The organism is Nakamurella alba (assembly GCF_009707545.1).
GTDB classification, from domain to species: Bacteria; Actinomycetota; Actinomycetes; order Mycobacteriales; family Nakamurellaceae; genus Nakamurella; species Nakamurella alba.
On sequence record NZ_WLYK01000013.1, the window covers coordinates 57,672 to 113,909 of the forward strand.

55 protein-coding genes and 1 tRNA gene (2 of these 56 running past the window's edge) are annotated in these 56,238 nt (G+C 71.3%); 16 read left to right on the forward strand and 40 right to left on the reverse strand.

Translation table 11 applies throughout. The features are described from left to right. The 3 genes in view from GIS00_RS24305 to GIS00_RS24315 are tightly spaced (each overlapping or abutting the next) and all read right to left on the reverse strand, a layout consistent with a single transcriptional unit that may run on beyond the window. A protein-coding gene (locus GIS00_RS24305; protein ID WP_322098394.1) for a putative RNA methyltransferase crosses the window boundary here: on the reverse strand, positions 1 to 16 show its 5' end (the start). It extends 851 nt beyond the left edge of the window; 16 of the gene's 867 nt are visible here — the first part of the coding sequence; the start codon lies at positions 14 to 16; the stop codon falls past the left edge of the window. Further along, positions 13 to 813, reverse strand: a complete 801-nt coding sequence (locus tag GIS00_RS24310; protein ID WP_154771065.1) for an MBL fold metallo-hydrolase — start codon at positions 811 to 813, stop codon at positions 13 to 15. The genes GIS00_RS24305 and GIS00_RS24310 overlap by 4 nt, the downstream gene beginning before the upstream one ends. Beyond that, positions 810 to 1,598: an NUDIX hydrolase gene (locus GIS00_RS24315; RefSeq protein ID WP_154771066.1), complete on the reverse strand. Its 789-nt coding sequence runs from the start codon at positions 1,596 to 1,598 to the stop codon at positions 810 to 812. The genes GIS00_RS24310 and GIS00_RS24315 overlap by 4 nt, the downstream gene beginning before the upstream one ends. 31 nt (positions 1,599 to 1,629) lie before the next feature. On the opposite strand from GIS00_RS24315, the gene GIS00_RS24320 reads away from it, so the two are divergent. Beyond that, on the forward strand, positions 1,630 to 2,439 hold the full coding sequence (locus GIS00_RS24320; protein WP_154771067.1) for an MBL fold metallo-hydrolase: 810 nt from the start codon (positions 1,630 to 1,632) through the stop codon (positions 2,437 to 2,439). Between the two features lie 109 nt (positions 2,440 to 2,548). Here the strand turns inward: GIS00_RS24320 and GIS00_RS24325 are convergent, their stop codons facing one another. Further along, complete coding sequence (locus GIS00_RS24325) at positions 2,549 to 3,004, reverse strand: RidA family protein (protein WP_154771068.1); 456 nt, start codon at positions 3,002 to 3,004, stop codon at positions 2,549 to 2,551. Beyond that, complete coding sequence (locus tag GIS00_RS24330) at positions 3,004 to 3,174, reverse strand: DUF4177 domain-containing protein (protein ID WP_154771069.1); 171 nt, start codon at positions 3,172 to 3,174, stop codon at positions 3,004 to 3,006. Before GIS00_RS24330 ends, GIS00_RS24325 begins: the two co-directional genes overlap by 1 nt. Positions 3,175 to 3,220: 46 nt before the next feature. Here GIS00_RS24330 and GIS00_RS24335 point away from each other — a divergent pair, with 46 nt between their 5' ends. Genes GIS00_RS24335 through GIS00_RS24345 form a run of 3 tightly spaced genes read left to right on the forward strand, consistent with a single transcriptional unit; the run spans position 3,221 to position 5,648 of the window. Beyond that, complete coding sequence (locus GIS00_RS24335; protein WP_154771070.1) at positions 3,221 to 3,469, forward strand: hypothetical protein; 249 nt, start codon at positions 3,221 to 3,223, stop codon at positions 3,467 to 3,469. Continuing rightward, positions 3,403 to 4,494 carry an ArsA-related P-loop ATPase gene (locus tag GIS00_RS24340; protein WP_154771071.1) on the forward strand — a complete coding sequence of 364 codons (1,092 nt, stop codon included), beginning with the start codon at positions 3,403 to 3,405 and terminating at the stop codon, positions 4,492 to 4,494. Before GIS00_RS24335 ends, GIS00_RS24340 begins: the two co-directional genes overlap by 67 nt. Positions 4,495 to 4,499: 5 nt before the next feature. Then, positions 4,500 to 5,648 (forward strand): ArsA family ATPase, encoded by a 1,149-nt coding sequence (locus GIS00_RS24345; RefSeq protein ID WP_154771072.1) that lies wholly within the window; start codon positions 4,500 to 4,502, stop codon positions 5,646 to 5,648. 47 nt (positions 5,649 to 5,695) lie between these two features. Here GIS00_RS24345 and GIS00_RS24350 read toward each other — a convergent pair whose 3' ends face one another. Next, complete coding sequence (locus GIS00_RS24350; protein WP_230314113.1) at positions 5,696 to 5,959, reverse strand: WhiB family transcriptional regulator; 264 nt, start codon at positions 5,957 to 5,959, stop codon at positions 5,696 to 5,698. Positions 5,960 to 6,667: 708 nt separating this feature from the next. Here GIS00_RS24350 and GIS00_RS24355 point away from each other — a divergent pair. The 3 genes from GIS00_RS24355 (at position 6,668) to GIS00_RS24365 (ending at position 10,074) form a co-directional block, all read left to right on the forward strand. Then, complete coding sequence (locus tag GIS00_RS24355) at positions 6,668 to 9,004, forward strand: transglycosylase domain-containing protein (protein ID WP_230314114.1); 2,337 nt, start codon at positions 6,668 to 6,670, stop codon at positions 9,002 to 9,004. Continuing rightward, on the forward strand, positions 8,997 to 9,980 hold the full coding sequence (locus GIS00_RS24360; protein WP_322098396.1) for a metallophosphoesterase: 984 nt from the start codon (positions 8,997 to 8,999) through the stop codon (positions 9,978 to 9,980). Before GIS00_RS24355 ends, GIS00_RS24360 begins: the two co-directional genes overlap by 8 nt. 17 nt (positions 9,981 to 9,997) lie before the next feature. Further along, positions 9,998 to 10,074, forward strand: a tRNA-Pro gene (locus GIS00_RS24365). A gap of 83 nt (positions 10,075 to 10,157) precedes the next feature. Here GIS00_RS24365 and GIS00_RS24370 read toward each other — a convergent pair. Next, on the reverse strand, positions 10,158 to 10,976 hold the full coding sequence (locus GIS00_RS24370; protein WP_154771075.1) for a phospholipid scramblase-related protein: 819 nt from the start codon (positions 10,974 to 10,976) through the stop codon (positions 10,158 to 10,160). 208 nt (positions 10,977 to 11,184) lie between these two features. On the opposite strand from GIS00_RS24370, the gene GIS00_RS24375 reads away from it, so the two are divergent. After that, positions 11,185 to 13,065, forward strand: coding sequence for a S9 family peptidase (locus tag GIS00_RS24375; RefSeq protein WP_154771123.1), 1,881 nt, complete (start codon positions 11,185 to 11,187; stop codon positions 13,063 to 13,065). Positions 13,066 to 13,076: 11 nt separating this feature from the next. Here the strand turns inward: GIS00_RS24375 and GIS00_RS24380 are convergent, their stop codons facing one another. Continuing rightward, on the reverse strand, positions 13,077 to 14,783 hold the full coding sequence (locus tag GIS00_RS24380) for an AMP-binding protein (RefSeq protein WP_154771076.1): 1,707 nt from the start codon (positions 14,781 to 14,783) through the stop codon (positions 13,077 to 13,079). A 47-nt stretch (positions 14,784 to 14,830) separates the two neighbouring features. After that, a complete protein-coding gene (locus tag GIS00_RS24385; RefSeq protein WP_154771077.1) occupies positions 14,831 to 15,391 on the reverse strand; it encodes an NADPH-dependent FMN reductase in 561 nt (186 codons plus the stop codon). A 90-nt stretch (positions 15,392 to 15,481) separates the two neighbouring features. Between GIS00_RS24385 and GIS00_RS24390 the strand changes: the two genes are divergently transcribed. Next, complete coding sequence (locus GIS00_RS24390) at positions 15,482 to 16,609, forward strand: hypothetical protein (protein WP_154771078.1); 1,128 nt, start codon at positions 15,482 to 15,484, stop codon at positions 16,607 to 16,609. Positions 16,610 to 16,711: 102 nt separating this feature from the next. Here GIS00_RS24390 and GIS00_RS24395 read toward each other — a convergent pair whose 3' ends face one another. The 3 genes from GIS00_RS24395 to GIS00_RS24405 form a co-directional block, all read right to left on the reverse strand. Next, positions 16,712 to 17,767 (reverse strand): aspartate-semialdehyde dehydrogenase, encoded by a 1,056-nt coding sequence (locus tag GIS00_RS24395; RefSeq protein WP_154771079.1) that lies wholly within the window; start codon positions 17,765 to 17,767, stop codon positions 16,712 to 16,714. Continuing rightward, positions 17,764 to 19,029 (reverse strand): aspartate kinase, encoded by a 1,266-nt coding sequence (locus GIS00_RS24400; protein ID WP_322098398.1) that lies wholly within the window; start codon positions 19,027 to 19,029, stop codon positions 17,764 to 17,766. The genes GIS00_RS24395 and GIS00_RS24400 overlap by 4 nt, the downstream gene beginning before the upstream one ends. Positions 19,030 to 19,442: 413 nt before the next feature. After that, entirely contained in the window at positions 19,443 to 20,048 is a 606-nt protein-coding gene (locus GIS00_RS24405; protein WP_154771080.1) for a nucleoside deaminase, read from the reverse strand. Positions 20,049 to 20,239: 191 nt separating this feature from the next. On the opposite strand from GIS00_RS24405, the gene GIS00_RS24410 reads away from it, so the two are divergent. From GIS00_RS24410 to GIS00_RS24420, 3 genes are all read left to right on the forward strand, one after another. Then, positions 20,240 to 20,863, forward strand: coding sequence for a TetR/AcrR family transcriptional regulator (locus GIS00_RS24410; RefSeq protein ID WP_154771081.1), 624 nt, complete (start codon positions 20,240 to 20,242; stop codon positions 20,861 to 20,863). A 104-nt stretch (positions 20,864 to 20,967) separates the two neighbouring features. After that, positions 20,968 to 21,354: a hypothetical protein gene (locus GIS00_RS24415; protein ID WP_154771082.1), complete on the forward strand. Its 387-nt coding sequence runs from the start codon at positions 20,968 to 20,970 to the stop codon at positions 21,352 to 21,354. Continuing rightward, on the forward strand, positions 21,351 to 22,427 hold the full coding sequence (locus tag GIS00_RS24420) for a Gfo/Idh/MocA family protein (protein WP_196073444.1): 1,077 nt from the start codon (positions 21,351 to 21,353) through the stop codon (positions 22,425 to 22,427). The genes GIS00_RS24415 and GIS00_RS24420 overlap by 4 nt, the downstream gene beginning before the upstream one ends. A gap of 48 nt (positions 22,428 to 22,475) precedes the next feature. On the opposite strand, the gene GIS00_RS24425 is transcribed toward GIS00_RS24420, so the two are convergent. The 26 genes from GIS00_RS24425 to GIS00_RS24550 all read right to left on the reverse strand — a co-directional run bounded on the left by GIS00_RS24425 (position 22,476) and on the right by GIS00_RS24550 (position 49,764). Continuing rightward, on the reverse strand, positions 22,476 to 23,162 hold the full coding sequence (locus GIS00_RS24425) for a PaaI family thioesterase (RefSeq protein ID WP_154771084.1): 687 nt from the start codon (positions 23,160 to 23,162) through the stop codon (positions 22,476 to 22,478). A gap of 46 nt (positions 23,163 to 23,208) precedes the next feature. Next, positions 23,209 to 24,384, reverse strand: a complete 1,176-nt coding sequence (locus tag GIS00_RS24430) for an epoxide hydrolase family protein (protein WP_154771085.1) — start codon at positions 24,382 to 24,384, stop codon at positions 23,209 to 23,211. 14 nt (positions 24,385 to 24,398) lie between these two features. Beyond that, the gene (locus GIS00_RS29180; protein WP_322098399.1) at positions 24,399 to 25,616 is read right to left on the reverse strand and encodes an acyl-CoA dehydrogenase family protein; all 1,218 of its coding nucleotides are present in this window, start codon (positions 25,614 to 25,616) and stop codon (positions 24,399 to 24,401) included. Positions 25,617 to 25,661: 45 nt separating this feature from the next. Continuing rightward, positions 25,662 to 26,153: a MaoC family dehydratase gene (locus tag GIS00_RS24440; protein WP_322098400.1), complete on the reverse strand. Its 492-nt coding sequence runs from the start codon at positions 26,151 to 26,153 to the stop codon at positions 25,662 to 25,664. Positions 26,154 to 26,335: 182 nt separating this feature from the next. Then, positions 26,336 to 26,932, reverse strand: coding sequence for a TetR/AcrR family transcriptional regulator (locus GIS00_RS24445; RefSeq protein WP_196073445.1), 597 nt, complete (start codon positions 26,930 to 26,932; stop codon positions 26,336 to 26,338). A 209-nt stretch (positions 26,933 to 27,141) separates the two neighbouring features. After that, entirely contained in the window at positions 27,142 to 27,660 is a 519-nt protein-coding gene (locus tag GIS00_RS24450) for a flavin reductase family protein (protein WP_154771088.1), read from the reverse strand. Continuing rightward, entirely contained in the window at positions 27,657 to 28,985 is a 1,329-nt protein-coding gene (locus GIS00_RS24455) for a CaiB/BaiF CoA transferase family protein (protein WP_154771089.1), read from the reverse strand. The genes GIS00_RS24450 and GIS00_RS24455 overlap by 4 nt, the downstream gene beginning before the upstream one ends. Before the next feature lie 63 nt (positions 28,986 to 29,048). Then, a complete protein-coding gene (locus tag GIS00_RS24460; RefSeq protein WP_230314097.1) occupies positions 29,049 to 30,221 on the reverse strand; it encodes an LLM class flavin-dependent oxidoreductase in 1,173 nt (390 codons plus the stop codon). 98 nt (positions 30,222 to 30,319) lie between these two features. Next, positions 30,320 to 31,249: a TIGR03619 family F420-dependent LLM class oxidoreductase gene (locus GIS00_RS24465; protein ID WP_154771090.1), complete on the reverse strand. Its 930-nt coding sequence runs from the start codon at positions 31,247 to 31,249 to the stop codon at positions 30,320 to 30,322. Beyond that, on the reverse strand, positions 31,246 to 32,184 hold the full coding sequence (locus GIS00_RS24470; RefSeq protein ID WP_230314098.1) for an enoyl-CoA hydratase/isomerase family protein: 939 nt from the start codon (positions 32,182 to 32,184) through the stop codon (positions 31,246 to 31,248). Before GIS00_RS24470 ends, GIS00_RS24465 begins: the two co-directional genes overlap by 4 nt. A 31-nt stretch (positions 32,185 to 32,215) precedes the next feature. Continuing rightward, the gene (locus GIS00_RS24475) at positions 32,216 to 33,388 is read right to left on the reverse strand and encodes a thiolase family protein (RefSeq protein ID WP_154771091.1); all 1,173 of its coding nucleotides are present in this window, start codon (positions 33,386 to 33,388) and stop codon (positions 32,216 to 32,218) included. Positions 33,389 to 33,590: 202 nt separating this feature from the next. After that, positions 33,591 to 34,154, reverse strand: coding sequence for a cupin domain-containing protein (locus tag GIS00_RS24480; protein ID WP_154771092.1), 564 nt, complete (start codon positions 34,152 to 34,154; stop codon positions 33,591 to 33,593). A 44-nt stretch (positions 34,155 to 34,198) separates the two neighbouring features. Beyond that, positions 34,199 to 34,978 (reverse strand): SDR family NAD(P)-dependent oxidoreductase, encoded by a 780-nt coding sequence (locus GIS00_RS24485; protein WP_154771093.1) that lies wholly within the window; start codon positions 34,976 to 34,978, stop codon positions 34,199 to 34,201. Next, entirely contained in the window at positions 34,975 to 35,754 is a 780-nt protein-coding gene (locus tag GIS00_RS24490; protein ID WP_230314120.1) for an SDR family NAD(P)-dependent oxidoreductase, read from the reverse strand. Before GIS00_RS24490 ends, GIS00_RS24485 begins: the two co-directional genes overlap by 4 nt. After that, positions 35,751 to 36,887, reverse strand: a complete 1,137-nt coding sequence (locus GIS00_RS24495) for an acyl-CoA dehydrogenase family protein (protein ID WP_154771095.1) — start codon at positions 36,885 to 36,887, stop codon at positions 35,751 to 35,753. Before GIS00_RS24495 ends, GIS00_RS24490 begins: the two co-directional genes overlap by 4 nt. A 189-nt stretch (positions 36,888 to 37,076) precedes the next feature. Further along, entirely contained in the window at positions 37,077 to 37,397 is a 321-nt protein-coding gene (locus tag GIS00_RS24500; protein WP_154771096.1) for a hypothetical protein, read from the reverse strand. A gap of 106 nt (positions 37,398 to 37,503) precedes the next feature. Beyond that, positions 37,504 to 38,715 carry an MFS transporter gene (locus GIS00_RS24505; protein WP_154771097.1) on the reverse strand — a complete coding sequence of 404 codons (1,212 nt, stop codon included), beginning with the start codon at positions 38,713 to 38,715 and terminating at the stop codon, positions 37,504 to 37,506. Positions 38,716 to 38,735: 20 nt separating this feature from the next. Next, a complete protein-coding gene (locus GIS00_RS24510; protein ID WP_154771098.1) occupies positions 38,736 to 39,518 on the reverse strand; it encodes an enoyl-CoA hydratase/isomerase family protein in 783 nt (260 codons plus the stop codon). 67 nt (positions 39,519 to 39,585) lie between these two features. Continuing rightward, positions 39,586 to 40,938: an LLM class flavin-dependent oxidoreductase gene (locus GIS00_RS24515; protein ID WP_154771099.1), complete on the reverse strand. Its 1,353-nt coding sequence runs from the start codon at positions 40,936 to 40,938 to the stop codon at positions 39,586 to 39,588. A gap of 64 nt (positions 40,939 to 41,002) precedes the next feature. After that, entirely contained in the window at positions 41,003 to 41,710 is a 708-nt protein-coding gene (locus GIS00_RS24520) for an ABC transporter ATP-binding protein (RefSeq protein WP_154771100.1), read from the reverse strand. After that, complete coding sequence (locus GIS00_RS24525) at positions 41,707 to 44,445, reverse strand: branched-chain amino acid ABC transporter permease/ATP-binding protein (RefSeq protein ID WP_154771101.1); 2,739 nt, start codon at positions 44,443 to 44,445, stop codon at positions 41,707 to 41,709. Before GIS00_RS24525 ends, GIS00_RS24520 begins: the two co-directional genes overlap by 4 nt. A 69-nt stretch (positions 44,446 to 44,514) precedes the next feature. Next, a complete protein-coding gene (locus GIS00_RS24530; protein WP_154771102.1) occupies positions 44,515 to 45,768 on the reverse strand; it encodes an ABC transporter substrate-binding protein in 1,254 nt (417 codons plus the stop codon). A 159-nt stretch (positions 45,769 to 45,927) separates the two neighbouring features. After that, on the reverse strand, positions 45,928 to 46,524 hold the full coding sequence (locus GIS00_RS24535) for a nuclear transport factor 2 family protein (RefSeq protein ID WP_154771103.1): 597 nt from the start codon (positions 46,522 to 46,524) through the stop codon (positions 45,928 to 45,930). Between the two features lie 7 nt (positions 46,525 to 46,531). Then, complete coding sequence (locus tag GIS00_RS24540) at positions 46,532 to 48,118, reverse strand: class I adenylate-forming enzyme family protein (RefSeq protein ID WP_154771104.1); 1,587 nt, start codon at positions 48,116 to 48,118, stop codon at positions 46,532 to 46,534. 9 nt (positions 48,119 to 48,127) lie between these two features. Then, on the reverse strand, positions 48,128 to 48,520 hold the full coding sequence (locus GIS00_RS24545) for a Zn-ribbon domain-containing OB-fold protein (RefSeq protein WP_154771105.1): 393 nt from the start codon (positions 48,518 to 48,520) through the stop codon (positions 48,128 to 48,130). Beyond that, positions 48,520 to 49,764, reverse strand: a complete 1,245-nt coding sequence (locus GIS00_RS24550; protein WP_230314099.1) for a thiolase family protein — start codon at positions 49,762 to 49,764, stop codon at positions 48,520 to 48,522. Before GIS00_RS24550 ends, GIS00_RS24545 begins: the two co-directional genes overlap by 1 nt. A gap of 652 nt (positions 49,765 to 50,416) precedes the next feature. Here GIS00_RS24550 and GIS00_RS24555 point away from each other — a divergent pair. Together GIS00_RS24555 and GIS00_RS24560 are read left to right on the forward strand one after the other, a co-directional pair. Next, positions 50,417 to 51,955: a 3,4-dihydroxy-2-butanone-4-phosphate synthase gene (locus GIS00_RS24555; RefSeq protein WP_154771106.1), complete on the forward strand. Its 1,539-nt coding sequence runs from the start codon at positions 50,417 to 50,419 to the stop codon at positions 51,953 to 51,955. Positions 51,956 to 51,973: 18 nt separating this feature from the next. Next, positions 51,974 to 52,876, forward strand: coding sequence for an SMP-30/gluconolactonase/LRE family protein (locus tag GIS00_RS24560; RefSeq protein ID WP_154771107.1), 903 nt, complete (start codon positions 51,974 to 51,976; stop codon positions 52,874 to 52,876). Between the two features lie 79 nt (positions 52,877 to 52,955). Here GIS00_RS24560 and GIS00_RS24565 read toward each other — a convergent pair whose 3' ends face one another. Both GIS00_RS24565 and GIS00_RS24570 read right to left on the reverse strand, forming a co-directional pair. Further along, the gene (locus GIS00_RS24565; RefSeq protein WP_154771108.1) at positions 52,956 to 53,837 is read right to left on the reverse strand and encodes an alpha/beta fold hydrolase; all 882 of its coding nucleotides are present in this window, start codon (positions 53,835 to 53,837) and stop codon (positions 52,956 to 52,958) included. Then, on the reverse strand, positions 53,834 to 55,078 hold the full coding sequence (locus GIS00_RS24570) for an ABC transporter substrate-binding protein (RefSeq protein WP_230314100.1): 1,245 nt from the start codon (positions 55,076 to 55,078) through the stop codon (positions 53,834 to 53,836). Before GIS00_RS24570 ends, GIS00_RS24565 begins: the two co-directional genes overlap by 4 nt. Positions 55,079 to 55,355: 277 nt before the next feature. Here GIS00_RS24570 and GIS00_RS28100 point away from each other — a divergent pair, with 277 nt between their 5' ends. Both GIS00_RS28100 and GIS00_RS24580 read left to right on the forward strand, forming a co-directional pair. Beyond that, positions 55,356 to 56,048, forward strand: coding sequence for a DNA alkylation repair protein (locus tag GIS00_RS28100; RefSeq protein ID WP_322098403.1), 693 nt, complete (start codon positions 55,356 to 55,358; stop codon positions 56,046 to 56,048). A 21-nt stretch (positions 56,049 to 56,069) separates the two neighbouring features. Next, positions 56,070 to 56,238, forward strand: the beginning of a protein-coding gene (locus tag GIS00_RS24580; protein ID WP_154771110.1) for an iron chaperone. It continues 191 nt past the right edge of the window; 169 of the gene's 360 nt are visible here — the first part of the coding sequence; its start codon is at positions 56,070 to 56,072; the stop codon falls past the right edge of the window.

Consider the following 56,238-nt stretch of genomic DNA (forward strand, 5'->3'; position numbering starts at 1 on the left):
GGATGGTGCCGGTCACCGGCGTGCCGCCAGGAAGTCCAGCTGCGCCCGCACCGACATCTCGGCAGCTCCGCGCACCGACGGGTCGATGTCGGTGTAGACGTGATCGGTCACCTCGGCCACCCCGGCATCCGGGCCGAGAACGGCCAGCGCGGCACGGATCTGGTCCAGCCGCTGCTCCCGGTGCGCCCGGTAGGCGGCCGCTGCCTCGACCATGTCGGGCAGATCCGGGCCGTGGGCCGGCAGCACGCGCACCCGGCCGACGGCGGCGAGCCGGTCCAGCGAGTCGAGGTAGTCGCCGAGGTCGCCGTCCGGCGGGGCGAGCACGGTGGTGCCCCGGCCCAGGATGGTGTCGCCGGTCAACACCGCCTCGACATCGCCGGCTGCATCGACGATCTCGAAGCTCACCGAGTCGGACGTGTGACCCGGGGTGGCGAGCACCCGCACCGACCGGCCACCGAGATCGACGGTCTCGCCGTCGGTCAGCGGATCGCCGCCGTGGCAGTGCTCCGGATCGACGGCGCGCACCGGGGCACCGGTACGGGCACGCAGTCCCGGGGATCCGGCGGTGTGGTCGACGTGCCGGTGGGTGATCAGCACCAGCGCGGGCCCGGCCGCCGCCAGGGTATCCAGGTGCGCGGCGTCGTCCGGCCCGGGATCGACGACCACGGAGCGCTTCTCGCCCCGGATCAGGTAGGAGTTGGTGCCGTCCAACGTCATCGGGCCGGGGTTGTCGGCCAGCAGGACCTGCACACCGTGGCCGACCGTCCGCCAGACCCCGGTCGCCGGGTGCTGCGGCTGCGGCGCTGCGGTCATGCCGGGTTCCCCCGCGGATGGTCGGCGGTGAACTCCACCTCGCCGACGCGCACCCGCAGCGGTTCGCCGCGACCCGAGAGCATCTGAGGCTGCACGGGTTCCATATCGGCCTCGAACTCCAGCGCCTCGGCGACGGTGGCGAACCGACCGACCTGCAGCAGGTTGCTCGCGGTCGGCGGCATGATCTGCAGCAGCCCCTGCTCGCCCTGGCGGAGCAGGTCGTCCGGAGTCGCCCACATGCCGGTGTCCGCCTCGGTGGTGCCGAGCGCCACCTCCTGCCCCTCGGGCAGACCGGCGACGAAGAAGAAGGTGTCGAACCGGCGGGGCGGGCCGGGCGGGGTGATCCACCGGGACCACGGCCGCAGCCCCCGCAGATCGGTGCGCAGGCCGAGATCCGCCAGCGCCTCGGCGATCCCGGCCCGGTGCGCGGTGACCTCCGCCCGCCAGTGCTCGCGGCGGTCGAGCCCGGGGAGCGTGCCGCGCTCCGGGGTGGCCAGCAGGACGCCGACCTCCTCGAAGAGTTCGCGGACGGCGGCGGTGACGATCTGGTCGGCACCTTCGATGCCGATGGCGGCGTGCAGCTCGGCGACCACGTCCTGCTGGCCCGGTGCCGGTTCCGGGAGGGTGGCGTCGGACGGGTCGACGCCGCCGCCCGGGAAGGCGGTGGCCCCGGCCGCGAAGGCCAGGGCCGCCACCCGCACCAGGACGAAGACCTCGATCCCCTCCGGGGAGTCGCGCAGCAGCAGCACCGTCGCCGCCGGACGCACTTCGGGAGAGTCGGTCATCGGGTCACCGTAGCCGCGTACCGTGGTGATCATGGCGGGGAGGTCGGCGGACCGGCTGGTGCAGGCCGGGTGGACGTTCGTCCACGACGGCATCGCCGTGCGCACGTCCCGCCGCGAGCACACCACCAGCACGCTGATCCTGGCCGACCCGGCCGCCGCCGAGGGCTCGGAGGTGGTGCTGGTCGACCCGGCGTGGGACCCCGACGAGCTGGACGAGATCGCCGCGTCGCTGGACGGGCTGCGCATCGCCGCCGGCTTCGCCACCCATGCACACCACGACCACCTGCTCTGGCACCCCGACCTGGGCCGGGCGCCACGCTGGTCGTCCCCGATGACCGCGGCGCTGGCCCGGCTGCACCGGGACGAGCTGCTGGAGCAGTTGGGCCGGGACTGGCCGCGCCCGCTGACCGCGCTGTTCGGCCGGGTCGAGGGGCTGCCCGCAGGCACCGTCCCGTGGCAGGGACCGACGATCCAGCTGATCACCCACGACGCCCACGAGAGCGGTCACACCGCGCTCTGGGTGCCGGAACGGCGGGTGCTCGTTGCCGGCGACATGCTCAGCGACGTGGAACTGCCGCTGGTGCAGAACGGTTCGCTCGACGCCTACGCCGTGGGCCTGGCCACCCTCCGCCCCTACGCATCGGCGGCCCGGGTCGTCGTGCCCGGTCACGGACGACCCGGCGACGACGGCGCCGAGCGCTGGCGGGCAGACCACCGGTACGTCGACCGGCTGATGGCCGGCCTGGACCCGGAGGATCCCCGGCGCGCCAACCACGGGATGGAGCAGGCGCACGCACTCTCGCTGGAGCTGGCCCGGTCGAATCTCGCCGCGCCCGGCTGATCGTGGCGGGACCACCGATGCCGCACTGTGCCCGCCGACCACCGGACGCAGAACGGGCCGGCCGGAAGTTCCGGTCGGCCCGTTCCCGCACAGGTGGGTGGAGCTGCGATCAGTGCAGCTCGACGATGGCCTCGACCTCGACCGGGGTGCCGAGCGGCAGCTCGGCGACACCGACCGCGGAGCGGGCGTGCCGGCCGGCCTCGCCGAACACCTCGACCAGCAGGTCGGAGGCCCCGTTGACCACACCGGGCTGCCCGGTGAAACCGTCGGCGGAGGCGACGAACCCGACCAGCTTGACCACCCGCGCGACGGCATCCAGGCCGACCGCGTCGTGGATCGCGGCCAGGATGTTGATCGCGCAGAGCCGCGCGTAGCCGCGGGCGTCCTCCGCGGTGATCTCGGCGCCGACCTTGCCGGTCGCGGGCAGCACGCCGTCCACGAACGGCAGCTGGCCCGAGGTCAGCAGCAGGTTGCCGGTGCGTGCGGTCGGCACGTAGGAACCGGCGGCCGCCGGAACGGCCGGCAGCGTGATGCCGAGTTCGGCGAGCTTGTCGAGGGCGCTCATCACTTCTCCCGCTTCAGGTAGGCCACCAGCTGCTCCGGATTCGGACCGGGGACGACCTGCACGAGCTCCCAGCCGTCCTCCCCCCAGGAGTCGAGGATCTGCTTGGTGACATGGCTCAGCAGCGGGACGGTGGCGTACTCGAAGGCACGCCGTGGAGCAGGTTCGGTCATGGCCACCAGCCTAGGGGCGCGCGGGCATCCCGCTACCCTTGGCCCCATGGAGTGGTGGCGCTGGGCCGCAGCCGGCGTGGAGCTGCTGCTGCTGGTGGTCCTGGTGCTGCTGCGGTTCGACTCACTCCGGGACCGTCCGGGCTGGTCGATGGCCCGGGCCGCCCGCCGGGCGTCGATCTGGGCGGTGCTGATCCCGATCGGGGTGGCCGCGGTGTTGCTGGTCCCGGGATGGGCGGTGCTGGTGCTGCTCGCGGTGCCGGCACTGGTCATCGGCACGATGGCGATGGCGAGCTGACCGTGTCCGAGAACAACGCAGCGCCCGTGGCCGGCCCGGTCTGGCCGGCGGCCGCCCGTCGAGCCCGGCTGCACGTGGTGAGCGGCAAGGGCGGCACCGGGAAGACCACGGTCGCCGCCGCGCTCGCCCTCGCCCTCGCCGCGGACGGCCGCCGGGTGCTGCTGGTGGAGGTCGAGGAGCGGCAGGCGATCGCCCGGCTGTTCGACGTGCCGCCGCTGCCGTACGAGGAGCGCAAGATCGCGGTGGCCTCCGGCGGCGGGGAGGTCCGGGCGCTGGCCATCGACGTCGAGGCCGCTCTGCTGGAGTACTTCGAGCTCTTCTACAACCTCGGGTTCGCCGGTCGCACCCTCAAACGGATGGGCGCGGTGGAGTTCGCGACCACCCTCGCCCCCGGCCTTCGCGACGTGCTGCTCACCGGCAAGGCGAAGGAGACGGTGACGCGCAAGGGCACCGACAACCGGCCGGTGTACGACGCGGTGGTGATGGACGCGCCACCGACCGGCCGCATCGTCACCTTCCTCAACGTCACCGTGGCGATGGCGGATCTGGCCCGCCGCGGGCCGATCCGGAACCAGGCCGACGGGGTGGTCCGGCTGCTGCACTCGCCGGACACGATGGTGCACCTGGTGACCCTGCTCGAGGACATGCCGGTCACCGAGACCGTCGAAGCCGTCGCCGATCTCGCCGCTGCGGGACTGTCGGTCGGCACGGTGGTGGTCAACCGTGCGACCGACACCCGACTGCCGGCCGCCTCGGTGCTGCCGGCCGCCGAGGGACGGCTGGACATCGGTCGGATGGCGTCCGGGCTGGCCCGGGCCGGGGTGGACCCGGAGCCGGAGTTGCTCGCCGCCCTCGAGCAGGAGACCCGGGACCACGCCATCCGGGTGCTCGCCGAGCAGGAGTGCCGGGACCTGCTGATCGGGACCGGGCTGCCGCTGGTGACCCTGCCGGAACTGGTCGACGGCGCGGATCTCGGTGGCGTGTACGAACTCTCGGAGCGCCTCGCGGCGCAAGGCGTGCGGTGAGCGCGATGCGACAGTCACCCGTCCTCGACATCGCCGGCGTGCTGTCCGACCCGGCCACCACGGTCGTCGTCACCTGTGGGTCGGGCGGCGTCGGCAAGACCACCACCGCTGCGGCGATGGCACTGTGGGCGGCCCGACGGGGGCGCCGGGTCGCGGTGCTGACCATCGACCCGGCGCGCCGACTGGCCCAGTCACTGGGCCTCGGCGAGCTCGACAACGTGCCCCGACAGGTCGATCTCGGGGATCTGACCGATCGGGACGGTCCCGTCGAGCCGGGCGGCGAGCTGTGGGCGATGATGCTGGACTCGCGGCGCACGTTCGACGAGATGGTCGCCTCGCACGCCTCCGCTGAGCGGGCCGAGCAGATCTTCGCGAACCCGTTCTACAAGACCATCTCCACGAACTTCTCCGGCACGCAGGAGTACATGGCGATGGAGAAACTCAGCCAGCTCGCGGCGGGCGGCGAGTACGACCTGATCGTGGTGGACACCCCGCCGAGCCGCTCCGCGCTCGACTTCCTGGACGCCCCACAGCGTCTCGGCTCGTTCCTGGACGGCCGGATGATCCGGCTGCTGTCCTCACCCGGCCGCGGGATGCTGAAGATCGTCGGCGCCGGGGTCAACCTGTTCACCCGGGCCGTGACCTCGGTGATCGGTGGCCAGATGCTGGCCGACGCCGGGCAGTTCGTGCAGCTCTTCGAGAGCATGTTCGGCGGGTTCCGGGAACGGGCCCAGGCGACCTACGACCTGCTGCGCGGCAGTTCCGCGACGTTCGTGGTGGTGGCCGCACCGGAACCCGATGCGCTGCGCGAGGCCTCGTACTTCGCGGACCGGCTGCTCGCCGAGCGGATGCCGCTGGCCGGGCTGGTCCTCAACCGCACGCACCCGCCGCTGGCCCGGCTGGACATCGCCGCGACCCGGGCGGCACTGGACGATCTGGGAAAGTCCGCACCGCTGGCCACCGCCGCACTGTCGGTGCACGCGCGGCTGCTGACCCTGCGGGCGGAGGAGATCCGGTTGCGGTCACGGTTCGTCGGAGCACATCCGGACCTGCCGGTGGTCGAGGTGCCGGCGCTGCCGTTCGACGCCCACGACCTGCCCGCGCTGCTGGAGATCGCGGACCGGCTCACCGGCGCCGCGGACCGTTCGGCCTGACGACCCGCCCGTCGGACGGAACGGCCCGGCCGGTTCAGCCGGCCGGTTCAGCCGGCCAGGTGCTCGGTGCCGGCGAGGCGGGCCTCCTCCAGCAGGTCCCGCCAGCTGGTGACGTCCGGGCAGCGCTTGAGCAGCGCACGGCGCTGACGCTCGGTCATCCCGCCCCAGACGCCGTACTCCACCTGGTTGTCCAGTGCCTCGGCCAGGCATTCGGTCTTCACCGGGCAGCCGCCGCACAGCCGGGCCGCGTCACGCTGGGCCGCGCCGGTCACGAAGAGGGCATCGGGATCGCCGTTGGCGCAGACGGCCAGGCTCTTCCAGGACGGGGCCCCGGTCTCCTCGGCACCACGCGTCCGGACACCGGAAGCAGCTGCTCCGCCGATCTCGGCGATCCCGGCCCGGTCGGCCGGAACGATGCTCAGTCGAACCTCGGTCATGCTCATCACGCCCCTTCTCGCTGCTGCGGACCTTCCGGCCCGCCCCATCCCGCCGTTCTGCGGCGGGCGATTCGGCAATGGGACGCGGTATCCCACCGAACCGTTCCCGTGCTGAAGAGCAAACTTCCGGCCGTCAGATACCCCGCATCGGAACGGGTGATCCGGATATCGGCCGGTGCGCGTATTGCCCACCTGTGAGCTGATTGTGCCACCCATTCGGCCTACAGTCGATAGGGGGAGCGTGCAACGATTGCGCATCGTTCTGGACATTGTGGTCGTCCCGGATCACCGGTCCGCATCAATCGCGACCGGATCCGTCGCACCGGAACGCTTCCCGGTGGGCCTGACCGGAACGGCGTGATGCCCGGTTCCGCCCGCCGGTCGACCGATCCGACCCGGACCTGTCCGGCACCACCCCCGGCCCGGCGGTTCCCACCCGGGAAGGGCCCGCGGGCACCGGCCTGCTGCCGGCCGGGCGGCGTCCGGTCACGGACGGACATCCGGGCGCGACCCCGGTGGACGGTGACCCGACCATCACCCCGACCTCACCCCTGCCACCAGTACCCTTGGCCGGTGCGGGTGATGGGTGGACTGGGCCGGTTGGCAGTGGCGATCGTCGTGGCAGGAGTGCTGGTCGCGGGCCTGCTGCTGCCCTATGCGGTGGGGGCGGGGTTGGCCTCCAACAAGATCACCGACGCCATCGAGAACACCCCGGTGACCGACATGGACCAGCCGGCGCCGGAGCGGACCACGGTCACCGCGGCGGACGGCACCACCATCGCCACCGTCTACAACCAGAACCGGGTCAACGTCCCGCTGTCGGAGATCAACCCGAAGCTGCAGAACGCGATCATCGCCACCGAGGACCGCCGCTTCTACGAGCACCCCGGGGTCGACTGGCGCGGCACCACCCGGGCGCTGCTGAAGAACTCGGAGGGCACCCTCGGCCAGCAGGGCGGGTCGACACTCACCCAGCAGTACGTGAAGAACTACCGGTTCCTGGTGCAGGCGACCACCGAGCAGGAGAAGGCCGACGCCATCGCCGCCACCCCGCTGCGCAAGCTGCAGGAGGCGAAGATCGCCCTGGTGCTGGAGCAGCAGATGTCCAAGGCCGACATCCTGGAGCGCTACCTCAACCTGGTGGCCTTCGGCCCGAGCGTCTACGGCGCCGAGGCCGCCGCGCAGTACTTCTTCGGCTCGCACGCCAAGGACCTCAACCTGGCCCAGTCGGCGCTGCTGGCCGGCATGGTGAACAACCCGAACAAGTACAACCCGTTCAACCCGGACCGGGCGCAGGACGCCCTGAACCGGCGGAACACCGTGCTGGACCTGATGTACGCCAACGGGTACATCACCGCGAAGGACCGCGACGCCTCGAAGGCCAAGAGCCTCGGCACCGAGCGGCACCCGCAGGCCAACGGCTGTCTGTCCGCGGCCAACGCGGCGACCAACGGCTACTTCTGCACCTACGCCCTGGACTACCTGGAGAACACCCAGGGGCTCAGCTCGACCGAGATCGCCTCCGGTGGCTACACCGTGCGCACCACGATGGACGTCACCGCGATGCGCGACGCGGTCGCCGCGGTGAAGGCGAACGCGGACCCGGCGAAGTTCGAGCGGGTGGCGAACGTGATGGCGGTGGTGCAGCCCGGCGACTCCCGGCAGGTGCTGGCCCTGGCCGCGAACCGACCCTTCGGCCTGGACCAGGAGGCGGGGCAGACCCAGCAACGGCTGACGACGACGTTCGCCCCGTTCGGCGCCGGGTCCACCTTCAAGATCTTCACCTCGGCGGTCGCACTGGAGAAGGGCCTCGGCACGAACTCGGTGATCAGCTCGCCGGCGCAGTACACGTCGCCGTTGACCCCGACCCACCCGTTCAACAACAGCGGCGACTTCCCGACGTCGATGACCATGGAGCAGGCGCTGGCCACCTCGCCGAACACCGCGTTCGTCTCGTTGGAGGACCAGGTCGGCCTGGAGAACGTGGCCGAGATGGCGGTCCGGCTCGGGCTGCGCGGGTACCTGCTGCCCTCCGGCGAGGTGGACCGGGCGTTCGCCGGCACCGGCCGGGACTACGAGGAGGAGGTGTCGGCGCAGAAGATCGCGTCGTTCACCCTCGGTGTCAGCCCGGTCAGCCCGCTGGAGCTGGCGAACGTCGGCGCCACCCTGGCCAGCGACGGCAAGTGGTGCCAGCCGACGCCGATCGACTCGATCCTGGACCGCAACGGCAACGTCGTGCCGATCAAGGAGATCAACTGCGAGCAGGCGGTCGAGCCGGGTGTGGCGCGGGCACTGTCGCAGGCCATGCAGGCCGACCACCGCAACGACCAGGGCTACACCGGCACCGCCTACGCCGCCGCCACCAAGGCCGGCTGGAAGTCGACCGCGGCGCTGGCCAGCAAGACCGGCACCACCGAGGACTACAAGTCCGCGGCGTTCCTCGGCTGGACCCCGTACTACAGCGGCGCGGTCGTCACCTGGGACTACCTGAGCCGCCCCACCGGGGTCTGCATCAACGACGACAACACCCTCGCCGGGTCCTGCCAGGTCTCCGGCGGCGAGCGGACCGGCGGCGCCGGCACGAAGGGTATGAGCGGCGGCTCGGTGCCGGCCAACACCTGGTTCGCCACCATCGGCAAGCTGCAGGCCGACATCGACCCGGGTCTGTTCCCGCCGGCCCCGGCGGAATTGGTGACCGGCACCGCGAACACCCTGGTGCCGGACGTCCGCGGCCAGCTCTACGACACCGCGAAGGCCCAGCTCGAGGCGGCCGGCTTCGTGGTGCCGGCGCCCCGGGTCAGCACCACCAGCGGCGGCGTCGCCAACCTGGTCGTCGAGCAGTCGCCGCTGTACAGCGCGCTGCCCGGTGCCACGGTCACGCTGACCGTCTCCGCCGGTGCGACGAGCTCCGGTGGCTGACCGGGCTCGCGGCGGCAGCCACCGCGCCGCCTGGGCCGTCGCCGGCCTCGCGGCGACGGCCGCCGGTGGTGCCGTCTGGTCGACCGTGCTGGAACGCCAGTGGTACGCCCTGCGCCGGATCACCGTGCCGGTGCTGCGGCCGGGATCCTGGCCGATCCGGGTGCTGCACCTGTCGGACCTGCACATCCTGCCGCGGCACCACCGGAAGATGCAGTGGGTCTCCGCGCTCGCGGACCTCCGTCCCGACCTGGTGGTCAATACCGGCGACACCCTGTCCTCCACCGATGCCGTGCCCTCCGCCCTGCGTGCCTTCGGCGGGCTGCTGGAGGTACCGGGCGCGTTCGTCTTCGGCAACAACGACTACTTCGCCCCGCAGTGGAAGTCACCGCACCGGTACTTCACCCGGTCCAAGCCGTTGCCGAAGCGCGGCACCCTGCCGTGGCGGGACCTGCGCGCCGCCCAGTCCGAACGCGGCTGGATCGACCTGTCGAACCGGAAGTCCCCGCTGGAGCTGCGCGGGCAGCGGATCGCGCTGGCCGGGGTGGACGACCCGCACCTGGGTCGGGACCGGTACGAGGAGATCGCCGGCCCGGCCGACGCCTCGGCCGTGGTCCGGATCGGGGTCGCCCACTCCCCCGAACCCCGGGTGCTGGACGCCTTCGCGGGTGACGGCTACGACCTGGTGCTGGCCGGTCACACGCACGGCGGTCAGGTCCGGCTGCCGCTGCTCGGCCCGGTCGTCACCAACTGCGGCATCGACCGCTCCCGGGCGCGCGGGCTCTCCCGGTGGGGCGAATCCATGTGGCTCAACGTCTCCGCGGGGCTGGGCAACTCCCCCTACATGCCGGCCCGGTTCTGCTGCCGGCCGGAGGCCACGCTGATCACCCTGGTGCCGCGGGAACCGGGCGACGCCCCGATGCCTGCCCGACCGGGACGGAGCGCCGAGGTGTCCGGAGCACCCCTTCAGATCCGCTAGACTTCTCGAGGCTCCCACGGGGTGTGGCGCAGCTTGGTAGCGCGCTTCGTTCGGGACGAAGAGGCCGCAGGTTCAAATCCTGTCACCCCGACCAGCACGAGAACCCCCGCCCTGATGGGCGGGGGTTCTCGGCGTTCCGGGGTGGTTCTCCGGGTCCCGGGGTCGTGCGATCGGTGATCAGCCGAGACCGCGGGAGTCCTGCTTCAGCGCGGTGTCCACGGTCAGCGCGGCAGCGACCACCAGGGACCGCAGCGGGTCCGGCAGGTCGTGGTGGATCTGCACCACGTACTTGTCCGCGGTGGTGAACAGCGTGGTGGCCAGGCCCTCCCAGGACTTGGTGATCCGGGCGATCTCCTGGCCGTAGGAGTCCTGGATGGAGAAGTCCCAGGCCCGCCAGTTCTCGGCGTTCAGCGAGCCGATGTCGGCGCCGTTCGACTCCATCGCGAAGCGGATCCTGCCGAACACGTTCTGCTGCACCAACCGTCCGACCTCCATGCCGTCCGGGCGCTGCACCACCACCGTCGACTTGAAGACCTTCGCCGGTCGGGTCAGGTACAGCTGCGGGCGGTCCTGGGCGTCCCGCACCTCCAGCCGGTGCGTGAAGTACTGGTCCAGGCTGCTGACGAACCGCATGACCTTCTTGGCGGTGGACTGGCCGATCTCGGTGACCGAGCCGATCTGCACCCCGTCGCTGCCGTAGACCGCGTACTGGTTGGTCAGCTCGATGATCTTGCGTTGCTGACTGACGAGCAGGGTGAGTTCCGTCATGGGTGACCGGTAGCCGCCGGTCACCTGCGGGGCCGCGCCCGGCTGCAGCGCACCGCCCCAGCTGCTGTCGCCGTAGCCCTGCCCGGCCGCGCCGATCCCGCCCGGCCCCTGCGGCGGAGCCACCGGCGGCGCCTGCTGTGTGTGATCGGTCCATGACGCACCGTCCCACCAGCGCAGTTGTCCTGTTCCTGCGGGATCGGGGTACCAGCCGGCGATCGGAGCGCTCATGCCCCGCAGTCTGGCACCGGGCGTCCGGTTGCGCGCCGGTTCGCCGGACCCGGACGGCACAGGGCAGGATGTCCGGGTGAGCCCCGACGACGCACCTCAGTTGCCGACGACCCTGCCGTCCACCGACGGCGGTCCGGACTCGCCGGTCGTCGAACCCGCGGAGCCGGTCACCCGCGACACCCTGGATCTCGATCCCGACGCCGGTGAGATGACCGACGAGGCCGTGGACGGTCCCGGTTCCTCCTACCCGGCCGCGGTGGTGCCGGACCGGTTGTTCGCCGACGACGCCGCCGAGCAGCGCTGGCGGGCCCGGTTCTCCGCGGTGCGCATCGGACTGCCCGACCCGGCGCGGGACAACGCCGAACGGGCCGTCTACGTCTCCAACGCCGGCGGCCGGTTCGAGCTGTATTTCTGGGACACCGCGACCGGCACCCGCACCAAGGCCACCGACCGCCCCGACGGCACCGCGAACGGCGGGCCGGCGCCGGACGGGTCCGGCTTGTTCTGGTTCGACGACAACTCCGGCGACGAGTTCGGCAGCTGGCAGTGGCAGGACTTCGGCACCGGGCCGGGCAGCTCCCGCCCGGCACTGCCCGACGTGCCGCCCGGCTACCCCTCCGGGCTGGAGATCGGGCGGGACATCGTGCTCGCCGGGTTCACCGACGACGACGGGTCCCGGGTGCACCTGGCCCGCTTCGGCGAGGCCACCCGGGTGGTGTACTCGCACGAGCAGGACGCCGGCGTCGGCGCACTGTCCCGGGACGAGACCCTCTGGGTGCTCACCCATTCCGAGCACGGCGACTCGCGGTACCCGGCCCTGCGGGTGCTCTCCACCCAGGACGGTGCCGTCATCGGCGAGCTCGACGACACCCCGGGGCGCGGGCTGGACGCGGTGGCCTTCGCACCGGTCCCCGGCGACACCCGGCTGCTGGTCGGGCACGAACGCCGCGGTCGCGAGGAACTGCTGATCTGGGACGTGGCCGATGGGTCCGTGCACGAGCTGGACATCGACCTGCCGGGCGACATCAGCGGCGACTTCTTCCCCGACGGGCAGGCACTCCTGGTGCTGCACACCCATTCCGGGCGGTCGACCGTGCACCGGTACGACCTGGCGAGCGGCGAGCTCACCGATCTCCCGGCCGCGCGCGGCGTGATCTCCGGCGCGGTCGCCCGACCGGACGGCTCGATCTGGTACCGCTGGTCCGATGCCGCCACCCCGCCGCAGCTGCGCCAGCTCTACCCGGACGGCCGCGACGTCACCCTGCTGGTCCCGGACGGACCGCCCGCCCCGGGATCCGAGGCTGTGCACGACATCTGGACCGAAGGACCGGGCGGCACCATCCACTCGCTGCTGGCCCGGCCGACCGCCGCCGGGGAGCCGTCGGAGGCGACCAACCGCGCCCTGCCGACGGTGTTCTACCTGCACGGCGGACCGGCCTCGGCCGACGAGGACGCCTACGAGGGCACCCGCGCCGCCTGGCTGGACGCCGGGTTCCAGGTGGTCCAGGTGAACTACCGCGGGTCGACCGGGTACGGCTCGGCCTGGCGGGACGCGCTCACCGAGCGGGTCGGCTACATCGAGCTGTCCGACATCGCGGCCGTACACGACGATCTCGTGGTGCGTGGGCTGGTGGACCAGGCCCGGTGCGCGGTCGTCGGGCACTCCTGGGGCGGCTTCCTGACCCTGCTCGCGCTCGGCACCCAGCCCGGGCGCTGGGCGGTCGGGGTGGCCGGTGTGCCGGTGGCCGACTACCTCGCCGCCTACGAGGACGAGATGGAGCCGCTGCGCGGGTACGACCGTGCACTGTTCGGCGGATCGCCGGAGGAGAAGCCCGAGGCCTACCGGGACTCCTCGCCGTTGACCCACGTCGGGCAGGTCGAGGCGCCGGTGCTGGTACTGGCCGGCGAGAACGACCCGCGCTGCCCGATCCGGCAGATCAACAACTACCTGGACGCGCTCACCGCCCGCTCCGCCCCCTTCGCCCTCTACCGCTACGACGCCGGGCACGGGTCGATGGTGGTGGAGGAGATCCTCCGCCAGATGGCCTGCGAGATCGCCTTCGTCCGCGACGCCCTCGGCATGCACTGACCCGTCCCGGGTCAGCGGAGGAGGTCCTCCTCGCGGTACTCGGTGGCGGGTGACGCGTCCCCGGCATGGATCTCGGTCTCCCGGCCGCGCAGCTCGACGCGCCGGATCTTGCCGGAGATGGTCTTCGGCAGCTCGGCGAACTCCAGCCGGCGGATCCGCTTGTAGCCGGCCAGGTGCGACTTCGAGTGCTCGAAGATCGCCCGCGCCACCTCCGGACCCGGCTCGAATCCCGCCGCCAGCACCACGTACGCCTTCGGCACGGCGAGCCGCAGCGGATCCGGCGACGGCACCACGGCGGCCTCCGCGACCGACTCGTGTTCCAGCAGCACCGATTCCAGCTCGAACGGCGAGATCCGGTAGTCCGAGGCCTTGAAGACGTCGTCCGCCCGGCCGACGTAGGTGATGTAGCCGTCCTCGTCGATCGAGCCGACGTCGCCGGTGTGGTAGACACCTCCGGCCATCGCCTCGGCGGTCCGCTCCACGTCGCCGTGGTAGGAGGTGAGCAGGGAGACCGGCCGCGGGTCGAGCTCGATGCAGATCTCCCCCTCGGTCCCGCGCTCACCGGTCAGCGGGTCCACCAGCACCATGCCGAAGCCGGGCATCGGCCGGCCCATCGACCCGTCCTTCACCGGCTGGCCCGGCGAATTGGCGATGCATACGGTGGTCTCGGTCTGGCCGAACCCGTCCCGGATCGTCACGCCCCAGGCCGCCCGCACCTGTTCGATGACCTCCGGGTTCAGCGGCTCGCCGGCGCCGGCCACCTCCCGCGGCGGCTTGCTCAGCTGACGCAGGTCGGACTGGATCAGCATCCGCCAGACGGTCGGCGGCGCACAGAATGTCGTCACGCCGTGGGTGTCCATCACCGACATCAGGGCGGCGGCGTCGAAGCGCTGGTAGTTGTAGAGGAAGACGGTGGCACCGGCGAGCCAGGGCGCGAACACGTTCGACCAGGCGTGCTTGGCCCACCCCGGGGACGAGATGTTCATGTGCACGTCGCCGGGCCGCAGCCCGATCCAGAACATGGTGGTCAGGTGCCCGATGGGATACGAGACATGGCTGTGCTCGACCAGTTTCGGCGACGCGGTGGTGCCGCTGGTGAAGTACAGCAGCAGCGTGTCCGACGCCCTTGTCTCGCCTTCCGGCTCGAAATCGGCGGATCCGGCGGCACTCTCGGCGTAGTCGGCCCAGCCGTCCGCCTGGCCGCCTACCGAGATCCGAGTCACACCGGCAGTGTCGAGCGGATCGAACTTCGGCGCATCGACGGACCGGGCGATCACGAACCGGGCGTGCCCGCGGTCCAGCCGGTCGGCGAGATCGGCGGTGGACAGCAGGGTCGACGCCGGGATCACCACGGCACCCAGCTTCATCGCCGCGAGGATGACCTCCCACAGCTCGACCTGGTTGCCGAGCATCAGCACGATCCGCTCGCCCCGCCGCACTCCCAGGCCGCGCAGCCAGGTCGCCACCTGGTCGGAGCGCCGGGACAGTTCCGCATACGTCCAGGACCCGACCGACAGGTCCTCCTCGACGATGGTCAGCGCCGGCCGGTCCGGATGTTCCGCCGCGATGACGTCGAACCATTCCAGCGCCCAGTTGAACGTCTCCGGGCGGGGCCAGACGAAACCGTCCCTGGCGGCCCGGTAGTCGGTCGCGTGGTCGACCAGGAAGCTCCTGGCCCGGTGCAGTTCCTCGGTCGCCGCAGTGGGTCGTGCCGTCATCGATCCGTTCCTCTCGCGTCGTCGCGGTCCCAGCCTGCTCCGCCGGGTCAGTTCGCGCGCGGCGGGCCCGCCGGGCCGAACAGCTGGCCGGCGACGATGTCGATCCCGGACAGCACCCCGGGGTCGTCCGGCACCCCGTGCTCGTCGAACCGGGTCACCGCGCTGTTGACGGTGAGCCCGAAGGGGGTCGGCCAGCCGCGGAGGGCATGGGTGACCTGGCGCAGGGTGGTCAGCGTGTTCACCGCCGCCTGCCACCCCCGGGCCACCGCCACCAGGCCGACGGTGCGGCCGTCGAGGTACGGCCGGGAGTCCGTGCGCAGGTCCTCCAGGTAGTCCAGGGCGTTCTTGACCAGACCGGAGACGGTGCCGTGGTAGCCGGGCGAGGAGATCACCACCGCATCGGCTGTGCGCACCGCCTCGATGTAGGCCCGCGCGTCCGCCGGCGTCGGGGCATTCGAGTGGTAGGCCGGGAACTCCAGCGCGGACCCGGTGAACACCGAGGTCGTCGCACCCTTCGCGGCCGCCGCGGCCAGCACCGCGTGCAGCGCACGCTCGGACTGCGAACCGGGATCGACGGATCCGCCGATGCCCACGATCGAATAGCTCATCCCCCGATCCTGCCCGCTGGCATCGACGGCATGCCGCGCGGGGACTGTGATCCGGATCGATGGGCTGCGGCCGGCCCGTAGGGTGACCGGGTGCGGCCCACCCGATCCCTCCCCGGCCCGGCCGCGATCCTGCTGGTCGGAGCGGTGCTGGTGGCCGGCTGCACATCGGACCCGGTGTCTCTGCCGTCCTTCGTCACCGGGACCTCCGGTGGCTCCGGAGCCGCGAGCGTCACCTCCACCGCCGCGACCACGGGTGCGGGCACACCGACGACGCCGTCCTCTGCCGCGTCCACCGCGGGATCGGTGACCTCGCCACCACCCACCCGCTCGTCGCTCCCGCAGTCCACCTCGACCCCGTCCGCCGGCGCCGCGTTCACCGTCGGCCCCACCGTTCGCCTGCCCTTCGGTACGGCGGACGAGGCCAGCGGTCTGGTCGACTCGAGCATCCGCCCGGGCACCTGGTTCACCATCGACGACGGCACCGGCGTGGACCACATCGTCGCGATCGACGGGACGACCGGCGAGGTGGTGGCCGACTTCGTCGTAGAGGGTCTGGACGCGAGCAATGCCGAGGCGCTCGCGCCCGGGCCCTGCGGTGCGGACGATCCGACCCGCTGCCTGTACATCGGGGACATCGGCGACAACGCGGAGCGCCGGGAGTCGATCACCATCACGCAACTGCACGAGCCGGACCCGCGGGCGCTCACCGATCCGCTCGCCGCACTGCCCGCGACGTCCTGGGACTACACGTACCCGGACGGTCCGCACAACGCCGAGGCGATGGTCGTCGCGCCGGACGGCGACATCCTGATCATCACCAAGTCGGCGCCGGACGAGGACGGGACGGTGCCGCCGCATCTGCTGTTCCGCGGCGAGCCCGGCGGCGGGACCCTCGAGCAGGTCGGCAGTGTCACCCCGCCCGATCCGGCCCGCCGGCTGCAGTCGCTGCTGACCGGCACGGTGGTCACCGACGCCGCGTACGCCGACGGCCGGCTGCTGCTGCTCACCTACGACGAGGTGGTCGAGTACACCGCTCCTGGGCCGGATGCGGACCTCGCCGACTTCCCGACCTGGCCGTCCAGGGAACTCCCGCACCCGAACCTCGTGCAGTCCGAAGGGATCGCCCTGTCCGCCGAGGGTTGCGGCTACGCGGTGATCTCCGAGGCCGGCCCCGGCGGGAGCACCGCCTCGATGGCCACGGTGACCTGCTCGGGCTGATGGACAGGTGGGGCGCCCGCCGATCGACCGTCCGGGAACGACAACGGCGGCCGGGCCACCGATGTGACCCGGCCGCCGTGGCGGTCGAACTGGTGCGGGTGATCAGCCGCGGGAGGCGGCGACCAGCTCGGCGATCTGCACGGCGTTGAGAGCCGCGCCCTTGCGCAGGTTGTCGTTGGACACGAAGAGCACCAGGCCCTGGTCGTTCGGCACACCCTGATCCTGGCGGATCCGGCCGACGTAGGACGGATCGGTGCCGGCGGCCTGCAGCGGGTTGGGCACCTCGGAGAGCTCGACACCCGGTGCGCCGGCGAGCAACTCGAGCGCCCGCGAGACCGTCAGCGGCCGGGCGAACTCGGCGTTGATCGAGAGCGAGTGACCGGAGAACACCGGCACCCGGACACAGGTGCCGGACACCCGCAGATCCGGGAGGCCCAGGATCTTGCGGGACTCGTTGCGCAGCTTCTGCTCCTCGTCGGTCTCCCGCGAGCCGTCGTCGACCAGGTTGCCGGCCATCGCGATGACGTTGTAGGCGATGGGGCGCACGTACTTCTTGGGCGCCGGGAACTCGACGGCGCGGCCGTCGTGGGTCAGCGCCGCGGCGTGCTCGGCGACGGCACGCACCTGACCGTCGAGTTCGGCCACACCGTCCAGCCCGCTGCCGGACACCGCCTGGTAGGTGGAGACGACCAGCCGCTGCAGTCCGGCCGCCTCGTGCAGCGGCTTCAGCACCGGCATCGCCGCCATGGTGGTGCAGTTCGGGTTGGCGATGATGTTGCGGCCGCCGTTCTCCGGCCGGGCCGCCGCCACCTGCTCCGGGTTGACCTCCGAGACCACCAGCGGCACAGCGGGATCCATCCGCCAGGCCGAGGAGTTGTCGATCACCGTGACACCGGCGGCGCCGAACTTCGGGGCCAGGATCTTCGAGGTGCCGCCACCGGCGGAGAACAGCGCGATGTCCAGCCCGCGCGGGTCGGCGTCGGCCGCGTCCTCGACCTCGATCTGCTCGCCGCAGAACTCGACGGTCCTGCCCGCCGAGCGGGCGGAGGCGAAGAACCGCACCTGGTTCACCGGGAAGTCGCGCTGCTCCAGGATCCGGCGCATCACGGCACCGACCTGCCCGGTCGCGCCGACCACACCCACGTTCATGCCACTCATCGTCCGGTTCCTCCGTACACGATCGCCTCGTCCTCGCTGCCCAACTCGAAGGCCGCGTGCAGCGACTGCACCGCCTTGTCCAGGTCGACATCCCTTACCAGCACCGAGATCCGGATCTCGGAGGTGGAGATGATGTCGATGTTCACGCCCGCCTCGGCCAGTGCCTCGCAGAACGTCGCGGTGACGCCCGGGTGCGACCGCATGCCGGCGCCGATCAGCGAGACCTTGCCGACCTGGTCGTTGTAGACGATCGAGTCGAACCCGATCTCCTCGCGCCGGGCCTCCAGCGCACGCACGGCCTTCGGACCGTCGGCCTTGGGCAGCGTGAAGGTGATGTCGGTGCGGCCCTCGGCGGCGCGGGAGATGTTCTGCACCACCATGTCGATGTCGATCTCGGCATCGGCGATGACCCGGAAGATCTTCGCCGCCACGCCCGGCTGGTCCGGGACGGCGGCCACCGTCACCTTGGCCTCGCCGCGCTCGTGGGCGACGCCGGTGATCAATGCCTGTTCCACGCTCAGATCCTCCATGCTGCCGGTGACCGTGGTGCCGAGCAGGTCCGAGTAGGACGACCGCACGTGCACCGGGACGTTGTAACGACGGGCGTACTCGACGCAGCGCAGCATCAGCACCTTGGCGCCGGCCGCGGCCATCTCGAGCATCTCCTCGTAGGTGATGGTGTCCAGCTTCGCCGCGTCGGAGACGATCCGCGGGTCGGCCGTGAAGACGCCGTCGACGTCGGTGTAGATCTCACAGACGTCCGCCTTCAACGCGGCGGCCAGCGCGACCGCCGTCGTGTCGGAGCCGCCACGACCCAGGGTGGTGATGTCCTTGGTGTCCTGCGAGACGCCCTGGAACCCGGCGACCAGCGCGATGGCGCCCTCGTCCAGGGCGGCACGGATCCGTCCCGGGGTGACGTCGATGATCCGGGCCTTGCCGTGCACCGCGGTGGTGATCACGCCGGCCTGCGAACCGGTGAACGACCGGGCCTCGGCGCCGAGCGCGTCGATGGCCATCGCGACCAGGGCGTTGGAGATCCGCTCGCCGGAGGTCAGCAGCATGTCCAGCTCACGGCCGGGCGGGAAGGGCGAGACCTGCTGGGCGAGGTCGAGCAGCTCGTCGGTGCTGTCGCCCATGGCCGAGACGACGACGACCACGTCGTGCCCGGCCTTGCGCGTGGCCACGATCCGCTCCGCGACGCGCTTGATGCGCTCCGCCGTCGCGACCGAGGATCCACCGTACTTCTGGACGACGAGGCTCACGTCCTGCTCCCTGACCTTCCCGTGCGTGTCCGGCGCGGCTCCGCCGACACCCCGGGTGCGGGCGGTCCCGATCGGGGGTTGATCCGCCCGGAGCCGGACCCAGACTACCCGTCCGACCAGCAGCAAAAGGCCACTCGGACATCCCTAGGACCTGCGGCAACAGATCACCGAGGCGGCTCGGGAGAACCTCCACGGACTCCGCGCGGGGACCGCAGGGACTGCGGCCGACCCCCGCGGCGACCGGAAGGCACCCGGGCGCTTCGTGGCGATCCGTGACAATCCATGACAGTGCCGGCCGGCAGGCGGATCACGATCCGTTGCCGTGAGCCCCGTGCGACGTGGCCCACCGCACCGGATCGCGTGGCCGGTCGCCGGCGCGGCGGCTGCCCGGACGTCCAGGGCCCGGACGCGGCTCAGTCGCCGGCGCCCCGGCGGGCGTTGTAGACGGTGGCCCGGCTCTGCCCGTACGCGGTGTAGGTCGCGATGGCGCCCTCCCGCAGCACATCGCGCTCGACCTCGATGCCGCGGCGCCGCAGCTGGTCCTCCCAGTCCGGGACGACCGGGCCCTCGTCGAACCCGGTGAGCTCCTCCAGCTCCGGCCCGTCACCGGCGATCACCAGCCGCTGGATCCCGGACCAGAGGAAGGCGCCGAAGCACATCGCGCAGGGACGCCAGTTGACCACCAGCTCCAGGCCGGGACGGAGCGCCGTGAGGTCCCACCCGCCCAGTGCGGCCTGGGCCAGCGAGATCGCGGTGACCTCGGCGTGGGCCGAGGACAGGCCGCTGGACAGCACCACGTTCACCCCGACCGAGACGATCTCCCCGGTCCCGGGGTCGGCCACCACGGCGGCGAACGGCCCGCCGTTGCCGGCCACGTGGTTCCGGTCGGCCAGTGCGTGCACCAGCGCCATGCGGTCCGTGCTCGTCGCCGTCGGCCCCGCGTAGGACGCCACGAACGGCAGGACCCAGTCGGGCAGCTGTGCGGCGAACCCCGTCGCCAGGGCACCGGTGTCGATCATCGCCGCATCCTAGCCGCCGGCTCCGGGAAGCCCGGTGGTCCGGCCGGGTGCGGGACGACCGCCTTGTGACGTCCGGAGCGCGTGTGCGACCATGATCCGAACAAACGGTTGTACGGAGGTGGGCGACGGTGCTCGCAACTGCTCGCGATGCCGGCACCCGGACCCGACGGGCCTGAGGCCGGGTGCGAGGGGTGCCGGAGGTCAGGAATGCCGGGGCGGGGCCGGTCGCGAACCGCAAGCGGGAGTCGATCCTGCAGGAGGCGACGCGGCTGTTCGGCGCGCAGGGCTACGCCGGCACCACCATGCGCGACATCGCCACTGCCGTCGGCGTCCTGCCGGGCAGCCTGTACACGCACATCCAGGGCAAGGAGGAGCTGCTGCTGGAAGTCGTGGAGACCGGTATCGCCCGCTTCCTGACCCTGGAGCCACTCGGCGCGGACCAGGGTTCGTCACCGGTCGACCGGTTCCGCGAGTTCATCGCCGGCCACGTCCTGCTGGTGGCCGAGAACCCGGAGTGGAGCCGGGTGATCAACCACCAGTGGCGGTTCCTCACGGGCGAGAAGCTGCGCACCGTCGTCGCGAAACGCGCGCGCTACCAGGACATCCTGGAGTCCATCGTCGAGGACGGCAGGCGGACCGGGGATTTCGACCCTCGACAGGACGTCAAGGTCGTGCTGCTGGCCGTCCTCGGGGCCCTCAACTGGACGCCGGAGTGGTACAACCCGCACGGACCGGACTCCGCACTCGAGGTCGGTCACCGGCTCGCCGATTCGCTGCTCGGCGGCTTGGTGGACCGACCGTCCGAAGACACCTGAACCCGCATCGTTGCCACTTCAGGGCCCGCTTGCTAGTCTCCGAACAACCATTTGTTCGGTGCGATGATGGGTCGACGACGACGTCATCGGGATCGAGGTGCGACGTGGCCCCAGGGGTCCTGCTGATGCTGCACAACGCCGTCCCCGGCCGGGAGGCCGAGCTCGACGACTGGTACCACGGAACGCATCTCGGCGAGATCCTGCAGACCCCGGGCTTCGCCTCCGGGCAACGGTTCCGACTGCTGACGCGGTCCCGGATGACCGCGGACTCCCCTGATGCGCCGTACGGCTACCTCACCCTCTACGAGGTGGACGACGTGGAGGAGGCGTACGCCGCCATCCACCGCCGTGCCCGCTCCGACCGTGACGCCGCGCTGGCCGCCGGAGTCGAACCCCCGCTGTGGATCTCGCCCGCGCTGGACCGTGACATGCGCACCTGGTTCTTCGAGACCATCTCCGACCGGGTCACCGGCCCACCGACCGCCGGTTGACATCGCTCGGTGTCGGGGTGATCGGGGCGTCGCCGCACGGTAGCTGGGCCGCACGCTCCCACATCCCGGCGATCGCAGCGGTTCCCGGGTTGCACCTGGCCGCCGTGTGCACCTCCCGCTCCAACTCGGCGCGCGAGGCCGCGGAAGCCTACGGGGTCCCGGCATTCACCGATCCCAACGACCTGGCCGGCCATCCGGAGGTCGACCTGGTGGTGGTCGCCGTCAACGTCCCCACCCACGTGGACCTGGTCGGCGCCGCGGTCCGTGCGGGGCGGCCGGTGTACTGCGAGTGGCCCCTGGGCGTGACCACCGCACAGGCGGTGACCATCGCCGACAGCACCGGTGACCTGCCGACCGCGGTGGGGCTCCAGGCCCGGTCCGCGCCCGCACTGCGGCACGCCGCCGCTCTGCTGGCCGAAGGGGCCATCGGCGACCTGGAAAGCGTTTCCGCCACTGCGTTCTCGTCGCGCGGCGCGCATCGGGTCGCCGACGGCAAGCGGTACCTGTTCGACGCAGCCACCGGGGCGAACCTGCTGACCATCGAGGGTGGCCACCTGCTCGACGCACTGTTCCTGCTGTGCGGCGAGCCGGTCGAGCTGACCGGCCGGGCCCTGGTGCGGCGACCGGAGGTGGCCGACGACACCGGCCGGGCCCTGACGGTGAGCGCACCGGACACGGTGACCGTCGCGGCGGCGCTCCCCGGCGGGGCACCGCTGACCGCGCACCTGGCGCAGGGGTCGACCGCACTGCACCGGACCGAGATCGTGCTGCTCGGCTCGGACGGCGCCCTGACGATCCGCACCACGGCTCCCGGCGGGATCCAGATGGCGCCGCTGGAACTGCATCTCGCCCGCGGTCGCATCGCAGCGCCGGAGCCGGTCACCATCCCGGCCGGGATGACCAGTACGACAGCGGCCGTCGACTTGCCGGCAACGGCGGTGAACGTCGCCGAGGCGTTGGCCGGCTTCGCCGCTGTCCTGCACGGCCGGCAGCATCCGGCGTCACCGCCGGACTTCGGTCACGCGGTGACCCGGCACCGGTCCCTGGATCTCGTCGCGCCCCCGGCGGGCTGACCCGACTCGAGTGGAACCGGAGGCGACATCGCCGATCCGACAGGACTCTCAGTCCTGCAGGCGGTTGTACAGCCGCACGTCGCCGAAGTACTGTTGCAGCGTCTCCTCGCGTGGCGTCACGAACACGGCGCGGGCCTGCACCAGCACGGTGTCCGGTTCTGCGGCCAGGGCGATGGTGCCCTCGGCAACGGTGCGGCGACCGGACTCCTCGGTGACCCGCGCCCGCAGCACCACCGGGACGTGCAGCGGCACTGCACCGCGATAGGTGGTCTCCAGCGTGGCCGTCATCCCCCACCGACCCGCCTGCAGGACGGCGCCGGCGAGCATCTGATCCATCAACAGCGCGGCGATCCCGCCGTGCAGGTGGAAGGCGGGGCCCTCGAACCGCGCGCGCATCACCGCGGTCGCGGTCACCCCGCCATCGGGGTGGGCGGTGATGTCCAGCGGGACGGCGATGCCGCTCCCGCCGCCGATCACCGGGTTGTGCACCCGGATCCCGGACTCGAAGTCCTCCACCGACGAGACGGCGCCGTCCGCGCGCTGCACCGCACGCAGCCGGGCGACGACGGCGTCGACGGCCGCCGCGGCCGCGGACAGCTCCGCGGCGGGGACCTCGGTGAGCGCCGCCGCCTCCAGCAGGTCTCGCATCGAGCCGCCCAGGGCGATCGCGGCCGCGCGCCGGCGCTCCACCGTGTCCGCGGCAGCGGCGATCGAGTCCGCGGCGTCGGCGCTCATCGGCTGTCCCTGGTCCCGCCGGTGAGGCCGACAAGCGTGCCGCCGGTCAGGCAGGCAGATCCCGGAAGAACGTCCTCAGCTCGTCGACGACCAACCCTGGCTGCTCGGCCGCCGGGTAGTGACCACCCCGCGGCATGAGCTCCCAGCGCTGCAGGTTGGTCCACGTCGCGGCGACCTTGCGCGGCACCAGCAGCAGTTCCTTCGGGAACACGGCGAAGGCGGTCGGCACGGTGATGGTCGGGACGCCCGGGCGGCGCGGGGGCGGTGGCTCGTTGTTCGTGTAGTGCTCGTGGTAGATCCGCATCGACGAGGCGATGGACTTGTTCCACCAGTACAAGGACGCGTTGGTGCACAGGTGATCCCGGTCGAACAGCGTCAGTACGTCGCCGTCGTGGTCGCCCCAGTCCCGCCGCCGTCCCCAGAGCCAGGCGGCCAGCCCGGTGGGCGAGTCGGCCAGTGCGTAGGCGAACGTCTGCGGTTCGGTGCGGTTCATCGTGGAGTGGGTGACGATCGTCGGCAGTGCCTCCGCGTTCCGTCGCCACATCCACTCCTCGTCCTCGTCGAAATCGTCCGGCGTGATCTCCCACAGTGCCACGCCGGGGATGTTCGGCAGCGTCATCCACACGCCGATCACGTGATCCGGGTACCCGTGGCCCAGTTCACCGGTGATCGTCGACCCCCAGTCGCCACCGCCGGCGTAGTAGCGGTCGTAGCCCAGGACGTCGACCATCAGGGTGTTGAACAGATCGGCGATCCCCCGCGCGCCGAGGCCGGTGGTGCGCAGCGGCACGGAGAAGCCGGCGCCGGGCAACGACGGGATCACCACGTCGAAGGCGTCCGCCGGATCCCCGCCGTGCGCTGCCGGATCGGTGAGCGGGCCGATCACCTTCTCCCAGTCCCAGAAAGTCCACGGCCATCCGTGCGACAGGATCAGCGGGCGGGGACTCGGCCCCTTACCCGGGACATGCAGGAAGTGCACCGGTACGCCGTCGATCTCGGCCAGGAAGTTCGGGTGGCTGTTCATGGCCGCCTCGTGCAGCCGCCAGTCGTACTCCTCCGACCAGTACTCGACCATGCCCTGCAGCCAGGACTTCTCGGTGCCGTAGGCCCAGTTCTCGTTGCCGAAGTCGTCGGCCCACCGGGTGGCCCGCAGGCGGCGGCGCAACTCCTCGATCTCCGGCTGGGGGACGTCGATCCGGTAAGGACGGACGGTGTGGGTCATCCGCGGATCCTGCCTCAGCCGACCAGGCCGAGCTCGAAGCGGCCGTAGAAGTCGAAGAGCTGGTCGGTGCCGAAGGAGTGCAGGATCCCGGCCCGGGCGTCCCGGAACAGCCGCTCCGCCAACGTTCCCCGGCGGTAGCCGGAGCCGCTCGCCAGCCGCAGGCCCTGCTCGCTCACGCTGATCGCCGCCTCGGTGCAGGCCACCTTCACCACGTCCCACTTGGCCTTCCTGGCCACCTTCGGCCAGGCGGCGTCGTCCTGGTCGATGGCGATCTGCCCGGTCGCCCGGAGCGTACGGTCCGCCACGTCCAGCTCGTACCGCATCCGGCCGAGAGCGTGCTGCACGTAACCGATCTGCTGGGCGGCCGAGTCCTGTGCCGACATCGTGGCTCCGGTGTGCTTGGCCTTGACGAACCGCAGGGCCTCCGCATAGGCCTTCTCGCCGAGTCCGAGGTACACGCCACCGAACAGCACGGCCGCCCACTCCGCCTCGCCGATCAGGCCGGTGCGGAAGTTGCCGGCGAACATGCCCTCGGTGGCGGGCACCTCGTCCAGCACCAGGGTCTGGCTCCCGGTGGCCCGCATGCCCAGGGTGTCCCAGGTGCGGTCGACACCGACGCCCGGCAGGTCCTTGGGGATGATGAAGCAGGCCTCGCGGGCCGCGTGCTCGCGGAAGTCCTCCGGCAGCTTGCCGTCCGCGTCGGTGACGGTGGCGTTCAGCGCGATCAGGTCGGCACCCTCGATCAGGGTCGACCAGTTCTTCTTCCCGGAGATCCGCCACCCGCCGGCACCGTCCGGCACCGCCACGGTGTCCGCGAGACCCGTGAGCCCGGCCCGCGCCTCGCTGAACGGGCCGCAGAGGATCTGCCGGTCGCGGGCCACCTTGGTGAGCACGTCCTCGCGGACCTCCTCGGTCATCCCGGCGTTGCCGCGGAAGATGCCGACCATCGCCTGGTGCATGTTGTAGGCCAGCGCGATCCCCGGGTCACCCTTCGCGAGCTCGAGGCCGACCAGGGCGGTGGTCAACATGTCGGCGCCGCGACCGCCGAACCGCTTGGGCACGGCGATCTCGACCAGCCCGCTGTCCTTGTACCAGGCCACCGACTCCGTCGGGAACCTGTTGTCGCGGTCGCACTCGGCACCGACCGAGTCGAACTTCTTCGCGAGATCACGCGCTGCGGAGAGGATCTCGTCGCGCTCGTCGGCCGAGATCTCCGGGGTGTGCTTGTGCACCACTGCCTCCTGGTCCGGCCCGCGGGCCGGTGGTGTGGGTGTCTGTCAGGTGCTGGCGTCGGGCCCGGCCGGCGGCCGGCACCGCATCAGATTCTTCTGTTCGAAGAACATGACCTCGTCGTCGTGCTGGTTGCGGACGGAGTAGCCGACGGTGACCGCTCCGGAACGACCGCTGCCGTTGACCTCCGCCACCAGGACGGTGCCGACCACGTGCAGGGTGTCCCCGGCCAGCACCACCTTCTTCGCCCGCAGGCCGTCGATCCCGAGCAGTGCCCGGACCGCGTTGCCGTACCACCCGGTCATGCCGACCAGCCCGACAGCGATGGTGAAGGTGAGCGGGCCGTGCGCGATCCGCGTGCCGAACTGCGTGCCGCGGGCGTACTCCTCGTCGGTGTGCAGCGGGTAGTGGTCGCCCGTCAGACCGGCGAACAAGGTGATGTCACCGATGTCGATCGTCCGGCCCCGGGTGACCACCTGGTCCCCGACCTCGAAGTCCTCGAAGTACCGGTCGACCGGGTCCACCCACTGCTTACTCACCCTTGAGCCCTCCATGCAAACAACTGTTTGTTCGAGTGTCGACGGCCGACCGGCTCCTGTCAAGACTCGGCAGCACAAGTGCTGTGCCGCAGTGTGCTTCGGTGGTGACGCTGAACCGACACCGTCGGCCCGGACGGTTGCCGGAACGAGCGGACAGAAGGTGGGTGTGGTGCGGGCAGGCCTCAGGAGGCGCGGGTCAACAGACCCGACATGAGGGTGTCCGCCAACCGCTCGCCGATCTCCGCGACGGTGTCCGGGCCGTCGGGCCGGTACCACTCCGCCGTCCAGTTCAGCGCACCGAGCACGGCGAGCACGCTGACCTTCAGGTCCAGTCCGGGAGCGAACACCCCGCTGCGCCGGCCCTGGTTCATGATCTTGCGGAACGCGTCCTCGTACCGACTGCGCTTCTCCACCACCCGCTCCCGGGCCTCGCCGGTCAGGTAGCGCCACTGGTGGAACACCACCAGGGTGCGTTCCGGGTTCTGCGCGACGACCCCGACATGGTCCTTGATCAGTGCGCGGAGCTTCTGGTCCGGTCCGGCACCGCTGCGGGCGACGCCGTCGGCGATGGCCAGGAACCGGTCGATCCCCGACTCGACGATCTCCAGCAGCAGGTTCTCCTTGCCCTGGATGTGCGTGTAGAGGCTGCCCGGGAGGAGCCCGACCGCGGTGGCGATGTCGCGCATGGTGGTGCCGGCGTAGCCCTGCGCCCCGAACAGCCGGGTCGCCTCGTCGAAGATGATCTGCCGGGTCCGGCCGACCACGGGTTCCCCGGGCATCGCCCACCTCCTCGGACTCGGCTCCGTCGGTGGTGGACGCGAGGGGCGGACACGGCGGGAACCAGGACGAACGGTGGCCAACGTAGCAGCACCCGGTGCGTGACCCGGGGCGACCGGCCGGTCGTCACCGGTCGACCGCCTCGCCGGTCCGCACGCGGTCATCGGTGTCCGGTACAGGTGGGCCGGGATCGGATCGCTCCGGTGAGTGATCAGATCGTGGCCGGGCCGGCCGGCGGCGGCACGGCGAAGTGGCCGAAGGCCCCTCGGTAGAACACCAGCGGGCCCTCGGCCTCGGGATCGGCAGACAGGGCGGTGACCTCGCCGAGCACGATCCAGTGGTCCCCCGCGCTGTGCACGTCGGAGCGCCGGCAGTCGATCCAGGCCAGTACACCCGGCAGCACCGGGGCGCCGGACGGGGCAGGCGTCCAGGCCAGCCCGTCGAACTTCGGTCCGCCGGACCGGGCGAAGGCCCGTCCGAGCTCGGCCTGCGGGTGCCCGAGCACGTTGACGCAGAAGGACTCCGCGCCGCTCATCCGCGGCCAGCTGGTGGAGGTCTTCGCCGGCAGGAACGCCACCAGCGGCGGGTCCAGCGAGACCGAGGTGAACGAGCCGATGGCCATGCCGGCGGGTTCGCCGTCCGGCCCGATGGCGGTCACCACGACCACGCCGGTCGGGAAGTGGCCGAGAACGTCACGGAAGTGGCGTGCCTCGATGTCGGGCATGGTCATCGGACTCCTCCGGACAGGGTGCTCTGGGTGGTGGTCGCCCCGGCGCCCGGGGCTGCCTCGTCGGTGGCCGGGCCGGATCCGGCGTCCGTAAGGGTGCCGGCATCCGGGCCGGACCCGGCGGCGGCGGGCGGCCCGGCGTCCCCGGCTGCCCTGGGCTGCCGGTCCAGCACGGCCTGCACCTCCGGTTCCGGCACGCCTGCGGCCCGCAGCACCTCCGCGGTGTGCCGGCCGACGGACGGTGGCCAGCGCACGGGGACGTCGGGATCGGCGATCGGCAGCCGTAGCAGTTGCTGCCCGTCCGGGGCGCCGTCCGCCGGGACGAGCACCCGGCGCTCGCCGGTCAGCGGGTGATCCAGCGCTTGCGCCAGGCTGTTGACCGGTGAGGACGGCACCTCGGCGGCGAGCAGCAGCTGCTCCAGCCCGCTCCCCGGCAGCCGTGCGGTGCGCACCTCGAGCAGCTCGTGCAGCTCCTGTCGGTGCCGGACCCGGTCGGCGTTGGTCCGGAACCGGCTGTCGTCCGGCAGTTCCGGCAGCTCCAGGGCCAGGCACAGCCGGCGGAAGATGGCGTCGTTACCGGCCGCGATCATGGCCCAGCCGTCTGCCGTCCGGAACGCTTCGTACGGGGCGGAGATGGCGAACCCGGAACCGCTCGGCCGCGGGGACTCGCCGGTGGCCAGCGCCCCGAGCACCTGGCTCTGCAGGAAGGCCAGACTGGAGTCCACCAGCGTCGACTCCAGGCGCTCCCCGACCCCGGTCCGGTGCCGGCGCTCGATCGCCGCCATGATCGACATCGCCGCCCACATCCCGGTCGAAATGTCGACCAGCGACACCGGCACCCGTGCCGGCTCGTGGCCGGGATGGCCCGTGGCGGCCATGATCCCGCTGAAGGCCTGCAGCACCGGGTCGTACCCGGGCAGCCCGGCGCCGAGCGGCCCCCGACCGTAGGCGGACACGGAGCAGTAGACGAGACGGGGGTTCAGCTGTGACATCTCCTCCCAGGAGAAGCCGAGCCGGTCCAGTTTCCCCGGGCGGAAGCCCTCGATCAGGACGTCGGCCTGGCCGACCAGGGTGCGGACGGCGTCCCGGCCGGCCGGATCGGTGAGATCGACCGCCACGCTGCGCTTGTTGCGGTTGAACGCCAGGTAGGTGGTGCTCGTGCCGTCGACGAAAGGCGGCATGTGGCGGCTGTCGTCGCCGCGGGCGGGTCGTTCGATCTTGACCACGTCGGCTCCGAGATCGGCCAGGATCATCGACGCCATCGGTCCGGCGATCACGTTCGTGAAGTCGACGACCTTCAACCCCTGGTAGGTGGTGTTCACGCCCACCGGGCACCTCCTTCTGCCTCCGCCTCGCGCAACGCCTCGACCACTCCGTTCCGTTCCGGGATCTCAGGAAGGGAGCGGGGTCTCGCGCTCCCGCTTCCACTGCGCCTCGGCCTGCACCCGCGCCGCGGCGGTCGCCGCCTTGCTCTCCTCGGTCTCGTCGATGACGTGCTGGTAGGAGGACAGCACCGGGGCCAGGTGCCCGTTGAACCGCGGCATGACCTCCTCGGCGAAGATCTCGTAGGAGCGCAGGGTCTCGCGCCAGCCGGCGAAGTCGGCACCCTGGAACAGGTACGTACCGAACCCGCCGGTCCGGGCCAGCAGCCGCTCGATCTGCGCCGAGGCCATGTCCGGGGTGCCGATCACCGCCCGCTGCGTCGAGTTGAGCAGCTCGGCCGTGCCCTCGGTCGTGTCGGGGACGTCGATCGCGGACGGGCTGATGTGCGAGAAGTACTTGTACTGCCAGTTGAGCCCGTACTCGCAGTTGGCGATCGCCTTCTCGACGGTCTCCGCCACGTGCATCGGGCCGGCCAGCCGCCAGCGGTCCTTGGCGACCGAGAGCCCGCGGCGGGCGCTCTCCTCCTGCACGATGTCCCAGTGCCGGGGCAGCTGGTCGTTCCCGGTGGGATCAGTGGCCGCGAGCGAGAGCAGACCCAATCCGTAGCGCCCGGCCAGCTTCGGCCCGGACGGTGACACCGTGCCGACCACCGACACCTCGAGGTCGCCGTACGGCCGCAGCTGCAGGACGGCGTCGTCGAGCGCGAACCAGTCCGTCTTGGCCGACACCGTCTCCCCGGCCAGCAGCCGCAGGATGACGTCGAGCGACTCCTCCATCCGCGGCCGCAGCAGCATCGCGTCCATGCCCATCATCCGGGCGTCGGTGGGCAGCTGACCCGGCCCGGCGCCGAACATCACCCGGCCACCGGTCATGTGGGTCAGCTGCACGATCCGCTGTGCCACCTGGAACGGCGAGTGGTACGGCAGCGAGATGACGCCCGTGCCCAGCCGGATCCGCTTGGTCCGCTCCGCGGCGGCCGCGATCAGCAGCTCCGGGGAGGCGACGAGCTCGGCGCCGCCGGAATGGTGCTCGCCGAACCAGATCTCGTCGAACCCGAGCTGGTCGAGATGCTCGGCCAGCTCGATGGTCCGGCGGATGGCCAGGGTCGGGTTCAGCCCCACCACGTTCTGCGGCGGCAGGAAGACCCCGAACTTCAGCGGTGCCGTCTGCACTGGTGCCATCTCTTCACATCTCCCTGTCCGAAGGTCCTGCTGTCGGGTACTTCTCGGGTACTTGTCAGGTACGGCCGGGTGTGAGCCAGGTCGTTCCGGATGCTGGGTCAGGCCGGGGCGAGGTCCAGCAGCGCCCCGGCCGCCGCCACCTGCTCCACCAGGTCCAGGTGCGCGGCCACGGTGCGCACCGACGGCTCGCAGAGCAGGACGTCGGTGCCCGCCGCCGCGTAGGCCGCCAGTTCGTCGGCCAACCGGCCGACGGAGTCCGTGTCCAGCCGGCGGGGGTCGGCGCCGGGGTCGGTGCTCGGGTTCATCAGCCGGGACGTGAGGAACCGGAAGCCGTCGGGCACACCGCCGTTCGGCGCAGCGGCAGCCAGCTGTGCCCGCATGCCGGGGACGTCCGCCGGCATGATCTCGTGCCCGATCCAGCCGTCGCCGAGCCGCACCGCACGCCGTAGCGCCGGTCGCGAGGAGCCGCCGAACACCAGTGGCGGCTCCCGCAGCGGCTGCGGCACCACGTGCACGGGATCGGGCACCGGGAAGACTTCGCCGTCGAACCGGACGGGTGTGCCCCGCCAGCACTCCCGGAGCAGCGCGATCGCCTCCTCCGCTCGCCGGCCGCGGTCGTCGAACGGGACCCCGAGGGCAGCGAACTCCTCGGCGAGCCAACCGACGCCCACACCGCAGATCACCCGGCCACCGGAGAGCAGGTCGAGCGAGGCGATCACCTTGGCCAGCAGCAGCGGGTGCCGGTACGGCAGCACGGTGACGCCGACCCCGAGTTCCAGCCGCCGGGTCACGGCGGCGCAGTAGGCCAGGGAGGTCCAGCACTCCAGCGTGGTCTCGTCCATCGGCCGGGGGTACCGCCCGTCCGGCGTACTGCCGGTGCGGCTGCGCAGCTCGCCGGCCGGGAAGACGAGATGGTCGGCCACCCAACCGGAGTGGAACCCGGCCCCGTCGGCGGCGCTCGCCACCGCGGCCATGCCGGCGCCGGTGACGTCGGCCGCGTGGTACGGCAACCGGATCGCGAGTTTCACCGGTCGCTCCGGCCGTCGTGATCGTCAGGTGCGGGACCGCCGGCCGCCGGACGGTTGAACCGCGGGGTGCGCTTCTCGCGGGCCGCGGCCACGCCCTCCCGCAGGTCCGCCGTACGGAACAGTGCCGAGACCGCCCAGAACCCGGCGGTCGTCGACGACACCAGGTCGTGCGACCAGGACTGGCGCAGTGCGTTCTTGGTGGCCTCGACCGCATGCCGGGGCCGAGATGCGATGGTCGCCGCCAGCGCGACGGCGGCCGGTAGCAGTTCCTCCGGCTCCACCACCCGGTTCACCAGGCCGATCTCCAGAGCCCGTGGTGCGTCGACGATGTCGCCCGTCAGAGCGAGCTCGGCGGCCATCCCGCTGCCGACCAACCGGGGCAGGAACCAGGTGCCGCCGGTGCCCGGGGTCAGCCCGATCCGGACGTAGGTCTCGCCGAGCTTCGCCCGGGTGGAGGCGATCCGCAGGTCGCAGGCCAGCGCCAGGTCCAGGCCGCCGGCCGTGGCGCCGCCGTTGATCGCGGCGATCACCGGGAGCCGGGAGCCGGCCAGCCGGTGCACGACGGGAAACAGCACCCGGGCGTTCAGCGGCTCCTCGGTGACCTCGACGACGTGGTCCAGGTGGTGCTGCAGCAGGTCGAGATCCGCACCGGCGCAGAAGACCGTGCCGGCCCCGGTCAGCACGACCGCCCGCACCGAGGTGTCGGCCTCCAGGTCGTCCAGCGCGGCATCCAGGTCCGCGGCGGACTCCGGGACCACCGCGTTCCCGGACCCCGGCCGGTTCAGCGTCACCACGGCGACGCCGTCGCAGGGGAACTCGTAGAAGAGCGTGGCCAACTCGACCCTGCTCCGCAGGCCTGCCGGTCCCGACGACGCCGTCATCCCTGCCACCTCCTCGGCGACCCGGTCGGCCACCTCTTCCGTCATGATGCTCATCCGGCTCGTCGCCAGGTCCCGGCCAGGCGGGTCAGCCGACATACTCCAGGACGGTCGCGACGGCGACCGCGTAGTCCCCGGACATCCAACCGCCCGTGTTCATCGCCAGGGCCAACCGGGCACCCGGAACCTGCCGTGCGCCGGCCCGGCCGCGGAGCTGGGTGGCCAGTTCGTAGAGCTGGGCGATCCCGGTCGCGCCGATCGCATGGCCCCGGCTCATCAGGCCGCCGCTGGTGTTGACCGGGATCCGGCCGCCCAGTGCGGTGGCACCCGAGCGGATCATGGTGTACTCGTCGCCCGGGGCGCAGAGCCCGATCTGCCCGTACTGGATGAGCTCGGCCGGCGCGGCGGCGTCGTGCAGCTCCACCAGGTCCAGGTCCGCCGGGTCCACGCCGGACCGCTCGAACACCCGGCCCGCGGCGTCCTCCACACAGCTGCCGACCTGGCCGCCACGCAGTTCCGAACCGCGGACCAGCAGCATCGGCCCCGACAACCGGTCCCGCGCGTACTCCTCCGAGCAGAGGATCGCGGCCGCTCCGCCGTCGGTCATCGGCGAGCACATCGGCAGCGTCAGCGGATCGGCGATCACCCGGGCCGACAGCACCTCCTCGATCGTCTGCTCGCGGCGGAACTGGGCCAACGGGTTCATCGAGGCGTGGTGCCGGTTCTTCACCGCCACCCGGGCGAGGTCCTCGACCGTCGCTTCCGTGCGGTCCAGGAACTCCTGGCCCTCCTCGGCGTAGAACTTCATCAACATCGACGAGGTCCAGTCCTCGTCCGGCCCGGACTCGCCGATCTCGTAGATGTCGGTCGCGCCCCGCAGTGCCCGGAAGGACCGCTCCTTGACCTCGTTCGTGAGCTGTTCGGCGCCCACCACGAGCACCACCTCGGACATCCCCCCGGCCACCGCCTGGTAACCGAGATGGAAGGCAGAACTGCCCGATGCGCAGGCATTCTCGACGTTGATGACCGGGAACTGGGCGAAATCGCTCTGCCGGAATGCCACCTGACCGCGGATCATGTCCTGCTGGGTCACGGTCGGCGCGGCCGCGTTCCCGAAGTAGATCTTCTCCACCGACCCCGGATCGATCCCGGCGTCCTTGACGGCCTCCTCCGAGGCCTCGATCGCCATGCTCCGGATGCCCCACCCGGGCGCACGCCGGAAGGGCGTCATGCCGACACCGGCCACGACCACGTTCCGCATCGAAACCCTACTTCCGCCACCGATCGGCGCGGCCGGTCGGACAGCTGTCGCGTCCGCCACGTGACCGTGACGAACAAATGATTGTTCGGAGACTAGCAGGCTGCCCCCGAGGGGGCAACGGACTTGCAGGACAGCCGATCTGGAGTCGGACGCGCTCGACGAACCGACACCGCGCGGACCGAGCAGACCGGACGCCCGGATGTCAGTCGTGCCGGATGGCCCATTCGCCGAACCGGGACTCGTCCTGGTCGGCACCGATGAACACGAGCAGCATCGTGGCCTGCTGGTCGCTCTCGTTGACCCAGGAGTGCTTATCGCCGCAGTGCACGATGCAGTCACCGGCCCGGAGCACCTTGCTCGCGCCGTCGTCGAGATAGAGGGTGAACTCCCCTTCCATGACGTACTCCAGGTCCACCGTCGGGGTGTAGTGCCAGCCGTCGGGCTGGGACACGGCATCCTCGAGACCCGGTGCCAGCGCGGCGCTCTCGGCGATCGCTGCGGGGAGGTCGTCAGGCACCGTCATCCGGGTGGCCGGAGGGTAGCTGAACAGCGTGAACCGGTACCCGCCGCGGCCCGGGAAGTAGCGGCGGTCGGTGCGGTCGGTGCCGTCGTTCGGGACGGTCGGCACCCCGTCCTCGCCGAACAGGTCGATGAGGGTGGCGCCGCCGAGGATCGGCGGCCGGATCCCGTGCACCTGCCGGTCGCTGACGAACACCGACTTCCCGGTCCCGTCGATGCCGGCGACCACCCTGCGGATGCTGTCCATGTGCTCTCCTTCGCGTCGGACGAAACGTGCTGCGGGCGAACGCGTCAGGGACGCGCGCCGCCGTTGACCTCGAGGTACTGCCCGGTGATGTAGTCGGCGTCCGGAGAGGCGAGAAACGCCACCGCGGCGGCGATGTCACGGGGCAGGCCGCGCTCGCCGGCCCGGCCGGCCGGGACCAGCGGGATGTCGGAGAAGAAGACCGCCAGCTGCTCGTCGGTGTAGGACTCGTGGATCTCGGTCCGGATGATGCCGGGACACACGGCGTTGACGGTGATCCCGTCCGGCCCCAGGTTGTGCGAGAGGGTGGCCGTCATCCCGATCAGCGCCGCCTTGGAGGTCGCGTAGGCGGGGTGGGTGGCCGGCCGGCCGTGCAGGGCGGCGATCGACGAGATGTTGACGATCTTTCCCCGGCGCGCCGCCCGCATGCCGGGCAGGCAGGCACGTACGCACCAGAATGCGGCATCGGTGTTGACGGCCATCATGGTCCGCCAGCTCTCGTCGGTGACGTCCTGCGGGTCGCACGGTGCGCTGATCCCGGCATTGTTCACCAGCACGCCGACCGGCCCGAGCTGATCCCGGATCCGCGCGACACCTGCTGTCACGGCGGTGGAGTCGGTGATGTCGACGGTGTCGACCAGACCCTCGAACCCGTCGCCGGCGGACAGTTCCGCCAATCGGTCGCCGTCCACGTCCCAGTACGCGACGAGCGCTCCTTCGGCGTGCAGCCGTTCCGCGATCGCGCGCCCGAGTCCCCGTGCGGCTCCGGTCACCAGTGCGACCTCGCCCTGCAGCCGACGCAGGGGCACCACCGCGGGCGCGGTCATGTCCGCGCCGCCACGCCGGCGCCGCCGTCGACCACGAGCGTCTGGCCGGTGATGTAAGCGGCGCCGACGGAAGCCAGGAAGACCACCACGGCGGCCACGTCCTGCGGGGTGCCCAGCCGGCCCATCGGCACCCAGGACTCCATGTCGGACAACCGGTTCGCCCGGGCCGCCATCATCCGGGCCTCGAAGCCGGCGGTACGGATGTAACCGGGCGCCACGGCGTTGACCCGGATCCCGGCCGGCGCCCACTCCACCGCCAGCGCCCGGGTCAGCCCGATGACCCCGGCCTTGGCCGCGGAATAGCTGGCCCGGCCTGGCATCCCGGTCACCCCGGCCAGCGAGCTGATGTTGACCACCGCAGGATCCGGGGACCTGGTGAGCGCCGGGTGTGCCGCGCGGCAGCACCGCATCACACCCGACAGGTTCACCTCCAGCGAGGATGCCCAACGCTCGTCGGTGATCTCGGCGGAGATGTCACCGACCGGCAGGCCTGCGTTGTTGACCAGCACGTCGATCCGGCCGAACGCGGCCAGCGCCGCAGCGACCATGGCGTCCACCGCAGCGGTGTCGGTGATGTCGGCCGTCACCGGGAGCGCCGCGGGACCCAGCGCACCGGCCACCCGGGCCGCGCCGTCGGCGTCCCGGTCGGCGACCACCACCCGGTACCCGGCCGCCACGAACGCGCAGGCGGTCGCCTCGCCGAGTCCGCTGCCGCCTCCCGTCACCAGGGCGACCCTGCTGTCGGTGGCAGCGGGACCGGCGGTCGTGGCGCTCAGAGCCCCATCTCCTTGGCGATGATGGTCCGCTGGATCTCCTGCGTGCCGCCGCCGACCATGCCGTGCTTGGCCTCCCGGAAGTACCGTTCCATGTCGTACTCGGCCATCTGCGAGTAGCCGCCGAGGGCCTGCATGCCGTTGGTGGCGATCTTGAAGGCGATCTCCGCGGCGAAGGACTTGGCCATCGACACGTCCTTCACCGCGCGCTGCCCCTTGAGCATCTTCGACGCGGCGCTGTAGACGAGCAGGCGGGCGGCGCACAACTCCGCCTCGTTCTCCGCCATCCGGTGCTTGAGCACCTGGAAGGAGGAGAGCGGACGGCCGAACTGGTGACGCTCCTTGGTGTACCGCACGGTGTCGTCCAGCGCGGTCCGGGCGTTGCCGACGTAGGACGCGGCGAGCGAGAGCCTTTCGTACTCCAGGTGTTCGCCGACGTACTCCCAGCCCTTCCCCACCTCGCCGAGGGTGTTCGACACCGGCACCCGGACGTCGTCGAAGAAGAGCGAGGTGGTGCCGAGGCTGCGCCGCACCTGGGTGTTGAGCTTGTGGACGGTCAGGCCCGGGGTGTCGTTCGGCACCAGGATCATGCTCAGGCCGGCGTAGCGCTCCGATCCGGTCCGGGCCATCAGCGTGATGGTCGTGCCCGGGTGGTGGGCGCCGGAGCACCAGGTCTTCTGGCCGTTGATCACCCACTCGTCGCCGTCGCGCACCGCCGAGGTGGTCATCGAGGCGGCGTCCGACCCGGCGTTCGGCTCGGAGATGCTGATCGCGAACTTCTGCGTGCCGGCCAGGAAGGCCGGCAGGTACTTCGCCTGCTGCTCGGGGGTGCCGTGCCGGGCGATGTTCCCGGCGGTGAACATCCCGGTCATGATGCACGCCGCGGTGTCCAGGCTGAACTTCGCGATGGCCTCGCAGAAGATCGCGTACATCACCGGGTCGGCGGCGAACCCGCCGACCTCCTCGGGCAGGATCAGTCCCAGCCAACCGTTCTCGGCGAACTTCTGGTACACCTCGGCCGGGAACTCCCGGGCCTCGTCGTGCTTGCGGGTGTACTCGCGGCCGACCTCGTTCTCCATGAAGTCGTGCAAGGTGTCGTGCCACAGCTGCTGCTCGGCATCGAACGAGTAGTCCATCCTGCCTTCTCCCTGCCGTGCCCCGGCACACCGTCGTTCCGGGGACTGTCCCTGCCGCGACCCGGCGCACCGGGCCCGGGTCCCGGAGCGCCGGGCCTGCGGTCCATGATAGAGAACAAATGGTTGTTCGGACAGTGGGCGGATGCGACCCTGCCCACCGTGCGTGGCGCCGGGCACCACGCACTCCGCTCAGGTCCGATCGGGCCCGGGCTCCTCGAGATGTGCCCGCAGGGCACGGTCCTCGTCCCGCCACCAGCCCTTGCGACGGGCATAGGCCAGCATGCCCTCCCACTGCGAGCCCGGCCCGGTGTCCACCCCGGCCGCGTCCACCATGGCGACCAGAGCGGCGCTGCGGATCCAGGCGTGACTCCCCTCCAGCTCACCGAGATCCGCGGCGCGCAGCGCGGTGTCGATCCGCTCCGCAGCCAGTCCGGCGGCCGGCCGGACCGCGAACGCGGTCATCTCACCGGGGCGGTCCAGCCCGACCGCGCCCGATGGGTCGATGGTCACCTCCACGGCGTCCTCCTGTCCCTTCCACTGCTGCTGATCATTCCCCGTCCTTTCCCCGGCGGACGTTCACCCCTCTGGCGATCGGCGCTGTCACCGCGTCGCCGCCTCACCGCATCACCGCATCACCGACCCGAGCTCCGCGGAACGCCGGCAACCGCCGGGCCCCGACCAGCACGGAGGTCGCCGCGACCAGGTGCGCCGCCGCCATCACCGACCAGGCGGCCCCGAACGACGTCGCCCCGGCCAGTGCACCGAAGGCGACCGGCCCGATGACACCGCCGATGAAGTAGCCGATCTGGACCACCCCCGACGCCTGCGCCACGTCGTCCGGGTACCGGCTCATCACCCCGTGGACCAGCAGGCTCACCCACGACCAGCCGGGAACGAGGACCAGCACCAGCCCGGTCACGAAACTCCACGGCGCCGGGACCGCGAGCAGCACGAATCCCACCGCACCCAGCGTCAGCATGGCCCCGCAGAGCGGGAACGGATCGATCCCCCGGCGGTCGACCAGCACCGCCAGCAGGATCCGGAACAGCACCGATCCGGCCGCGCCGGCGGACACGCCGACCGCTGCCGTGGCCACATCGACCCCGCCCGCCGGCGCCGCCACCACCAGGAACGCCGTCGCCGCACCGACGGCCAGGTTGCCGCCCAGCACGCCGGTCATCATCACCGCCAGCGGTCCCAGCCGGGCCCGCCCGCGCGGTGGTACGCGGTCGGTCCGGTCCACCTCGGTCCGGGCCCGTCGCCCGGTCCCGCGGACGCAGGCCACCAGCACCAACGCGGCCGCGCCGGCGAGCAGGTACGCGGTACGCCAGCCGAGCTCGACGGCCAGGGCGTGCCCGGCCGAGCCGGCCACCGCCAGCGCCGTCACCGGGCTCGCACTGGCCACCGCGAAGGCGAACGCCCGGCGGCGGATCGGTACCCGGCCCATGATCACCACGTTGACCGCGGGGGTGGCCAGGGCCGGGGTGAGTCCGACCAGGGCGAGCGCCAGGCACAACGCAAGGGCCGAGTGCGAGACCAGCACCACCAGCACCGATCCCGCTGCCGCGGCGGTCCCGGCGACCCGCAGCGCGGCGGCCGCCGAGCGGTGCCGCAGCAGCGATGCCAGCGGGAAGGCGCTCACCGAGGCGACCAGCCAGTACGCCGAGAACGCGATGCCGATGGCCACCGGGCCGAGCGGGAAGTCGCGGCCCATCTCCCCGGCGGCCGCCGCCACCATGAAGCTCGGCAGGATGCAGGCGGCGTTGAGCAGCACGGCCACCGCCACCTGGGCCGCGCCGGTCGCCGTGTCCGCGGCAGCCGGCGTCACGGCCCGCGGGGGATCGACCGTCAGCGCGCCATCCCGCCGTCCTCCGGCCACTGGTCGACCGCGGCCAGCGCCTCGCTGACCAGGCCGTAGCCCAGCCGGTCGGTCATCATCTGCTTCAACGGCTGCACCAGCGACAGCCGGGCGTACCGCCGGGTCAGGAACGGCTTGGCAGCGATCGTCGCCGCGATCTCCAGCGCGCGCGGCAGCAGGTCCTCCGCCTGGTGCACCTCGTTCACCACGCCCCAGTCCAGGGCCGTCCGCGCGTCCAGCAGCTGCCCGGTCAGCAGGAAGTAGCGGCCGCGGTTCGGGCCCAGCACGTGCGGCCAGACGATGTGCGCGCCGTCCCCCGGCACGATCCCGGACATGAAGTGCGGCATGTCCTGGAAGGTTGCCGTCTCCGAGGCCAGCACGATGTCCGACAGCACCGGGATCTCCGGATGGATGATGGCCGGGCCGTTCACCGCAGCGATCACCGGGACCTCGATGTCCAGCAGGTTCCCGAGCAGCTTGCGGCCCTCGAAGACGGTCGCGTCCCACTCGTTGGCGTTGGACAGCTTGAAGCTGCCCGGATCGATGTTGCTGCAGTACGAGTCACCGGTGCCGGTGAGGACCACGACGTGGTTGTCACGGTCCGCGGCGATGTCGGCGAAACAGTAGGCCGACTCCTCGTGCGAGGGGCCGCTCCAGACGAACTCACCGCCCCCGGTGTGGAAGCGGACGACGAGGATCCCGTCGTTGCGCTCCAGTGCGATGTTGTCGTACGCGTGCTGGTAGTCCGAGAACTTCGGTGTCACCCGGGCCATGGCTGTGTGTCTCCTCCGCTGCTGGTGGCTGGTCGTCGAACGGTGCTGTTCCGGGGATGTCGGCCCGTCAGGCCGGCACGGAGCGGGCGGTGGTGTGCCGGTTGACCGGTCGGGCCAGCCCCAGGTTCTCCCGCAGCGTGGTGCCCACGTAGTCCTCCCGGATCAGGCCGCGGCGGCGCAGGATCGGCACCACCAGCTCGACGAAGTCGGTGACACCCTCCGGCACGTGGGAGATCTGCAGGATGAACCCGTCGGCGGCGCCGGTCTCGTACCACTCCTGGAACTCGTCCGCGGCGGCCTCCGCCGACTTCGGGTAGATGTTCGTGCCGTTGAACCCGTACACGAGCTGGCGCATGGTCAGTTTCTCGTCGCGGGCCTTGTTCAGCATGTACTCCTGGTGGGCCCGGGGCATCCCGTGCGAGGCGTCCGGCAGTTCGATCTCCGGCACCAGCTCGTCCAACGGGTAACCGGACAGATCCATGCCGAAGTACATCTCGGCGAAGGTGCGGGACACGTCGTCGTCCAGCAGCCGCTGCATCTGCTGGTACTTCTCCTCGGCCTCGTCCTGCGTCCGGCCGATGACGGGGTTGATCGAGGCCAGTACCTTGATGTCGTCCGGATCGCGACCGGCGTCCGCGGCCCCGGTCTTGATGGCCTGGTAGTAGTCGCGGGCCCGCTCGATGCTGGAGTTGATGGAGAAGAGCAGCTCCCCGTTGCGGGCGGCGAAGGCGATGCCGTCCTTGCTGGCGCCGGCCTGGCAGATCACCGGATGGCCCTGCGGCGGCCGTTCCATGTTCAGCGGTCCGGCGACCTTGAAGTGGGAGCCCTCGTGTCCCAGCTTGTGGAACCGGTCGGCGTCGAAGAACTGCCCGGTCTCCTTATCCCGGAGCACTGCGTCGTCCTCGTAGGTGTCCCACAGGCCCTTGACCACGTCCAGGAACTCCTGCGCGCGGGCGTATCTCGCCGGCCGGGGCGGGATGTGGTCGAGCCCGTAGTTCTGCGCCTGGTCGTCGGTGTAGGAGGTGACCACGTTCCAGCCGATCCGGCCGCCCGAGATGTGGTCCAGCGACCCGATCTGCCGGGCTAGGTTGAACGGCTCGCTGAATGTCGTCGAGGCTGTAGCGACCAGGCCGATCCGCGAGGTCACGGCAGCGAGAGCGGCGGTGAGCGTGATGGTCTCGAGCCTGGCACCGCGCGCGGTGCGGGCCAGGTACTCGTCCGGCAGCGGCCAGGCGTCCAACCGGTCGCCGAGGAAGACCACGTCGAACTTGGCCCGCTCGCAGTCGAGCGCCATCCGCCGGTAGTTGTCGAAACTCATGATGTCGTCGCCGGTGCTCCCGGGCAGCCGCCACGCCCCGTGGTGGTGTCCACCGGGCCAGAGGAAGGCCGCCCAGACCGCCGGGCCCTTGCGCTGCGCCATCTTTCCACTCCTCCACTCACTCCCCCGTCCGACATGGCAGGGGACGACTCGACCGACCTGGCGGTCAGGATGCGACAGGTCCGGCCGCTTCCAGGTAGCTGGCCTCGATCTCGGCCACCCGGTCGGCGACCTCGGCCGTCGGCCCGCTGAGTACGACCGCGCCACGCTGCATCACGTAGACGTGGTCGGCGATCCGCATGGCCTGCTCGACGTGCTGCTCGACCAGCACCACCCCGACGCCGTCGTCGGCGGCGGCCCGGACCGCGGTGAGCAGCCGGGCCACCACCAGCGGTGCGAGGCCGAGCGAGAGCTCGTCGATCAGCAGCAGTCTCGGGGTGCGTGCCAGCGCACGGCCGAGGGTGAGCATCTGCTGCTCGCCGCCCGAGAGCAGCCCGGCGCGCCGGCGCAGCAGCGGTCGCAGCTCGGGGAAGAGCTCGAGCGCCTGCCCGGCGTCGGCCCGGCCGACCCGCAGGTTCTCCTCGACCGTCATCTCCATGAAGACGGACCGCTCCTCGGTGACGAAGCCGACGCCGGACCGGGCTCGCCGGTGCAGGCCCGCGGGTGCCGGTCCCCCGAACAGCGCCACCGATCCCTGCAGCGCGGGCAGCTCACCCGCCAGGGCGAGCAGCGTGGTGGTCTTACCGGCCCCGTTCGGGCCCAGCAGCACCACCACCTGCCCTTGCGTCACCGAGAGGTCGAGATCCTTGACCACCGGGCGACCGGCGTATCCGGCCGAGAGTCCCTGGGCCTCCAGCAGTACCGTCACCGTCATGCCTCCTGTCCGGCCGTGACCGGCACCGGGCCGGCGGAGCCGCCGGCGGGGCGGGCCGTGGACTGCTCGCCGAGATAGGCCCGGATCACCTCGGGGTCGGCCCGGACCTCGTCCGGGGTACCGCTGGCGATCTGCCGGCCGAAGTTCAGCACGACCACCTTGTCGCACAGCCCCATCACGAAGGCCATGTCGTGCTCGATGACCAGGACACCCAGCCCCCAGGCGTCGGCGAGCCGGCGGACCACCCGTGCCAGTTCCAGGGTCTCGCCGGAGCTCAGCCCGGCGGCCGGTTCGTCCAGCAGCAGGACGGACGGCTGGGTGGCGATGGCCCGGGCGATCGCCACCAGCCGGCGACGGCCGTAGGACAGGTCGCTGACCACCGTGTCCAGGCTGTCCACCAGATCCAGCTCGCAGACGGCGGCGACCGCGGCCGGCGAGAGCGGACTGCGGCTGGGGGCCACCAGGTCCTTGACGTACGACGCGGCGGCGCTGGGATCGGAGGCCACACCGAGGTTCTCGCGCACGGTGCTGCTCTCGAACAGCTCGAGGGACTGGAAGGACCGGCTGACCCCGGCTCGGGTGCGCCGGTGCACCGGCCAGCCGTTCATCGACTCGCCGTTCAGCGAGACCGACCCCTCCGCGGGCGGCACGAAACCCGTCACGGTGTCGATCAGCGTCGTCTTCCCGGCGCCGTTGGGCCCGATCAGACCGACGATCTCGCCCGGCGACACGGTGAGGTCCGCACCGGCGACAGCGGTGACACCGCCGAACCGGACCACGACGGACTCCACCGCCAGGGTGGCCGGCGGCACGGTGTGCGGGGTCGCAGGCGGCAGTTGCTCCTTCGCGGTCCGGGCCGGTCGATGCCGCCGGAACCGGGCCTTCACCGAATCGATCAGGTGCAGGTTGGTCCGGATCATGCCGTCCGGGTTCATCAATGCGAACAGCAGCACCGAGAGCCCGGCGATGCTCATCAGCCAGGCCGGGGAGGCGTCCGGGAAGATCGAGTGGATGACCCAGGATCCGAATCCGCCGTTGACCAGGGTGCCGCCGGTCGGTGCACCGGCGATGTACCCGACGCCGCCGATGAAGCTGTACCCCACGGCCAGCACCGACTGGATCGGGTCGAACTCGCTGTAGAGGATCGTCGGGTTGCGGAAGGCAAGGGTGATGCCGCCGACGCCGGCCACCACGGCGGCGACGCAGAACGCGTAGAGCTTGACCCGCACCACGTCGACACCGAGCGCGGAGGCGGCTCTCTCGTTGGTCCGGACGGCGATCATCCGGCGTCCGGAACTGCCGCGGCGGATGTTCGCCACCACGATCGCGCAGAGCACCAGCATCACCAGCACGAACACCGCCCAGCGGCGCGGGTACAGGATCGTGTCCAGGTCCAGCCCGAAGAGTGACTGGGGACCGACGGGCGTGCCGTCGTAGCCGCCGGTGAGGGAGCCGTTCGCGAACACGAGGGCCGAGACGCAGGATCCCAGGCCGAGTGTCACGATGGCCAGGTCGATGCCCCGGGTCCGCAGCGCGGGCAGGGCGAACAGACCGCCGACCACCAGCACCGCGGCCAGCCCGGCGAGCACGGCCACCGGGAACGGGAAGCCGGCATCGACCACCAGCCGGCCGGCGACCAGCGCGGCGACTCCGCCGAGGGCCACCTGCGCCAGCGACAACTGGCCGGTGTAGCCGAGCAGCAGCACCACCGACAGCAGGACCATGCCCCAGCTCGCGGTCACGCCGAGTGCGACCACCAGCGACTCCGGGAACACCAGGAGGAACAGCAGGATGCCGACGGCGGTCACCCCCACCACCCAGGGCCAGCTGATCCGGCCGGTGCCCAGCGTGGGCAGTGTCTGCTTGCCGGTGCTGCGGGCGGGCACGCCCTGACCCCGCACCACCAGGAGCAGCAGGATGACCAGGAACGGCACCGCCTGCATGGCGCCGGGCACGAAGTCGACGTACCGGGAGACCAGGGACTGCAGGACGCCGATGATCATGGCGCCGCCGAAGGTCCACCAGAAGGACGAGAGCCGGCCGATCAGGGCGGCGGCGAGCACCGGGATCACCAGCAGCGGCATGGCGTCGACGGTGACCCCGACCAGCGGCGCGATCAGGATGCCGGCGATTCCGGCGACCGCCCAGCCGACGCCCCAGGTCAGGCCACCGAGCAGGTGCGGGGACCAGCCGAGGGTGGCGGTGGCACGCTGGTTCTCGGCGTTCGCCCGGATCGCCAGCCCGAGCGCCGACCGGCGGCCGGCCAGCCACAGCACGGTGGTGAGCACGAGCGCGATCACCAGGAGCAGGATCTTGTCCAGGCCGACCGAGACGCCGGCGACGGTGACCAGGGTGGTCGGCAGGTCGGAGTCGAGGGTCTTCGGGAACGCCCCCCAGATGAGGAGCGCGACACCCTGCAGCAGCATGAAGATGCCCAGGGTGCTGATCACCCGGGCCAGGGCGGAGGCGCGGCCGAGCGGCCGCATGATCACCTGGTAGGTGCCCCAACCCAGCAGGCCGCAGACCCCGACGGTGGCGACCATGGCCAGTGCGGTCGGAACGCCCCAGTCGACCCGGAGCTGCCAGTAGATGTAGGCGGCGAGCATGGCGACGGCGCCGTGCGCGAAGTTGATCACCCCGGAGCCGCGGTAGATCAGCAGCATGCCCTGCGCGAGCAGGGTGTAGGCGGTGCCGATGCCGAGGCCCAGCAGCGCGAACTGGATGGCGGTGGTCATGTCACCTTCCCAGGATCGTTCGGGTGGTCCGGATGTCGGGACCTGTCGGCGGGCGGATGGTGCGGGTCGTCACCGGACGCCGGTGAGCGGTTCCTCGATCTCGGGCTGGTCCGCGTCCACCTGGACGCCGCCCTCGTAGGTCACCACCCGGTAGGTCGAGGACGGCAGTCGCGGGAACGCGCCGAGTGCGGCCGTGCCGAGCTCGGCCGGGCTCCAGGTCAGCAGACCGGCGACGTCCACGTCCTTGGCGGACTTCAACGCCGCGCTCATCGACTCGGCGGTGACCGGGCCGGTGATGGTCTTCGCGACGGCCGCCGCCGCCTGGAAGGCCAGCCAGGTGTTCAGGCCGGCGGCCCGGCGCAGTCCCGGGTCGCCGTCGGCAACACCGGTGGCCGTCAGCTGCTCGTTCCACTGTTTCACCGCGGCGTCCTGGTCGTCGTGGATGCCGGGCAACGGGCTGAGCACCCAGATCCCGTCGGCCGCCTCGCCGATCGCCTGCGCCTCGGCCTCGCCGAAGGAGAACACCGTGCCCGCCAGCTGCACGTCCAGCGCCATCCCCTTGACCGCTTTGTACATGCCCTGCAGACCGGTCGGTCCGAGCATCACCAGCGCGGAGTCGACGCCGAGATCCTTGAGCTGCTGGGCGTACGGCGCGTAGTCGGTGACCCCCTGCGCCGGGATCTTGACCTCCCCCGCGGTCGGCATCCCGGACACGGCGATCGCCTTGTTCACGATCTCGACCTGTGCGGCGGTCGCGGCGAAGTCCAGTGCCACCACCGCCATCTTCTTCTTCCCCGCAGCTTTGAACGCGTAGGGCGCCGCGGTGAAGGCGCCGTAGTTGCCTTCGTGCAGCGGATAGGACACCGGATTCTCGTAGTCGATGGCGCCGCCGGCCGGCAGGTTCCCGATGTTCGGGATCCCGGCGGCCTCGAGGATCGGCATGCTCTGGCTGGAGTAGATGTCCACCTCGCCGACAACCGCTGCCACGCCCTCGGTCTGGGCCTTGCGCGCGCAAGCCGCGGCCTGGTTCGCGTCACCCTGGGTGTTGCAGAACTGGTAGCTGATCTGCTTGCCGTTGATACCCCCGGCCTTGTTGATCGCCTCGACGGCGGCCTTGGCCCCGGCGTCCACGTCCGGGTAGTTCGTCAGGGCCGAGCCCACCGCGGCGATCGACATGAACTTCACCGTGTCACCGGAAGCTGCTGCACCACCGGACGTCCCACCGGCGGAGTTCTCCTGGCCGCAGGCGGCCAGCGAGCCGGCCAGCACCACTGCGACGGCACCTCGCACGGCGGAACGGCGGAGAGCCGCGGATCCGAGCATCGTTGCTCCTTCTCCAAACAATTGTTTGTTTTCTCATGGTGACACACCGGCATGCTGTGCCACAAGACACTTCGGTCAACTACTGCGCGTGCCCCGGACCCGACGGGCCGGGAGCCGGCCGCCCGGCGTGAGCGGCCGGCACCCGGCCCGTTGCCGGACTCAGCCGGAGGTGCTGCGGCGCGGATCGACCACCAGCGGGCGGTCGTAGGAGGGGTCGGACCGGTCCCGGGCCGGCTGCGGCCCGGTCCGCATCGCCTCGATCACCTGCGGCGCCAGGCCTTTCACCGCGGTCATCGCGCTCTGGTCGAGGTGCTCGGGGACGGCGTCGAGCTGCGCCCAGTCCCGCAGGCACACCCGGGCGGCGATCGCCCACCGACCGTCGCGCTTCTCGAAGCGGTCCATGTAGCGGCCGCCACCCATGGTCAGCGGCTTGCCCTCCCGGTTCAGCCCGACGAACATGTAGTACGACTCGGTGTGTGCGACGTCGCCGTCGAGGTCGATCGAGATGTTGAAGATGGCGTGCTGGTGCGAGACATGGGTCGTCGTGTGCATCCCGATGGCCCAGTCGGCGAACGCCTCGGCGGTCCCGATGAAGACACCGTGGTCGTCGATCGCGTCCGGGTGGTACACCGACAGCAGGAGATCCCGGTCCAGCCGGTCGACGCCCCGGGAGTACCGCATGAGCACGTCGCGGATGGCCGACCGGTCCTGCAGGTCGGCGACGATCGCGTCCAGTTCCTCGAGAGTCCTTGCCATGACCGGTCTACCCGGCCGCCGGTGCGGCCACGCCGCCACCGATCCTGCGGCCTGAGCCTTCCCAGTACTTCTCCCGGAGCTCGCGGCGCTGCACCTTGCCGTAGCCGGACAGCGGCAGCTCGTCCATGAACTCCACGCTCTTGGGCTTCTTGTAACCGGCCAGGTGCGCGGCGCAGTGCTCGATGATCTCGCGCTCGGTGAAGGTGCGGCCGCGCTCGGGCATCACCACGGCGTGCACCGCCTCACCCCAGTAGTCGTGCGGGATACCCAACACGACACAGTTGGCCACACCCGGGATCTGGGTGATGACCTCCTCGACCTCACGCGGGTAGACGTTGTTGCCGCCGGAGATGATGACGTCCTTGGCACGGTCCAGCAGGAAGAGGTAGCCCTTCTCGTCGAACATGCCGATGTCGCCGGTGTGCAGCCAGCCGCCGCGCATGGTCTCGGCGGTGGCCTCCGGGTTGTTCCAGTAGCCGAGCATGACCATGTCGCCGCGGGCCACGATCTCGCCGACCTGGCCGGGCGGCAAGAGGTTGTCGTCGGCATCGACGATCCGCGCCTCCACATCGGTGCGGGTGATACCCGCCGAGCCGACCCGTGCATCGCCGGCGGCCAGCAGCTCGGCATGCTGCCGTGCCGACAACCAGGAGATGGTGATCGGCGCCTCGCCCTGGCCGTAGATCTGGACGAACACCGGCCCGAAGGTCTCGATCGCCTGCTTGAGCTGCTCCACGTAGATCGGCGCGCCGCCGTACAGCACCGCCCGGAGCGAGGACAGGTCGTAGCTGCCCGGCACGAACTCGTCCAGCATCGCGATGATCTGGGTGGGCGCGACGAACGCGATGTGCCCCACCCGCAGTCGCTCGATTTCGGCGAACAGCGCGTTCGGGCTGAAGCTGCCGGCCGGCATGATCGCATTGGTCGCACCCCGGGCGATGGCCGGCATCGCCACGATCCCGCTGCCGTGCGACATCGGTGCCGCGTGCAGCACTACCTCCCCGGGCTCGATCGGGTGCACGTCGGCGAGGTAGTTCATCAGCACCGCGGTGGCGGTGCGGTGCGACCAGGTCGCACCCTTCGGCCGTCCGGTGGTGCCGGAGGTGTAGAACAGCCAGCACGGATCGGTCGGCGCGACATCTATGACGGTGGAGAGCTTCTCGATGCCGGTGGCCAGGTCCTCGAACAGCAGGTGGCCCTCCGCCGGTGCCAGTCCGACCCACCACTCGACGCCCGGGAAGGCATCGCGGTGCGCCGCCAGACCCTCCGCGAAGTCCGGGTCGTAGACCAGCACGCGGGCGCCGGAGTTCTCCGCGATGTAAGCGATCTCGCGGGGATGCAGCCGCGCGTTGACCGGCACCACGACCAGGCCGGCGGCGAAGCAGGCGTAGATGGTCTCCAGGATCCGTGGGCTGTTCTGGAGGACGAAGGCGACCCGGTCCCCGGGTGCCAGGCCCAGAGCCCGGAGGCCGCCGCCGACCCGCAGCACCCGGTCCAGGAACTCGGTGTAGGTGCGCTGCTCGGCACCGTGGATGTAGGCGGGGTTCTCACCCCACTGGCGGGCCGACTTCTCGAGGAAGGACGCGACGTTCATCCGCGGCCGTCAGCTCGCCCGCCGACGGAACCAGGCGATCGGCCGGTCGTCGTCGGGCGTCGGGACGTACTCGAGCAGGTCGTCGCAGCGGAAACCGGACCAGTCGCCGTCCTCGTCGGCGATCAGCCGGCCGAGCAGCTGCACGCCCTCGTCCAGCTTCACCACGGCGAGCGCGTAGGGCAGGTCGTCCTCGAACCCGATCGGGGCACCGATCCGGGAGACCGTGAACGAGTGCAGTACCCCGTGGCCGCCGGCGGGCTGCCACTCCCACTGCTCGCTCTGGCAGTTCGTGCACGCGTACTTCGGGTAGAGCGTGAGAGTGCCGCAGTCCGGGCACTTCTGGATCAGCAGTTCGCCGCGGCGCAGCCCGTCGCGGTACTCGTCGGTGAGGATGTCGGCCATCAGCGGGTCGCCGCCTTCTCCAGCAGCAGCACCTGCGAGTCCATGTAGCTCCCTCCGGAACCGCCGACGATGCAGCGGTCCACCTTCTCGATCTGTCGTTCGGATTCCGCTCGGCCGAGCATCTGCCGGATCCCCTCCGCCAGCAGGGCGGTGCCGCCGCCGACACCTGTGTGTCCGGCGGAGAGCAGGCCACCGTTGGTGTTCAGCGGGAACTCACCGCCCGGACCGGTGGACTGCAGGATCCACCGCGCACCCTCGCCCGGCTTGCACAGGCCCATGCCCTCCGCCGCGATCGCGGTGACAGCCGCGTAGCTGTCGTAGATCTCGCCGAAGTCGGCGTCCTCCGGCCCCCATCCCGACTGCTCGTAGGCACGCTCGGCCGCGATCTTCCAGCCGAGCACCGAGAGCTCGGTCTCCTGGCCGATGCTGTAGTGGCTCACGCACCCGCCGGACCCGGCGATCCGCACGCCCGGGATGCCACGCCGTTTCGCCTCGCCCGCGGTGGTCATCACGAACCCGACACCGCCGTCGGCGAGCGGCGGGCACTCGAGGGCGCGGAGCGGGTCGGAGATCATCTTGGAGGCGAGCACCTGCTCGACGGTGAGCGGCTTGTGGCCGAACATGGCATTCGGGTTGAGCTGCGCCCACTTGCGCAGGGACACGCAGACCCCGGCCATGTCCTCCGGGCTCGAGCCGGAGTCGACCATGTAGCGCTGCTGGATCAGCGCGCCGATCGCGTTGAAGTGCAGGCCCACCGGGCGTTCCCATTGCTTCGGGATGCCGTTCCAGCTCAGCATGGTGATCATCTGTGCCAGGTCCGCCGAGCCCCAGAGCTCGGCCTGCAACACCAGCACGTTCTTCGCGTGACCGGCGCTGAGCAGGCCGGAGGCCACCCGCACCGCGTTGTCCGAGGTCGACCCCCCGGAGTGGACCATGAAGTTCGCCTTGGCGTGCTTGTTGAGACCCAGCTCCTCCACCATGCGGGAGAAGATCAGGTCGGCCTGCTCGTCGAAGGAGTGCAGGTTCGGGATCAGCAGCACGGTGTCGATGTCGGCCGGCTTCATCCCCGCGTCCTTCAGTGCGCGGACCCCCACCTGGGTGAGGGCCTGCACGTGGGTGCGGTCGGGGAACTTGCCCGACTTGATCTCGCCGACGCCGACGAACACCGGATCATTGTCGGCGCCGGGCACGATGTGCAACGCCGTGCCGGTGGTCGGGGGCGGGGCTGGGACTGATGGGGTCACGGGCGGACTTCCTCCGAACGACAACGGGACTGGACGAACGATCGCACCGGGGTGCGGGAACTGTGAGAGGCGGGACCGCCACGCCGGGGTGGCGGGTGGTCGGGTGCTGCGGCAGATGGCGGTGGATGACCGGCGGCGCCGGGGTGGTCCCGCGGCGACGCAGCACCGGGGGACGATCGGGCCCGGGCTCGCGCCCGGCGTCCTGCACTCATCTTCGAGCCTCCGAACAAGTATTTGTTTTGATACTCGGGGCAGGTGGATGGGCTGTCAAGGCCGAACCCGTGCGCACCTTCCCACAAGGCTGCCGGACAGCAGGTGACGACGCCTCGCCGACGGCCTTGCGACGACCCCTCCGGCCGGCCACCCACCGGCCCCACCTGCTGCGGCACGGTTGGTACCACCGTGGCAGCCGCGACCCGAGCTGCAGCCCGCCGACAGTCGGAGTGACGCCCGTCACCCAGCTCCCCGACGACCGCCGCTCGGCGGTGCCCTGCGAGATGTTCTGCACAGCAGTTCCTCTCGACACAGGTGCCGACTCCCGCATCACAGGACCGCTCTCCGAACTACCATTTGTTTCCGGCAGGCCTTACCATCGAGGTCGACCTGCCGCCGTGCGCCGGGTCGCTGTGTTCTGGACGAGGAGGTTCGGGTCATGCGGAAGTCCGACGGGACCGTGCTGCACGCCGTGGCGGCGTTGCGGGCCGGCCAACCGGTGGTGCTGATCGACGACAGCGGTCCCGAGTGCGTGGGCGCCGTCACCGCAGCGGGCGAGCACACCACGCCCGAGGTGGTGGCGTTCTCGGTGCGTCACGGATCCGGGTTCCTCACCGTCGCGGTGACCGGTGCCGATGCCGACCGGTTCGGGCTGGTGCCGATGGATCCGGCCGCTGCTCCCGGGTCGCGGGGCTACACCGTCAGCGTGGACGCGCTGGGCGGGGGCACCGGGATCTCCGCGGAGGACCGCTCGCTGACCGTCCGCACCCTGGCCGACCCGGCCGGGTCGTGCCTGGACCTGTCCCGGCCCGGACACGTCGTCCCGATCCGGGTCGCCGATGACGGCACCGCCTCGCACCGGGCCCTGCCGGAGGTCGCCGTCGGCCTCGTCACCGCCGCCGGTCTGCGGCCGGTGGCCGCGCTCACCGCCCTCGTCGGCGACCTGGCCCCGGGCGGACTGCCCGGGCGCGACGGCCTCGAGGCCTTCGCCGCCGAGCACGACCTGTGCGCGGTGACGGTCGACGAGGTCGTGTCGTTCCTGGCCACCCCACGCGTGGTGGCGTTGCGCGGCAGCACCCTGCGCACCGACCGGCACGAGGTCCGGGTGCAGGCGTACCGCGACGTGCGTGGCGGACCGGTGCACAGTGCGACGATGTGGGGTGAGCTGCCCGAGCACGGCGCGGCGGTGCACATCCACGTCGACTGCCCGCAGGAACACCTGCTCGGCGGGGTGCTGTGCGGCTGCCGGTCACGTCGCGACGCCGCGATCCGGGCGTTGGAGTGGTCGGGTTCGGGCGCACTGGTGCGGGTGGCCGTCCGGGCTCCGGAGGATGCGATCGCCACCTGGTGCGCCGCCGGCGCCGACCCGGACCGCGCCGCGCACGTGGCCACCGCTGCGGCGATCGTCGCGGAGCTGGGTCTCGTGTCCGTGACCGCGGTGGAGATCGGCGACGACCTGGTCGGAGCACTGTGGGACCACGGCGTGCGGGTCGGACCGCGTGACCGGGCCCCGCGGTCGGTGGTCCGGGCTCCCGGCGCGGCCGCCGGGGCCGACACCCTCGCCACCGTGATCGGCACTGTGGTGCACGGTGACAAGCGCGGCCGGGAACTGGGTTTCCCGACCGCCAACATCGGTATCGAGGTGGATCGCTGCCGGCTGCCGGACGGTGTCTACGGCGGGCTGGCCCGGGTGGTCGGCGACGCCGGCCCGTCCGACTTCGTCCCGGCGGCGATCAGCGTCGGGTCCAATCCGACGTTCCCCGGCACCGACCAGCGCTTCGAGGTGCACCTGCTCGACTTCACCGGGGACCTGTACGGCCGCCGTGTCGAGGTGCTGCCGCTGACGTTCGTCCGCCCGACCCTGCCCTTCGAGTCCGTCGAGGCCCTGGTCGTGCAGATCGAGAGCGACATCCGCGAGATCCGGCGGCTGGCCATGGTGCCGCCGGCGGTGGCCGCCCGCACCCACTCGTCCAACTGATCGCCAACGGAGGACCGCATGACCAGATCCACCACGGTGCCGGAGGTCGTCAGCGACGGCCACGCCTTCCTGGAGGGCGTGCGGTGGCACGACGGCGACGCCTACGCCTCCGACTTCTTCGCCCACCGGGTGCTGCGCTGGCCCGGCGGCATCGGTGAGCCACAGACGGTGTGCGAGATCCCTGAGCAATCATCGGGTCTCGGTTGGACACCGGACGGCGATCTGCTGGTGGTCTCGATGACGGACCGCCGGCTGCTCCGCCTGCACGACGGGGCGCTGACCGAGGTCGCGTCGATCGCCGGATTCGCCACCTGGCACGCGAACGACATGGTCGTCGACGAGCGGGGTCGTGCGTACATCGGCAACTTCGGCTGGGACGAGGCCACGGACCCTGTCATCGCGCCGGCCACCCTGGTCCGGGTCGACCCGGACGGCACCGTCACGCCCGTGGCGGAGGACATGATCTGCCCCAACGGGATGGCGATCAGCCCGGACGGCGCGACGCTCTACGTCAACGAGACCTTCGCCGCGCGAGTGACCGCGTTCGACCGACTGCCCGACGGATCGCTGACCAACCGCCGGGTGTGGGCCTCGTTCACCGACCAGGTGTTCACCACCGTGCCGGAGGCGCTGGCGGCCGGGGTGCTGCTGCCCGACGGGATGGCCCTGGACGAGTCGGGAGCCCTGTGGCTGGCCGATTGTCATGGCGACGGCATCACCCGGGTGGCCGAGGGCGGTGGGGTGCTGGAGCACGTCTCCACCGCCCCGCACACCGTCTTCGCCGCCACCCTGGGCGGACCCGACCGCCGCACGCTCTTCCTCGCGTGCACGTTCCGCTACGGGGACGGTGACCCGAGCGTCGAGCACCGCGGCACGCTCCGTCGCATCGAGGTCGAGGTGCCCGGCGCCGGACGACCCTGATCCGGTACGCCAAGGGCCCGGTCGCTGTGGCGATCGGGCCCTTGGCAGTTGCGTTCTTTCTGTGTGCCGGCGCTCGTGATCAACCGGCGCCGTGGCCGATCCGGTGCAGGAACTCCCGCAGGTCGGCCACGAAGGCCTCAGGCTGCTCCTCCGGGACCCAGTGCCCGCACTCCCGGAACTCCGTGCACCGCACGACGTCCGGGTCCGCGGCGATCTCCGGGATCATGCCGCGCAGCAGAGGGCCGCTGTTGCTCCACGTCCCGACCATCACGTGCAGCGGGAGGGTGAGCTTCCCGGCGGCCAGCAGATCCGCGTTGCGGACGGCATCGTCCGGGAGGGCCCGGTAGGCCTCGAAGGCCGCGCGCATCGCGCCCGGCTGCTCGTAGGCCTCGGTGTAGTGGTCCCGGTCGGCGCGGGTGATCCGTTCCGGGTGGTGGGCGCGCAGGTCGAAGAACTGGTCGAGGTAGGCCCGTTCGCGGCCGGCGACCAGCATCTCCGCGACGTCACGGGCGCCGTGGAACGCGACGTGCCAGACCTTCGGGTTGGCCAGCAGCGACGACCACGCCGCGGTGCCCGGCACCGGGGCGTCGACGAGGCACAGACCGGCGATGTCGTCGGGGAACTCGGTGGCGTAGGCGAAGGCGAGGAACGATCCCATGTCGTGGCCGACCACCACCGGTCGCTGCCCGGGCGCGAGAACGTCCATCAGCAACCGGATGTCCCGCGCCATGGTGACCTTGTCGTACCCGCCGTGGGGCCGGCCGGACAGGCCGGCCCCACGGTGATCAGGTGCGATCACCAGATGATCGGCGGCGAGATCGTCGATCACGTGCCGCCACTCGTACCATGTCTGCGGGAAGCCGTGCAGCAGCAACAGCGGTGGCCCCTCCCCGGCGGAGACGTGATGCAGCACCACGTCCCCGACCAGGGTCCGGCCGTGCCGCAGACCGGATGTGGTCATCCGCGGATCGGACCGAACGGGTCCGGGATCTCCGGCTGGCCGGCGTCCTTCATCACGGCGCCGTCGAAGGTCAGCGCATGGTAGGGCACCTTCGGGAACCGCGGGTAGGCATCCGCGTCGACATCGGTGCCCAGGTCGGCCGGACTGAAGGTGACCAGGTCGAAGAGGTCGATGTCCTTCGCCTTGCCCAATGCCTCGAGCATGCTCTCCTTGGTCACGTCACCCTGGATGGTCTTGGCCACCTCGGCCGCCGCGTAGACCGACAGCCAGGCGTTGAGGCCGGCGAGCCGCCGCAGCGCCGGGTCCTTCGCCACCCCGTTGTCGTCGAGTTCCTTGTTGTAGCGGGCGATCCCGTCCACCGACAGGTCGTCGGTCGAGGGGTACGGGGACGTCACCATCAGCCGGCTCGCGAGCGCGCCGAGCCCGGCCCCTTCGGACTGGCCGAGCGAGAACGCCGTGCCACCGAGTTGCGCCTGGAGACCGATGGCATCGGCCGCCTTGACGAAGGCCTGACCACCGGTCGGCCCGAGCTGGATCAGCACGGCGTCGGCACCGCTGTCCTTGACCTGCTGGGCGAACGGGGTGAAGTCGGTGACGCCCTGGGTGGGCACCTTGATCATCGGCTTGACCTCGAGACCGATGGCCTCGCCGACGGCGCCGGTGACCTCGGCCTGCTTGATGCCGATGCCGAGATCGACCGTCACCACCACCATGGACTTCGCGCCGCCGTCCTTGAAGGCCTGGGGCGAAGCGGCATAGGCGCCGAACGTGCCCGGCGCCAACGGGAAGGTGATCGGGCTGACGTAGTCGAGATCCGCTCCGGTGGACACACTGCCGATGTCCGGGATCTTCGCCGCCTCGATGATCGGCAGTGTCTGCGGGCTGTAGATGTCGACGCGCCCGAGAACGGCGTCCGCACCGTCGGTGTCGGCCTGGCGGGCACAGGCCATCGCCTGGTTCACATCGCCGCGGGTGTTGCAGAAGGTCATCGTGATCTGCTTGCCGTTGACCCCACCGGCCTTGTTGATGGCCGCCACGGCGGCGTTGGCACCCGCCTCGACGTCGGGGTAGTTGGTCAGGCTGCTGCCCACCGCGGCGGTGACCTGGAAGTGGATGCCGCCGTCACCCCCACCACCGCCGGACGACGTCGATCCGGACGTGTCGGCGCTGCTCCCGCACGCGGTGACGCCCAGGGCGATCACCATCGCGGGCACGGCCCGGCGGACGAGGGAAAGCTTCATTGCTCCTCCATGCAGGTCGGTTCCCGGCCCTTCCCGCGAGCGCGAGGGGCCTTTTGTCCGGATTCCGGCACGCCTGGGCGGCGCGACCGGACGACGCTCCGGCGGACCGGCACGACTCCGTGCCGTGGTGGCGGGAACGCCCTCGTCGAGCATCCGAACTATTGTTTGTTTGGAGACATGGTGGCATGGCTCCGTGCGGGACACAAGACAGCGGACCGACTTTCCCGATGGTGTCCGGCACTTGTCCGGGATCCTGCTTCCGGGGCACGCTCGTCCGGTGACCCCGACGAGCACGCCACCGGCAGCCCTGGCCCGGACGATCCGCGAGCGGATCCGCCAGGAGGCGGACCCGGTGCTCGCCCCGGGCATGCAGGCCTACATGAAGTCGGAGATGCCGTTCGCCGGCGTCCGGGTGCCGGCGACGCGGGCGCTGACCCTGGCGGCGGCGCGCGAGGTGGGCCTGGCCGATCCGGACGCCATCGCCGTTGCCGCACTGGATCTCTGGCGCGAGGCGGAGGTCCGGGAGGAGCGGTACGCCGCGCAGGCGCTGCTGACCCTGAAGCCGGTCCGCGGCCGCCCCGACCTGCTGCCGGTGCACCGCGAGATGATCGTGGACGGCGCCTGGTGGGACCACGTCGACGAGGCCTCGCACCGGGTCGGCGAGGTGCTGTTGGCCGACCCGGCGGGTACCCGGCCGGAGATCATGCGGTGGTCCGCCTCCGACGACCGCTGGCTGCGCCGCGCGGCGATCATCTGCCAGCTGGACGCCAGGACCCGCACCGACACCGACCTGCTGGAGGCGACGATCTCCGCCGCCATGGACGAGTCGGAGTTCTTCCTGCGCAAGGGGATCGGCTGGGCCCTGCGGCAGTACGCGCGCACCGACCAGGGTTGGGTGCGAGACTTCCTGCACCGGTTCGACGGCCGGCTGTCCGCGCTGTCGGTCCGGGAGGCGACGAAGCACTTCTGACTCACGCGCGGGAGGTCGGGAATGGCACCGGGTTCGGTGGACGAGTACCTGGCGGGCTTCGACCCGGAACGACGGGCGGTGCTGGAGCAGTTCCGGCAGGCGGTGCATCGTGCCGTCCCCGGCGTCACCGAGACGATCAGCTACGGCATGCCGACCTTCGAGCTGGACGGCCGGCGGTTGGTCCATGTGG

Coding starts and splice junctions, on each gene's coding strand:
- GIS00_RS24310 (WP_154771065.1), bottom strand. CDS start 813: ATGACCGCAGCGCCGCAGCCGCAGCACCCGGCGACCGGGGTCTGGCGG.
- GIS00_RS24315 (WP_154771066.1), bottom strand. CDS start 1,598: ATGACCGACTCTCCCGAAGTGCGTCCGGCGGCGACGGTGCTGCTGCTG.
- GIS00_RS24320 (WP_154771067.1), top strand. CDS start 1,630: ATGGCGGGGAGGTCGGCGGACCGGCTGGTGCAGGCCGGGTGGACGTTC.
- GIS00_RS24325 (WP_154771068.1), bottom strand. CDS start 3,004: ATGAGCGCCCTCGACAAGCTCGCCGAACTCGGCATCACGCTGCCGGCC.
- GIS00_RS24330 (WP_154771069.1), bottom strand. CDS start 3,174: ATGACCGAACCTGCTCCACGGCGTGCCTTCGAGTACGCCACCGTCCCG.
- GIS00_RS24335 (WP_154771070.1), top strand. CDS start 3,221: ATGGAGTGGTGGCGCTGGGCCGCAGCCGGCGTGGAGCTGCTGCTGCTG.
- GIS00_RS24340 (WP_154771071.1), top strand. CDS start 3,403: ATGGGCGGTGCTGGTGCTGCTCGCGGTGCCGGCACTGGTCATCGGCAC.
- GIS00_RS24345 (WP_154771072.1), top strand. CDS start 4,500: ATGCGACAGTCACCCGTCCTCGACATCGCCGGCGTGCTGTCCGACCCG.
- GIS00_RS24355 (WP_230314114.1), top strand. CDS start 6,668: ATGGGTGGACTGGGCCGGTTGGCAGTGGCGATCGTCGTGGCAGGAGTG.
- GIS00_RS24370 (WP_154771075.1), bottom strand. CDS start 10,976: ATGAGCGCTCCGATCGCCGGCTGGTACCCCGATCCCGCAGGAACAGGA.
- GIS00_RS24375 (WP_154771123.1), top strand. CDS start 11,185: ATGACCGACGAGGCCGTGGACGGTCCCGGTTCCTCCTACCCGGCCGCG.
- GIS00_RS24380 (WP_154771076.1), bottom strand. CDS start 14,783: ATGACGGCACGACCCACTGCGGCGACCGAGGAACTGCACCGGGCCAGG.
- GIS00_RS24385 (WP_154771077.1), bottom strand. CDS start 15,391: ATGAGCTATTCGATCGTGGGCATCGGCGGATCCGTCGATCCCGGTTCG.
- GIS00_RS24395 (WP_154771079.1), bottom strand. CDS start 17,767: ATGAGTGGCATGAACGTGGGTGTGGTCGGCGCGACCGGGCAGGTCGGT.
- GIS00_RS24405 (WP_154771080.1), bottom strand. CDS start 20,048: ATGATCGACACCGGTGCCCTGGCGACGGGGTTCGCCGCACAGCTGCCC.
- GIS00_RS24425 (WP_154771084.1), bottom strand. CDS start 23,162: ATGAGCGCCGACGCCGCGGACTCGATCGCCGCTGCCGCGGACACGGTG.
- GIS00_RS24430 (WP_154771085.1), bottom strand. CDS start 24,384: ATGACCCACACCGTCCGTCCTTACCGGATCGACGTCCCCCAGCCGGAG.
- GIS00_RS24445 (WP_196073445.1), bottom strand. CDS start 26,932: ATGCCCGGGGAACCCGTGGTCGGCCGGACCCGGCAGATCATCTTCGAC.
- GIS00_RS24450 (WP_154771088.1), bottom strand. CDS start 27,660: ATGACCATGCCCGACATCGAGGCACGCCACTTCCGTGACGTTCTCGGC.
- GIS00_RS24460 (WP_230314097.1), bottom strand. CDS start 30,221: ATGGCACCAGTGCAGACGGCACCGCTGAAGTTCGGGGTCTTCCTGCCG.
- GIS00_RS24470 (WP_230314098.1), bottom strand. CDS start 32,184: ATGAGCATCATGACGGAAGAGGTGGCCGACCGGGTCGCCGAGGAGGTG.
- GIS00_RS24475 (WP_154771091.1), bottom strand. CDS start 33,388: ATGCGGAACGTGGTCGTGGCCGGTGTCGGCATGACGCCCTTCCGGCGT.
- GIS00_RS24480 (WP_154771092.1), bottom strand. CDS start 34,154: ATGGACAGCATCCGCAGGGTGGTCGCCGGCATCGACGGGACCGGGAAG.
- GIS00_RS24485 (WP_154771093.1), bottom strand. CDS start 34,978: ATGACCGCGCCCGCGGTGGTGCCCCTGCGTCGGCTGCAGGGCGAGGTC.
- GIS00_RS24495 (WP_154771095.1), bottom strand. CDS start 36,887: ATGGACTACTCGTTCGATGCCGAGCAGCAGCTGTGGCACGACACCTTG.
- GIS00_RS24510 (WP_154771098.1), bottom strand. CDS start 39,518: ATGGCCCGGGTGACACCGAAGTTCTCGGACTACCAGCACGCGTACGAC.
- GIS00_RS24515 (WP_154771099.1), bottom strand. CDS start 40,938: ATGGCGCAGCGCAAGGGCCCGGCGGTCTGGGCGGCCTTCCTCTGGCCC.
- GIS00_RS24520 (WP_154771100.1), bottom strand. CDS start 41,710: ATGACGGTGACGGTACTGCTGGAGGCCCAGGGACTCTCGGCCGGATAC.
- GIS00_RS24525 (WP_154771101.1), bottom strand. CDS start 44,445: ATGACCACCGCCATCCAGTTCGCGCTGCTGGGCCTCGGCATCGGCACC.
- GIS00_RS24530 (WP_154771102.1), bottom strand. CDS start 45,768: ATGCTCGGATCCGCGGCTCTCCGCCGTTCCGCCGTGCGAGGTGCCGTC.
- GIS00_RS24535 (WP_154771103.1), bottom strand. CDS start 46,524: ATGGCAAGGACTCTCGAGGAACTGGACGCGATCGTCGCCGACCTGCAG.
- GIS00_RS24540 (WP_154771104.1), bottom strand. CDS start 48,118: ATGAACGTCGCGTCCTTCCTCGAGAAGTCGGCCCGCCAGTGGGGTGAG.
- GIS00_RS24545 (WP_154771105.1), bottom strand. CDS start 48,520: ATGGCCGACATCCTCACCGACGAGTACCGCGACGGGCTGCGCCGCGGC.
- GIS00_RS24555 (WP_154771106.1), top strand. CDS start 50,417: ATGCGGAAGTCCGACGGGACCGTGCTGCACGCCGTGGCGGCGTTGCGG.
- GIS00_RS24560 (WP_154771107.1), top strand. CDS start 51,974: ATGACCAGATCCACCACGGTGCCGGAGGTCGTCAGCGACGGCCACGCC.
- GIS00_RS24565 (WP_154771108.1), bottom strand. CDS start 53,837: ATGACCACATCCGGTCTGCGGCACGGCCGGACCCTGGTCGGGGACGTG.
- GIS00_RS24570 (WP_230314100.1), bottom strand. CDS start 55,078: ATGAAGCTTTCCCTCGTCCGCCGGGCCGTGCCCGCGATGGTGATCGCC.